This is a genomic window from Streptomyces sp. NPDC002669, from assembly GCF_042889165.1.
GTDB lineage: Bacteria > Actinomycetota > Actinomycetes > Streptomycetales > Streptomycetaceae > Streptomyces.
On sequence record NZ_JBIAQQ010000008.1, the window covers coordinates 222178 to 276818 of the forward strand.

Genomic DNA, 54641 nt, shown 5'->3' on the forward strand with positions numbered 1-54641 from the left:
GCTGAACCCCTGGCACCAGATCTCGTCGCCGCGCAGCACCGGGGGCAGCCAGCGGGCCCGCTGCTCCGCGGTGCCCTCGGCGGCGATCGTCGGTCCGGCGTGCAGCAGCCCGACGAAGTTCGCGCCGACGTACGGGGCCCCGGCCCGCTCCGTCTCCTCCAGGAAGATCAGGTGCTGGGTCGGGGTGGCGCCCCGGCCGCCCGCGTCGACGGGCCAGTGCAGACCGGCGTACCCGGCGTCGTACAGCATCCGCTGCCAGGCGGTGTCGTACGCGCGGCGTCCGGGCCAGTCGTCGGGGCGGGGCGCCGCCGGCAGCGCGGGGAGCACGGCGGCCAGCCACGCGCGCAGCCGCGCCCGGAACTCCTCCTCCTGCGGCGTGTACGAGAGGTCCATGCCCGCCTACTTGTCCAGGTCCAGATCGAGCATCCGGATCGCGTTGCCGCGCATCAGCTTGTAGACGGTCTCGTCGTCCAGGCCGTCGACGTGGTCCAGGGCGACCTGCTTGGTGTGCGGGAAGGTCGAGTCGACGTGCGGGTAGTCGGTCTCGAAGGTGGCGTTGTCGCGTCCGACCACGTCGAGCGAGGCGACGCCGTGCTTGTCGCGGAAGAAGCAGCAGAAGATCTGCCGGTAGTAGTACGTGGACGGCGGCTCGGGGATCAGGTCGCGCACCCCGCCCCACGCCCGGTGCTCCTCCCAGACGTCGTCGGCGCGTTCCAGGGCGTACGGGATCCAGCCCATCTGGCCCTCGCTGTAGGCGAGCTTGAGCCGGGGGAAGCGCACCAGGACGCCGCTGAACAGGAAGTCCATCATCGAGGCCATGGCGTTGTTGAAGGAGAGGCTGGCCTGCACGGCGGGCGGGGCGTCCGGGGAGGCGGCGGGCATCTGCGAGCTGGACCCGATGTGCATGTTGACGACCGTGCCGGTCTCCTCGCAGGCGGCGAAGAAGGGGTCCCAGTAACCGGTGTGGATCGAGGGCAGCCCGAGGTGGGTGGGGATCTCGGAGAAGGTCACCGCCCGCACCCCGCGCGCCGCGTTGCGCCGGATCTCGGCGACGGCCAGGCCGATGTCCCAGAGCGGGATGATGCAGAGCGGGATGAGCCGGCCGCCGCTGTCGCCGCACCACTCCTCGACCATCCAGTCGTTGTAGGCGCGCACGCAGGCGAGTGCCACTTCCTTGTCCCGGGCCTCGGCGAAGGTCTGGCCGCAGAAGCGCGGGAAGGTCGGGAAGCAGAGGCTGGCCTCGACGTGGTTGAGGTCCATGTCCTTCAGCCGCTCGGCCGGGTCCCAGCAGCCGGGGCGCATCTCCGCCCGGGTGATGCCCTCCAGCGTCATGTCGTCGCGGTCGAAGCCGACGGCGGCGATGTTGCGCTTGTACGGGAACTTCAGGTCCTCGTAGATCCACCAGTCGGTGGGCGGCCCGTCCGGGTCCATCGTGATGACGTACTTGCCGCCGGTGTAGGCCAGCTCGCCGATGCCCGCGGTGAGCGGCTGCGGACCGCGCTCGCGGTACTTGGCGGGCAGCCAGGTCGAGAAGAGGTGCGGCGGCTCGATCACGTGGTCGTCGACGCTGACGATCCGAGGCAGTTCGGTCATGGTGTCCCCTTCGGCGAACGCATTTCTGATGACCCGTCAGATCGATGTCGCACTCAGGCTAGCCCCGCACCCCTGGACCGACAAGGCGCGGCGCTCTACGCTCTCCGCACGATCTGACTACCCGTCAGCATTCGAGAGGGGTCGGCCGTGACCGAGACCGCACACGCCCTGAGCACGTCGGGCACCTTCTGGGAACTCGTCGAACGCCGGGCCGCCCTGACCCCGGACCGCACCTTCCTGATCCAGGGCGACCGCACACTGACCTTCGGCGAGCTGCGCGAGCGCGGCGAACGGGTCGCGGCCGGTCTCCACGGCCTGGGCGTGCGCCCCGGCAGCGTGGTGGCCTGGCAGCTGCCGACCCGGATCGAGACGGTGCTGCTGTCCTTCGCGCTGACCCGGATCGGGGCGGTGCAGTCCCCGGTCATCCCCTTCTACCGGGACCGCGAGGTGGGGTTCGCGCTGCGCGAGTCGAAGGCGGAGTTCTTCGCCGTACCGGGCACCTGGCGCGGCTTCGACCACACGGCGATGGCCGGCCGGCTGGCGGCGGGGGGAGGGCCGGTGGTGTTCGAGGCGTACGACGCGCTGCCGGACGGCGATCCCGCCGTGCTCCCGCCGCCGCCCGACGACGGCACGGCGGTGCGCTGGATCTACTGGACCTCGGGCACCACCTCCGACCCGAAGGGCGTGCTGCACACCGACCGCAGCCTGATCGCGGGCGGCTCCTGCCTGGCCCACGCGCTGCGGCTGGCGCCGGACGACGTCGGCTCGATGGCCTTCCCGTTCGCCCACGTCGCCGGGCCGGACTACTCGGTGATGCTCCTGCTGTACGGGTTCCCCGCGGTGCTGTTCGAGCACTTCGCCATGCCGGACGCCCTGACGGAGTACCGGCGGCACGGGGTGACGGTCGCGGGCGGGTCCACCGCGTTCTACTCGATGTTCCTGACCGAGCAGCGCAAGGACCCGGCCGTGAGGCCCGTCCCCACCCTGCGGCTGCTGGCGGGCGGCGGCGCCCCCAAGCCACCGGAGATCTACCACGCGGCGGTGCGCGAGATGGGCGTCCAGCTCACCCACGGCTACGGCATGACCGAGGTCCCCATGATCACGATGGGCGACCCCGAGGACACGGCGGAACACCTCGCGGAGACGGAGGGCCGCCCGCCGGCCGGCATGGAGATCCGGATCACCGACGAGCACGGCACCCCGCTGCCGCCCGGCACCGACGGCGAGGTGCGGCTGCGCGGGGAGGCCGTCTGCCGGGGCTACCTGGACCCGGAGGCGTCCGCCGCGGCGTTCGACGCGGAGGGCTTCCTGATCACCGGCGACGTCGGCCACCTCCGGGAGAGCGGCCACCTGGTGCTCACCGGCCGGCTGAAGGACATCATCATCCGCAAGGGCGAGAACATCTCCGCCAAGGAGATAGAGGACCTGCTGCACCAGCACCCCGCCGTCGGCGACGCCGCGGTGATCGGCCTCCCCGACCCGGCCCGCGGCGAACTCGTCTGCGCGGTGGTCGAACAGCCCCCCGGCACCCCGCCGCTGACCCTGCCCGAACTCACCGAGCACCTGCGGGCGGCCGGCCTCGCCGTGCACAAACTGCCCGAACGGCTGGAGGTGGTGGCGGAACTGCCGCGCAACGAGACCCTGCGCAAGGTACTGAAGTACCGCCTGCGGGAACGGTTCGCCTGAGAGCCGACGGCACGGGCGGGAACGGTGCCATCATCTGCGACGGACGACAGCAAGGGAGCCCGACCGCCGTGGCAGATCTCGGAGTCACCTACGACAGCACCGCGAACGCGGCGTACGTGTACCTCACCGAACCGCACACCCCCGTGCGGTCGGCGCACATGTACGCCTGCGATCCGGTCGACGTCGACGGCATGATCAACCTCGACTTCGACGAAGAGGGCCGCCTCCTCGGCATCGAGGTGCTGGCGGCCCGCTCGAAGCTGCCCGAGTACCTGCTCCGGTCCGCGGAACGGCTGGACCCCGGGAACGGGTGAGGGGGCCGGCCCCCTCACCCGGAAGGACGAAGGTCCTACGCGTCCGGGGCGATCACCGTGAAGTACGCGGCGAAGGCCGCCACCGCGTCCTGCTCCGCGATCCGGCCGTCCCCGTCCGTGTCCAGGCCCCGGGCCGCGAGTTCCGCCGTGCCGTCGTCCGCGCCCAGCACCGCGAGCGCCCGTTCCACGGCGGGCACGGACGCGGAGCCCGCGCCCTCCCCGTCCGCCACGGCGATCGCGGCGCGCAGGAACGGGCGGGCGATCTCCGCGAAGCGCTCCGGGTTGTCGCGCAGCCGCTTCACGGCCCCGCCCACGAACTCCTCGCGGGTGACCCGCTGGTCCCCGTCCACGTCGGCGATGCCCGCCATGCCCTGCCAGAACGCCTCGGCCCCCGTGTAGAGCGCCTGGCCCTTGTCGCAGCGGGCCGTCGTGCCGAACTCGGCGAGCAGCCGGGCCGCGGCGGCGTTGAAATCGGCGCGATCGATGTACCCGTTGCCGTCCTGGTCGAAGGCGGCGAAGCGGTGAGCGATCTTGCGCTCGTACTCTGCGCTGTCCATGCGTGGAGCGTACGGGGTCGGCGGGCGTCACATGTCACCCGCGCGCCCCGTGGTTGTCACGACCCGGTCATCGAACACGGCCGCCGGGCCGGGGAGCACCCGGCCGGAACCCGGGCCGAGAACGGTCGGGGCTCAGGCCGAGAGCGGTCGGGCCCGGCCGTCGACGGCGGCGTCCCGGTCGGGGTAGATGTCGAAGAGCCGGCGCACGCCCAGCGCGGCGAGCACCCGGTTGAGGTGGGAGCCCTCCTCCGCGCCCCGGTCCGGCAGGATCAGCCGCAGCCGGCCGCCGCAGGAACGCATCAGCCGGCGGGAGGCGATCAGCACGCCGACGCCGCTGGAGTCGCAGAACAGGACCTCGGAGAGGTCGAGCACCACGTCGTGGCGGCCGACGGCGACCGCGTCGTGGACGGACTGCCGCACGGCTGGCGACGACACCAGGTCCAGTTCGCCGCGCACCCGCAGCACGGTCCATCCGTGCCGCTCGGTCCCGACGACCTCCAGCGGCTCCCGGGGGTGCTCCTGGGCGGGCCGGACTGCGTGGGCGGCCACCGACGACGGGCGGTTTCCGGTGGGGCGGGGACTCCTCACGTGACGGGGCCTCTCGTTCCGGGGAATTCCGACGATCCGGAAGTTTCCGTTCCTTGTCGCGCGTGCCCCGGTCGTACGCCGATGAAACACCGGGGCGCGTCACGGGGCGCAACCGCGTCCAAACAGAAATGATCGTTTCGGGTCGGGTTCCGGCACCGCCGGGCGACGCATTCCCTATCATCCCGGGCCGCTTCAGGGGCGTACTTGCCGCAAAAAGACGTGCCCGATCGGCGTGTCCGACTACATTCGGTGTGACGAGGGGAACAGGGCTGGGAGTTCGCATGGCGAAAAACGCACCACCCCGCTGGGACCGCAAGATGCAGCAGCGGCTGGCACGCGGTGAGGCGGCGGCCCTCGGCGAGCTCTACGACCGGTTCGCCTCGCTCGTGCACAGCCAGGCCCACCGGATGCTCGACGACGAGACCGCCGCCGACCTGGTGACCCGCGAAGTCTTCGGCTACGTCTGGGAGAACCCGGACGCGTACGACCCGAAGCAGGGCTCGATGCGCTCCTGGGTGGCCCGGCTCACGCACCGCCAGTCCGTGCGGCGGCTGCGCGAGGAGGCCGATCTCCAGGACGGCACGGACGAGGAGATCGAGAAGGAGTTGGAGGAGCGGGTGCGCCTGGCCACGGCCGCGGCCCGCGCCGACTACATCGTCTCCTCCATGCCCGCCCCGCTGCGGGCCGCGCTGGAGCTCGCGTACATACAGCGCAGGGACTACCGCCAGACCGCGTCCGACCTCGGAGTCAGCGAGGACGAGGCCCGCCGCCGGCTGCGGCTCGGACTGCAGTTGCTCTCCACCGCCCGTGCCCGTCCGCTGGAGGGGATGTCGCCGCCCGGATACGGACAGCCCCTGTGAACGGTGACGACCTCGGCGGCCATGCGGGCGACCGTGACCGCGACCGCGACGACGAGGTGCGGAACGCCCGGCGCATACCGGCACCGCGGGGCGCCGCGGACGACTTCGACCTCGACACCGTTCTCCCGCCGTCGGCCGTCCCCGGGGCCGCGCGGCCGACACCCCCACCGACGACACCGGAACCGGAAACCACTGTGGCACCACCGGACCGATCGGACCCGCCCGCCCCGGTGCCGACGCTTTCGCACCAGGTCCTCAAGGCCCTCCTCGGCGCCTGGGCCCTGACCGCCTGCTCCGCCGAGGAGACCGATGCCGTCGAGGCGCACCTGACCGAGTGCGCCGCCTGCGCGGACGAGGCCCTGCGGCTGCGCGACGCGGTCGGCCTGCTGCACACCGACCGCAGCCTGGACCTCGACCCGACCCTGCGCAACCGGGTGATCGACTCCTGTCTGACCCGCCGCCCGCCCGGCATCCCGGTGCCGGACTGGGCCACCCCGTACGACGCGGAGACCGCACGGCTGGACGCGCTGCTCCGCGACATCGGCGACTCGGAGTGGCACGCCCCGGTGCGCCTGAAGTGGTTCGAGGACGAGCAGCGGGCCCGGCGCCGGACGACGGTCGCGAGCGTCATCGGCCACCTCATGACCGTCGACGGGCTGGTCGCCGCCGCCCTCGGCCTCGACGTCCCCCTCGGCGACGGCAGCACGGGCCGGGGCGACGACTGGCCGCTGTCGCCCACCCCTCGCACGGAGAAGTACTGGTCCGCCACCCGGACGCCGCCCACCCGCGCCGTCCGCGAACCGTGGCGCGCCCAGAGCCACGCCCTCATCCGCACGGTGTCCTTCGCCGGTCGCGGGGTATCCGAACTGTCCGTCTCGTACGGGGACTTCGCCCTGCCGATGCACGACGCCCTGCTGGACCGGGCCTTCGAGTGCTGGGTGCACGGCGGCGACATCGCGGACGCGGTGGACTATCCGTACGAGGCGCCGTCCGCCGCCCACCTCAACCGGATGATCGACCTGGCGGCCCGGCTGATCCCGGCCGCGCTCGCCGGGCGGCGCAGGTCCGGGCTGGCCGGACCGGCCCGCCATCTGGTGACGGCCGGTTCGCCGGGCCGTTCGCTGCATCTGGAGATCGAGGGCTCGGGCGGTGGTGACTGGTACATCCCGCTGGACTCCCCGGCCGCGCTCGGCTCGCCCGAGCACACGGTGGCGCAGGTCGCGCTGGACGGGGTGGAGTTCTGCCAGCTGGTCGCCGGACACGTGCCGCCGGTGGACGCGGCGGCCGGACAGCAGGGGGACCGCGAGGCGATCCGCGACGTGCTGTTCGCCGCGGCCTCGCTGAGCCGGCTGTGACACCGGGCCCGTGACCGGCCGGCCGGTCACGGGCCCGGTCGGTCGCGGTCCCGGGTGATGGTGCTGTGACCGCGCGGGTTCGCCGGGCCGGTGGTCGTGACGGCTGGATGCGCGGTGACGTCCGCAGGACGGCTCAGGAGGCGGACTGTTCGATCTCCCCCACGAAGACGATGATCTGGTCGATGAGGCTCCGCCGCAGATGGACGACGTCCGTTCCCGCCAGGCGGGGGCCTCCGTCCGGCGTGGTGAAGACCCACTGGTACCGGGCCCATTCGCCGGGCATGTCCACCGCTGAACAGCGCACCATCGTGCCGGCCCCCGCCGGATGGCGCCGGATTTCCAGCACGAACTGCTCGACCTCGGCGATTCCTTCGCTGCGGCCCAACGGCCCCCAGAAGACCACGTCCGAGGTCAGGGCCTGGGAGAGCAGGGCAGTCACATAACTGTCGTCCGGGGCGTTGAACGCGGAAATGAACGTGTCGATCGCGGAACGTGCCGTCTCTTCCTCCATGCCCCAGTAATACCAGCCGTGGCACGTGCGCTCGTCCCGTGAGCCGCCTTCCGATCACGGTGGACCATCCCGGGCGAAGCCGGGAGCTCGGGGAAGCGCCGGGCGTTCCCGGCCGGACGGGACTTTCGGGACACGCCCTACGAGAAGATCACCGTGCGTCGGCCGTTGAGCAGGATGCGGCGCTCCGCGTGCCACTTCACCGCCCGTGCCAGCGCCTGGCACTCCACGTCGCGCCCGATGGCGACCAGCTGGTCCGGCGTGACGCCGTGGTCCACCCGCTCGACCTCCTGCTCGATGATCGGGCCCTCGTCGAGGTCGGCGGTCACGTAGTGCGCCGTGGCGCCGATCAGCTTCACCCCGCGGGCGTGCGCCTGGTGGTACGGCTTCGCGCCCTTGAAGCTCGGCAGGAAGGAGTGGTGGATGTTGATGATCCGGCCGCTCAGCTGCTTGCAGAGGTCGTCCGAGAGCACCTGCATGTAGCGGGCGAGGACGACCAGCTCGACGTCCTCCTCGCGGACCAGCTCCAGCAGCTGCGCCTCCGCGGCGGCCTTGGTCTCCCTGGTGACCGGGATGTGCCGGAAGGGGATGTCGTACGAGGCGACGAGTTCGGCGAAGTCGGTGTGGTTGGAGACGACGGCCGCGATGTCGATCGGCAGCGCGCCGATCCGGGACCGGAACAGCAGGTCGTTGAGGCAGTGCCCGAACCTGCTGACCATCAGCACGACCCGCATCCGCTCCGAGGCGCGGTGGATCTGCCACTCCATCCGGAAGGAGTCGCCGATCGCCGCGAAGCTCGCCCGCAGCTTCTCCACGGTCACCGGGGCCTCCGCCGAGAAGTGGACGCGCATGAAGAACAGGCCCGTGTCGTGGTCGCCGAACTGCTGGCTGTCCTCGATGTTGCAGCCGGTCATGAAGAGATAGCTCGACACGGCGTGCACGATGCCCTGCTTGTCGGGGCAGGAGAGGGTGAGGACGTACTGGTCCGCAGCGGTGTCGGCAGGCTTGGGCTCGGTCATTCCCGTAGCGTGCCACATCGGCCCGGCATCAGGCCGATCTGGTCAGAATGCGGAGCACGTCCAGGGAACGCGGGGGCGTGTCGGGGTCCTCGCCGTCGTTCCCGGCGAGCAGCACATGGGCCTCGCGGGCGGCCCGTACCGCCTCCGGCCAGCCGTGGTGCTCCATGTACGCCGAGACCGGGGCGTCCGCTCCGACCTGGTGCATGATGCGCAGCACCCGGAGCACGGCGACGTCGACGAGGGCGGCCTCGCCGGCGTCGCGGAATATCGTCCCGACGTACTTCTCGGCGGACCAGTTGTCCAGCCAGGTGTCCTCGACCAGGCGGTACACGGCGTCGGTGACGTCGCCGTACCCCTCCCGGCCGGCCAGCCAGCACTCGTGGTGGAAGACGGGGTCGGAGAGCATGTGCAGCGCCGAGCGCACGTTGCTGCGCCAGCGCCACCAAGGCATGTCATTCAGCGGCATGCCGCCCATGGTGGAGGAGCGACGGCCGCGACGTGAAGTGTTCTCCGAACCTTGCTGCACGGTCATCGATCGTACGTTCCCTTTTCCCCCTCCCACGCGGACCCCCGCAATTCACCCGGACGTCACCGAGCGTTGACCGGGGCACACTGCGGCGTTACCCCGCGGCGGGAATTGTTCGTATCCATGACCGGACGGCGACGCCCCACCTCCCCCCGCCCCTACAAGTTCTTCACGAGTACGGCGGCGGTCGGGGCGTTGCTGGTCACCGGCTGCGGCGTACTCCCTGGGGCCACGGGGGGCTCCAGGGAGCCCGTCACCGTCATGACCTGGGCGCCGTCCGGGGGCGGGGCGGGCGCGCTCGACATGGCGGGCGTCACCGCCATGGCCCGTACCTACGCCGACTGGGCCAACGAGAACGGCGGGCTGGACGGTCACGAGCTGCGCGTCCTCACCTGTGACGAGAAGGACACCTCGATCGGCGCGGCCAACTGCGCCCGGAAGGCCATCGAGGAGAAGGCCGTGGCGGTGGTCGGCTCGTACAGCCGGCACGGGACGGCCTTCATGGCGCCGCTGGAGACCGCCCAGATCCCCTACATCGGCGGTTACGGCGCCTCCGACGAGGAGTTCAGCAGCTACAACTCGTACCCCGTCAACGGCGGCCAGTCGGCCCTGCTCGCGGGCAACGCGCGTCAGCTGGGCCGCGCCTGCGAGCGGGTGGCCGTGGTGCGCCCCGACACTCTGGCCGGCGACGGCCAGGCGTGGCTGCTCAGGACCGGACTCACCGAGAGCGGCCGGTCCGTGCCCGCCGACGTCAAGGCGCTGGAGTCGGCCACCTCCTACGACGGGGCCGCCGGCTCGGCGCTCCGGGCGGCGGGGGAGTCCGGCGGCTGCGTCACGGCCGTGCTCGGGAAGAGCACGGAGACCTTCTTCGACTCCTTCCGGCGGCTGGAGCCGTCGTACGGGAAGGTCCGGATCTCCTCCGTGCTCGGCAGCGTCGACCAGCCGCTGATCGACAGCACCGGCGGCCGGAACAGCCCGTTCGAGGGGGCCTACGTCACCGGCTGGTACCCGGATTCGGGCGACGACCGCTGGGACGGGATGCGGAAGGTGATCCGCGAGCACGCCTTCGGCGACAACCGGATCGACCCGGACGACACGGGCGTCCAGACCACGTGGATCGCGTACACGGTGCTGAACGAGATCGTGAAGGCGGCCGACACCTCGAAGATCACCTCCTGGAAGCTCTCCTCCACCCTCGACCGGGGCACCCCGGTGGGGACCGGCGGCCTCACCCCGGCGCTGCGCTGGAACCTGGAGGACATGCTGGGCTCGTCCGCGTACCCGCGGATCGTCAACACCAAGGTGACGTTCCAGGTGGTGCGCGACGGGCGGCTCGTCGCGGACGAGCAGGGCTTCGTGGACGTCGCGAAGACGCTGTCGGACGCGAGCGCCAGGAACTGACCTCCGGGCGGGGCGTCCCCCGGCGGGCGGGGCGGACCGTCCTGGCCCGCCCCGTCCGCTCCGTCGGAGCCGCGGCTCAGAGCTGTGTCGCCGTCCGCCGGGTCAGCCCGTACTTCGACGCGATCGAGTTCCACAGCCCGGCCGCCTGCTGCTTGGCCCGGCTCGCCTCGCCGCTCTGCGCGGTGGCCTTCTGCGTCTCGGCCGTCGTGCGCGCCTTCCCGTGCTTGCACACCTTCTTGCCGTTCTTGGCCTGCGCGGCCCACGCGGCGTAGTGGTCGTCGGCGGAGGCGGACGCCTGCCACGCCTTGGTGAGGGAGGCGGTCAGCTGGGCGTTGTTCGGCAGCTTGTCGACGCTCAGCCCCTGGAGCCGGGTCACCAGGTCGCGGCGCTGCTTGGCGGCGCCCTTGAGATCGGTCACGGCCTGGTCCAGGTCCGTGCAGTTCTTGGTCTTCTCCACCGCCCCGATGACCGCGGCACGGCTGTTGTTGCTGTCGGCCAGCAGCTTGTCGAGCGCCTCGGCCTGCGGCTTCGCCGGATCGGCCTCGGCCGTGGGCGAGGAGGACTGCTGGACGGCGGGCGTGCTCGCCGAGCCGACCGGCTCCTTGCTCTCGTCGCCCTTGTCGTCGCCCCCGCTCAACAGCGCGCCCGCGCCGAGGCCGACGACGGCGCAACCGGCCACGACCGCCGCGATGAGCGTGACGTGCGCCCGCCTCTTGCGCGGCTGCGGCTCGTACGGGTCCTCGTTCACGGGCCGGTACGGAGGCTGCCGGTCCCCCGCGTGCTGGTGGGGCTGATGCTGCGGAGGCTGCTGCGGGTGGCCCGGCATGGGCATCTGCTGGGTGGAGCCGGCCGGTTCGTCGCTGCGGAACAGGTTGTCGAACTCGGCGGGCGGCTGCCGGTCGCCCGGGGCGCCGGGCCGGATGCCGTACGGGGTGCCCCCGGGCACGGGCGGGATGTACTGGGTCGCCTCGGCGTCGGCACCGTGGCCGGGCTGCTGTTGCTGGTACTGCTGCTGGGACTGCTGCGGCGGCATCCCGCGGCCGAGGAAGTGGGTGGACTCCGCGGGGCTCTCCGGCGGCGGCCCGCCCGGGGCGGGCCCGGCGGGAACCGGCGCGATGTACTGCGTGGCCGCCTCGTCCCCGCCCGGAGCACCACCGGGCACGGCCTCCGGCGGCAGCGGCTGCGCGAACGGCTGCGGCGGCTGCTGCTGGGACTGCACGGGCGGCTGGGGCTGCGGGGCCTGGACGTGCGGCGGCTGGGCGTGCTGCGGAGCCTGGGACCGGGCCTGGGGCATCTGCCCGTACTGCTGCGGCTGCTGCGCGGGCGGCTGCTGTCCGTACCCCGGGGCCGGCTGCTGCCCCGCTCCGTACTGCGCCTGCCCGTACGCCCCCTGCCCCTGGCCGTGCGCCTGCTGCTGAGGCTGCTGATGGGGCTGGGGCTGGTAGGGCTGCTGGGACGAGGCGTCCGGGTGCGCCGCCTGCGGCCCCCAGGGCTGCCCCCACGGCTGACCGCCCGCCGGGGCCGCCTGGTCCGTCGGCCCCCCTGGTATCCAGGGCTCTCCGCCGCCCGCGGGCAGCACGACACCTTCGTGCGCGGGCCGTACAGCAGGGAGCTGCTGCTCGTCACCCTGTCCGCTCTGCGTCACCGGGACTCCTACGTGTGAACCTACGGAATCGTCGGCTCACGCTATCGGGTGGCTGCCGCCGTTCGCCAAGCGCGTGAGGTCACTCACCACCCCTTCACAGGAGGTGTAACACCCGGCGCCCTTAAGACGCAGTTAAGGGAGCGGATCCGTATTCCCTGGTCACACCCCCGATCGCGGGCCCCGTACCGGCTCCCCGCCCGGAGCCCGTACCGGAGGGGCGGCTACCGGAAGAATGCGTACCGGAAGCCCGGCCGGCCCTGTCGTCCCCGGCCGGGTCCCCGTCACGCCGCCTGGAGTTCCAGCCGCGCCCCGAACTCCCGTACCGCCGACTCGTCCCCGTACGGGATCAGCCGCTGCTGGAGGTCGTCCAGGTACTCCGCCCCCCGGCTGGAGCGCAGCGAACCCAGCAGCTCCATCGCCCGGGTGCCCGTGTGGCACGCCTGCTCCACCTCGCGCATCTGGACCTGGGCCGTGGCCAGCAGCACCAGGCCGATGCCCCGGCGGCGGGCCCGGGACTCCGGGAGCCCGTCCAGGGCCTCCTTCGCCCGCCGCGCCGCCGCCTCCGCCTGGCCGAGGTCGCGGTGGCAGTGCGCCAACTCGTCCGCGAGGTAGGCGTGGTCGAAGTGGGCGATCCAGTCGGGGTCGTCGCCCGAGTCCGGGTCGGCGTGCTCCAGGGCCGTCACCGCCCGGCCCATCACCGCCTGGCAGGTGCGGACGTCGCCGAGCAGGGCGTGCCCGCGCGCCTCCGCCGCGTGGAACATCGCCTCCGCCCTCGGCGTCACCCGCCCACGCGCGCCCTCCTGCGCGGCCCGCGCCAGCTGGGCGATCTCCCTCGGGTTGCCGAGCTGCGCGGCGAGGTGGCTCATCGACGCGGCCAGCACATAGCCGCCGTACGCCCGGTCGCCCGCCGCCTGGGCCAGCCGCAGCGCCTGGATGTAGTAGCGCTGGGCGAGCCCCGGCTGGCCCGTGTCGACCGCCATGTACCCGGCGAGTTCGGTGAGCCGCGCGACGGCGGCGAACAGCTGCCGGCCGACCGATTCGCGGTACGCCCCGGAGAGCAGCCCGGACACGACGCTGTTCAGGTAGTGCACCAGGACCGGCCGCACGTGCCCGCTGCCGAACCGGTGGTCGAGGTCGACCAGCGCGGCCGTCATCGCCCGCACCGCCTCCACGTCCGGCATCCCGACCCGGGCCCCGGCGGCCCGTGCCACCTGCGGGTCGGCGCCGGTGATCAGCCAGTCCCGGCTGGGTTCGACGAGCGCGGATGAGGCGACCGCCGAACCGGACAGGAAGTCGCGGCGGCCGACGTCGCTGCGCCACAGCTCGCAGACCTGCTCGATCGCGCCGATCACGGTCGGGGCGAACTGGAGACCGACGCCGGATGCCAGGTTCTTGCCGTTGGCCATGCCGATCTCGTCGATCGTGACCGTCCGGCCGAGCTTGCGGCCGAGCGCCTCGGCGATGATTCCCGGCGCCCTGCCACGTGGTTGCTGCCCCCGCAGCCAACGGGCCACGGAGGTCTTGTCGTACCGCAGGTCGAGCCCGCGCTCCGCGCCGACCATGTTGACGCGCCGGGCGAGACCGGCGTTGGAGCATCCGGCTTCCTGAATGAGCGCCTGGAGCCGTTCGTTCGGCTGGCGTGCGACGAGAGGCCTGGCTGCCATGTTTCCCCCTGAGGCCGCAGTGATCATGGGCGGATCACTGCCCGGCGGATACCCGGAAAATGCGCACATTCATCGTGATCGTCGGGTGTGTTGCGTTCCTTGCCATTCATGTCGGCATATGACAAAGGCCGACCGTTCCGGATGCGTTCGCCGACTGTCCGGCGGCCGCCCGTATGGGGGGCTACCCACCCGGCCGGCCCTCGCCCGGCACGCGCCCCCGCCCATGCCTCCATGCGCCCCGCACGACGGGCCGGTACGCCGGGGACGCGCCGCCGCGCCCGTAACCCCGGGCGCTGGCCACAGTTGTGCTGTGCGTGGATGAGCCCCTCGCAGTCGAAGAACCCCCCGCCGCGGCCACGAAGGACGTGAAGGCCGCGCAAACGGTGAAAGTGCCCGGTCAGCGGGGCGAGCAACTGCTCGACGCCGCGGTGCGGTACGCGGAGGAGCGGCACTGGGACGTGTGCCCGGGCACGTGGCTGGAGGCGGACGGGGGCACCGAGCGGTGCTCCTGCGGCGACGCCGGCTGCGTCTCCCCCGGCGCGCATCCCGCCGGACCCGACTGGGCCGGCCAGGCGACCGGGAGCGGTGCCGCCGCCCGCCGGATGTGGTCCCGGCACCCGAAGGCGTCGATCCTGCTGCCCACCGGACGCGCCTTCGACACGATCGACGTACCGGAGTCCGCCGGTTTCCTCGCCCTGGCCCGGATGGAACGGATGGGGCTGCCGCTCGGCCCCGTCACCTGCACCCCCGACCGGCGGATGCACTTCTTCGTGCTGCCGGGCGCGGCGGCCAAGTCGGACGGTCTCGTACGGAAGTTGGGCTGGCGGGCCGCCGTCATCGACCTGGTCGGCCGCGGCGACGGCCACTACGTGGCGGCGCCGCCGTCCCGGGTCGGCGGGCGCGGCTCGGTGCAGTGGGCCCGTCGCCCCACCCCCGCCAACCGGTGGCTGCCGGACGCGGAGGAACTCATCAGTCCGCTCGCCTACGCCTGCGCGCGGGAGGCGGCCGACGCCCGGACCCGCCGTCCGTAGGGCACGCGTCCACGACTCTGCCCTTTTTTTCCTAGAACACCCTTTCGTAGGGTGGTCCCGGAACACGGGGACACCGAAAGGGCAGGACATCATGCGTGACCACGCGGAGACCGGCACGGCGACAGGGGAGAGCGGGGTGGACGGTACGGAGGGGGCCGAGGCGGCTCCGCCCGCCGTTCGCGTACGGGGGCTGTGGAAGCGCTTCGGGGAACAGACCGCGGTCGCCGGGATCGATCTGGAGCTGCCCGCGGGCAAGTTCATCGGCCTGGTCGGCCCCAACGGCGCGGGCAAGACGACCACGCTGTCGATGGTCACCGGGCTGCTCCGGCCCGACGGGGGGACCGTCGAGATCGGCGGCCACGACGTGTGGCGCGACCCGGTCGAGGTGAAGGCCAGGATCGGCGTGCTCCCGGAGGGGCTGCGGCTCTTCGAACGCCTCTCGGGGCGCGAACTCCTCGCGTACACCGGACGGTTGCGCGGTCTCCCCGGCGCCGAGGTGGACAAGCGGGCCACCCAGCTGCTCGACGTGCTCGGCCTGGCGGGCTCCCAGCACAAGCTGGTGGTCGACTACTCGACCGGCATGCGGAAGAAGATCGGGCTCGCGGCGGCGCTGCTGCACAACCCCGAAGTGCTCTTCCTGGACGAGCCGTTCGAGGGCGTGGACCCGGTGTCGGCGCAGACCATCCGCGAAGTGCTGGTGCGCTACACCCGCTCGGGGGCGACCGTCGTCTTCTCCAGCCATGTGATGGAGCTCGTCGAGTCCCTCTGCGACTGGGTGGCCGTCATGGCGGCCGGCCGCGTCCGGGCCCAGGGCACCCTGGCCGAGGTGCGCGGCGAGGCGTCCTCGCTGCAGAACGCCTTCCTCGAACTCGTCGGCGCCGGCTCCCGCGCCGCCGACGACTCCCTCGACTGGCTGGGCGGCGACCGATGAGCGTGCTCGACGCCCCCGCGGGCACCACCCCCCGCCGGGCCGCGGGCGAGGGCCTCGTCCCCGTCTTCGTCCGGCTCAAACTGGCCCTGCTGCGCAACGGGCTGCGGCAGTCGGCCGGCCGGCGGGCCGCGTACATCGCGTCCGTCGTCTTCGCCCTGCTGATCGCCGCGAGCCAGCTGATCGGGCTGATCGTGCTGCGCGGACACGACCACGTCGCCTCCGTCGTCGTCCTGATGGCCGGGGTGCTGGCGGTCGGCTGGGCCGTGATGCCGCTGTTCTTCCCCAGCGGCGACGAGACCCTCGACCCGAGCCGTCTGGTGATGCTGCCGCTGCGCCCGCGCCCGCTGGTCTCGGCGCTGCTGGTGGCCTCGCTGGTCGGGATCGGTCCGCTGTTCACGTTCTGCCTGGTGGCCGGTTCGGTGTTCGCGGTGGCGTACGGAGCGGCGGGGGCCGTGTTCGCCGTGGTCTGCGGGCCGCTCGCGCTGCTGCTGTGCGTGACGCTGGCCCGCGCGGTGGCCACGGCCAACACCCGGCTGCTGTCCTCGCGCAAGGGCCGCGACCTGGCGGTGCTCAGCGGTCTGGTGATCGCCGTGGGCTTCCAGGTCGTCAACTTCGGCGCGCAGCAGCTCGGCCGGACGGGCGGCCTGGCCGCGCTCGACCCGGTCGCCGACGTGGTGCGCTGGCTGCCGCCCGCCTCCGCGATCGGGGCGGTGGACTCGGCGTCGCGGGGCTCGTACGGGCAGGCCGCCGGGCAGTTGCTGCTGTCCGTCGCGGCGCTGCTCGCGCTGCTGTGGCTGTGGCAGCGGAGCCTGACGAAGCTGATGACGGCCCCGGACGGCTCGACCCTGGCCGCCGCCGACACCGCCCGCGAGAAGGCCGGCAAGGAGGGCTCCCGGCTCTCCGCGCTGCTGCCCCCGGGACGCACGGGGCCGGTGATGGAGCGCAGCCTGCGGTACATCACGCGCGATCCGAAGACCAAGGCCGCCTGGGTCACGTCGCTGGCGGTCGGACTGATCGTCCCGCTGTTCAACGCGCTCCAGGGCAACGGCTCGGTCTACTTCGCCTGCTTCGCCGCCGGGATGCTCGGCATCCAGATGTACAACCAGTTCGGGCAGGACACCTCCGCGTTCTGGATGGTCCTGCTGACGATCTCCTCCCCCCGGGACGCCTACCTCGAACTGCGGGCGCGGGCACTGGCGCTGCTGCTGATCACCCTGCCGTACACGGTCCTGGTGATGGTGCTGACCGCGGCGGTGCTCGGCGACTGGGGCGCGCTGCCGGAGGCCCTGGGCCTGTCGCTCGCCCTGCTCGGCGGGATGCTGGCGACGGGCGCGGTGGCGTCGGCGGTCTTCCCGTACTCGATCCCGCAGGAGGGGTTCAAGAACGTGGCGCCGGGCCAGGGCGGCCTCGCCTGGATCTCGGTCTTCGGCGGCATGCTCTCGGCAGGCCTGTTCTGCGCGCCCCTGATCGCGGCACTGATCTGGCTGCACGTCGCGGACCACCAGCAGTGGCTGTGGGTGCTGCTGCCCGTGGGCGCCGCGTACGGGGCGCTGATCTCCTGGGCGGGGCTGCGGATCGCCGCTCCGCGCACGGCGGAACGGCTCCCGGAGATCCTGACGGCGGTCAGCAAGGGCTGAGGGCCCGCACCCCGGGACCGTGACGGACCACCGCGGCTTCGTGGTGGTCCGTCACGGCATGGCGCCCCGTCACGAAATGGCGGGCTCCCGGTCGCACCGGGGTCCCTCGGCGAACTGCTCCAGGAAGGGTTCGACCGCCGCGCGCCAGCCCTCGGGCTGGTCGTAGTGGACGAGATGACCGGCGTCGGCCACCTCCGCGTACTGCCCGCGCGGCAGGACACGGACCATCTCCTGGGCCTCCGCCCGGCCCAGCTCGCCGTCGAGGCCGCGGAGCACCAGGGTCGGGCACCGCACCTGGGCCAGCTCCTCCCAGTGCGCGTCGAACACCCAGGTCGCGCGGGACTGGAGCATCTGGCGGCGGGAGAAGACGGGCCGCCAGCCGTCCGCCCGCTCGGCCATCACCTCGGCGAAGAACTCGCCCCGGGCCGGATTGGGCCGCTCCACCCGGGGGTCGTCCTCGCCGAACCACTTCCGTACGTCGGAGAGCGTCGCGAACGGCACCGGCCAGGACCGGAACCAGTCCTCCCATTCCCGCTGCGAGGCCGCGCCGAGCGCGGAGGCCCGCATGTCGCAGATGACCAGGGCCCTGACGAGGTCGGGGCGCTTCGCGGCGAGCTGCCAGGCCGTCAGCGCGCCCATCGAGTGCCCGACGAGGGTCACGGGCGCGAGGTCGAGCTGTTCGATCGCCGCCTCCGCGTCGGCGACGTACGCGTCACGGGTGTACGGGCCGTCGGCCGGCTTCTCACTGCGGCCGTGTCCGCGCTGGTCGAGGCCGACGGCCCGGTGCCGTTCGGCGAGCCAGCGGGCGGTCGAGGCCCAGTGCGCGGCCCGGCCCATCAAGCCGTGGAGCAATAAGACCCCGGGAACGCGCTCGCCCTCCGTGCGCTCCTTGGGCGGATCGGCGAACTCCCAGGCCGCGAGGCGTACGCCGTCGGTCCCGGTCACATCGATGCGCCGCACCATATGTCCTGGCACCTCCTTCAGGTCCTCGATCACCGCTTGATCACCGCTTGATCACTGCTCGATCGCCGCGTGGACGCACCACGTCAGACTATCGAACTTGTATTCGAAAACCGGGGTCCGGCACCCAACAACCCTCGTTCGAGTGACCGGTTCCAAGGATTGATGCCCTCGCCGGAGGGGAGATCTTCTCCGGGAGGCGGGCCACTCGGGGATGAGGGCCCGTAGGGACCGACCTCGAGAGCTCGGGGCTCCGGGTCGAAGCAGGGGAGGACAGGCCCCGGCGCCGCGCGGCGCCGGGGCCCTCTGCTGTCGGGAGGCCGGCCGCCGCCGCGACGGAACGGGAAGCGGCGGGGCGGGAAGGTGCGGGGCGGGGTGCGCGGGCAGCGGCGCTCACGGCGCGCGTACCGGCGCGCGAACCCTGGAGGCGAGCGCCCCGCCCGTGGTCGCCCTGCCCGTGGGCAGGCGGCTCATGGACGGCCGGATCCGGCGCGCCCGGCCCGGGCACGGCACGGAGCGGGGCGACCACCTTGCGATGCGCGTGCCGGACATGCCGGACACGCCAGTACGACGGGCGCATGCACCTGCTCCCTCCCCGACCGCGCGGCCCATCGGCCGACACTCTCAGGTATGCCTCAGGCACAGCCTGGCACGCGATCCGCCCGGGCGCTGCTGTTCCGCACGGAAAAAAGAAAGCGGATACCGCCCCTGGACGCCGCGGCCGGGTTCCGGCCGCGGCGCCTCGTCGACGGGGCGGGCAAGAGGTACGCGAAATACCGGCGGCACCGGGAGGTACCGGCGATGCGGGAAGTACGGACCGGCCGTCAGCGCTTGGCCACGAACACGTGCGAGGCGATCTCGGCGTCCAGCTCCGCCGCCTCACCGCTGCTGCCGACCAGCACCCCGCCCGGCGACTGGGTCACGCTGACCACGGAACCGGGCTGCACGCCCGCCCGCCGCAGCGTGTACATCAGCTGGGCGTCCGTCTGGATCGGCTCACCGATCCGGCGCACGATCACCGTCTTGCCGTCGGCGCCCGGGTCCAGCTCCGACAGGCTCACCATGCTCTCGTCGAGGAACGGGTCGGCCTCCGCCTTCTCGCCCAGCTCCTCCAGGCCCGGGATCGGGTTCCCGTACGGGGACTCCGTGGGGTGCCGCAGCAGCTCCAGCACCCGCCGCTCCACCGCCTCGCTCATCACGTGCTCCCAGCGGCACGCCTCGGCGTGGACCTGCTCCCACTCCAGACCGATCACGTCGACGAGCAGGCACTCGGCGAGCCGGTGCTTGCGCATGACGCGGGTCGCGAGACGCCGGCCCTCGCCGGTCAGCTCCAGGTGCCGGTCGCCCGCGACCTGCACCAGGCCGTCGCGCTCCATGCGCGCCACCGTCTGGCTGACCGTCGGACCGCTCTGGTCCAGCCGTTCCGCGATCCGGGCGCGCATGGGGACCACGCCTTCCTCTTCGAGTTCGAGGATGGTGCGGAGGTACATCTCCGTGGTGTCGATCAGTCCGGACATACGTGCCCCTCGATGCTGTGACATGAAAACGTCATAAGCGCTGTGCGCTGGCCCTCCTCCAATTCTGACGCATACCGCCGACAACCGTGCCCGCCCGTCGAAGACCGTCACGACGGAGCCGGGCGGACGGTATTGACAGGTCACTGGTCCAGACCGCAACGTGATCCGCGACATGGACACCCCGTGAACGTCTCCCTGCCGGAAAGGGCCTCCTCGATGAGCGACAGCAAGCTGGCCGGTCAGTTCTTCGACGCAGCGATCGGCCTGCTCGAGCGCGTGCGCGACGAGGAGTCCGGCAACATCACGGCCGCCGGCACCGCGATCGCCGACACCGTCGAGGCGGGCGGCAGGCTCTTCGCCTTCGGCGCCGGGCACTCCTCGCTCGCCGCGCAGGACGTCGTCTACCGGGCGGGCGGGCTCGCCCTGATGAACCTGCTGGCCGTGCCCGGGACGGTCGGCGTCGACGTCATGCCCGCCACCCTCGGCTCCGCGCTGGAGCGGGTCGACGGACTGGCGGGCGCCGTGCTGGACTCCAGCCCCGCCCGGGCCGGCGACGTCCTCGTGATCATCTCGCTCTCCGGACGCAACGCGCTCCCGGTGGAGATGGCGCTGAACGCCCGCGCGCTCGGCCTGAAGGTCATCGGCGTCACGTCCGTGGCGTACGCGGACGGCACCCGCTCCCGGCACTCCTCGGGCGGCTTCCTGCGGGACCACTGCGACATCGTCCTCGACAGCAAGATCTCGATCGGCGACGCGGAACTGACCCTCGACGGGATCGAGGCACCGTTCGCACCCGCCTCGACGGTGGTCACCAGCGCGTTGATGCAGGCGATGATGGCCGCCGCCGCGGAACAGCTCGCGCAGCGGGGCATCGAACCGCCGCTGCTGCGGTCGGGCAACGTGGACGGCGGCCACGAGTGGAACGGCCACGTCATGACGGAGTACCGGGACCGCATCTTCTACCGCCAGTAACCCCGCACGACACCGGCCCCGGGCCCCGCGCGACCCCCGGGGCCCGCCGCACCCGCCCCGTCCTCATCCCCCCGGCTTCAGCGCCTGCGCCAGGTCCACCGCCGCCGCGACCCGTACCGCCACGCTCTCCGCGTACGCCGCGTCGGGACGTTCGAAGGCGGCGCGGTGACCGGACCGCAGGAACGTCACCACCCCCAGGGTGCGCCCCCGGCTCCGCAGCACCGCGCACAGCGCGTGCGCGGCGTCCCCGGGCCACTGCCGCTCGGCCGCCCACTCCCCGGCCCCCGGCCCGCTCCCCGCGCTGGCCCGCACCGCCCCCCTGCGGTCCACCGCCCGGAGCGCCGGATGCCCCGTCGCGTAGCGCAGCGGAAGGGAACCGGCCGCCACCGGCAGGCACGGGCCCGGCTCACCGGACGGGGTCGCCGCCACCCGCACCAGCCGCTCCCCCACCACCAGATCGACCAGCGCGTGGTCCGCGAAGCCCGCGAGCGCGTAGTCCAGGTAGGAGGTGGCCGCCTCCATCGGGTCCTCGCACTCGGACGCCGCCCGCGAGGCCCGGTGCAACTGGTTCGACCGGAACCGCATCCGGTCCGCCTCCTGCGCCGCCAGCCGCTCCGCCGTCACGTCCTGGAACAACCAGCCGACCCCCAGCGGGACCGGCTCCTCGGCCAGCGGCGACGTCAGCCGGAGGAAACCGCTGCGCCAGCAGCGCCGCCGCTCCCCCTCCGCCGTCCGCAGCGTCACCCACAACTCGGCGGGCGCCGGTGGTGCGCCCTCGGCCAGCACGTGCTGCAACGCGCCCTCCACCTCCTCGGCGCCCCGCACGACGACCTCCCCCAGCGGGCGCCCCAGCAGCGCCGCCCGGCCGACGCCCAGGGCCCGCGCCGCGTGCGCGTTGACGACCGCGGGACGCAGATCGGCGTCGACGAGGACCACGCCCCAGGACGCGTCCTCCAGCAGCGCCTCGCTCAGCGCGATCGACCGCTCCAGATCGATCTGCGCGTGCACCTCGCTGAACGCGCAGTACACCCCGGCCGGCCGCCCGTCGGCGCCCCGCACCCCGGCCGACTGGGTCCGCACGAGCACCCGGCCGCCGTCCTTGCGCAGCAGCGCGAACTCGTGGACCCGGCGGCCCGGCCCGGCCATGGCCGCCATCAGCCGCCCCTGCACCTCCCCCGCGTCCGCCCGCCGCACCGCCCACCCGGCGAGTCCGGGGCGCCCCACGGCCTCCTCGGCGGACCAGCCGAGAATCCGCTCGGCCTCGCGGTTCCAGTGGGTGATGGTGCCGTCCGCGTCGAACGCGCAGAGCGCGGCGTCCATCCCGTCCAGCAACGTCGCGAGCAACTCGGCCCCGAGCCCGCCCCCCGGCCCCTCGTCGGGCCCCGGCGCCTCGGCCGTTCCACTGCCCGTGGACGCACTCACCCCGTACCCCCCGCAGGACGCATTCGGCATTTCCGCACGTCAGACCATTGAACTCGAAGGCGAACCGGCGCACACCGACTTCCCGGAAAACAACCCCGTCATTAATTCGGTTGTGCGGTGCCGAAGGCGTTCCTAGGCTGCTGCCACACAAGAGAGGAGGTGTTCCGGAAGTGATTTCTTCTCGGACTCGTGAGGTGGCTGCGGGCTGACGCCCGTTGTCGCGCTCTTCGCAGTGCAGGCCGGATGTCGGCCAATCCCAAGCAGTCACCGACCCGCAGGCTCGCCGGTAAGTCCGGCCGGCTCCTCCGCAAGGAGGGACCAGAGCCTGCGGGTTTCTGCGTGTCCGGGGGCCTTTGCCGGGACTACGGGCACAGGCGCTCGACGCGCCAGTCCTTGCCCTCGCGCACGTACCGCAGCCGGTCGTGGAGCCGGTTCGCGTGGCCCTGCCAGAACTCGATCGTGTCGGGGACGACGCGGTAGCCGCCCCAGTGCGGGGGCGCGGGGACGTGTTCGCCCTCCGGGTAGCGGGCGGCCAGCTCCTCGTAGCGGGCGATGAGCTCCTCGCGGGTGCCGATCACCGTCGACTGGGCGCTCGCCCAGGCACCGAGCTGGGAACCGTGCGGGCGGGTGCGGAAGTAGGCGACCGTCTCCTCGCGGCCGACGCGTTCCGCCCGGCCGGTGACGATGACCTGGCGGGCCATCGGGTGCCAGGGGAAGAGCAGCGAGACGTACGGGTTGGCGGCCAGTTCGCGGCCCTTGCGGGATTCGTAGTTGGTGAAGAAGACGAAGCCGCGCTCGTCGTACTTCTTCAGCAGCACCGTGCGGGAGGACGGCCGGCCCTCGGGGGTGGCGGTGGAGACGATCATGGCGTTGGGCTCGTGGAGCATCCCGCCCACGGCCACCTGCCGGAACCAGTGGGCGAACTGCCGCATCGGGTCGTCGGCCAGCGTGTCCTCGGTGAATGCCTCGGAGCGGTACTGCTCGCGCATCGCGGCCGGATCGGTGGTGGAATCGGAGGGAGAGTCTGCGGTGGGCACGGGGTCATCCTGCCGCAGCCTCCGTTCCCGCCCGGCACCGGAGGGGTATGGAGGTGGACAGGAGCGAGGGGCCCCGCCCGGTGGGGACGGGCTCCTCCTGTGCCGGATGTCACGCTTCCCCCGGGTCGGGGAAAGCCGCCAATATCTTGGGGCAGGCCGCCGCAGGGCCTCCGCAGAGCCGTCGACCGAGGGAGCCGCCATGTCCGACTTCGTACCGGGACTAGAGGGAGTCGTCGCGTTCGAGACGGAGATCGCCGAACCGGACAAGGAAGGCGGTTCGCTCCGTTACCGGGGCGTCGACATCGAGGATCTCGTCGGCCACGTGTCGTTCGGAAACGTCTGGGGCCTGCTGGTCGACGGGGCGTTCAACCCCGGGCTGCCGCCCGCCGAGCCGTTCCCGATCCCGGTGCACTCCGGTGACATCCGGGTCGACGTGCAGTCCGCGCTGGCGATGCTGGCCCCCGTGTGGGGGCTGCGGCCGCTGCTCGACATCGACGAGGAGACCGCGCGCAACGACCTGGCGCGGGCCGCCGTGATGGCGCTGTCCTACGTCGCCCAGTCGGCGCGCGGGCAGGGGCGGCCGATGGTTCCGCAGAGCGAGATCGACAAGGCCGGTTCCGTGGTCGAGCGGTTCATGATCCGCTGGCGCGGCGAGCCGGACCCCCGGCACGTGAAGGCCGTGGACGCGTACTGGACCTCGGCCGCCGAGCACGGCATGAACGCCTCCACGTTCACCGCCCGGGTCATCGCGTCGACCGGCGCCGACGTGGCGGCCGCGCTGTCGGGTGCGGTGGGCGCGATGTCGGGGCCGCTGCACGGCGGTGCGCCGTCCCGGGTGCTCGGCATGATCGAGGAGATCGAGCGGACCGGCGACGCCACCGCGTACGTGAAGAAGGCCCTGGACCGGGGCGAGCGGCTGATGGGCTTCGGGCACCGGGTGTACCGGGCGGAGGACCCGCGGGCGCGGGTGCTGCGGCGCACCGCCGAGGAGCTGGGCGCGCCGCGGTTCGAGGTGGCGCAGGCGCTGGAGAAGGCCGCGCTGGAGGAGCTGCACGCGCGGCGCCCGGACCGGGTGCTGGCGACGAACGTGGAGTTCTGGGCGGCGATCATGCTGGACTTCGCGGAGGTCCCGGCGCACATGTTCACGTCGATGTTCACGTGCGCGCGTACGGCGGGCTGGTCGGCGCACATCCTGGAGCAGAAGCGGACGGGGCGGCTGGTGCGGCCCTCGGCGCGGTACGTCGGTCCGGGCTCGCGCGACCCCCGGGAGATCCCGGGGTACGACCAGCTCGCGGACCTGGGGAACTGAGGGCGGGCGGGCGTCCGGTCCCGGGGTGCCCCGGGGCCGGACGCCCGCCCAGCTCCTGTCACTTGACGCAGGTCAGGTCCTTGGCGGGCAGCTTTCCGGTGGCCAGGTAGCGGTTGACCCGGTTGTCGACGCAGGCGTTTCCGTACTCGCCGTACAGGCCGTGGCGGTTGGCTCCCTCCAGGGTGACGAGCCGGGAGCCGGGGAGCTTGCGGTGCAGTTCGAGGGTGCCGCGGTAGGTGGTGCGCGGGTCGCCGGTGGCGCCCACGATCAGTGCGCGGGCGTCCCGTTCCACCCGGGTCGGCTCCTCGCGGGGACGGTCCCAGAAGGCGCACGGCAGGATGTTGTGGGTCATGGGCGCGAAGAGCGGGTGGGCGGCGCGGTCGCGTTCGATGTCCTGCCAGTACGTCTCGGGGTCGCGGGGTGCGGCCCGGTCGCCGCAGAGGATCGCGGTCTGCACGCTGCCCACGTGCGAGGCCGTGCCGGTCAGGATGAACCGGAACGTCTCGACGAGCCCCGGTGTCAGGGTGGTCGGGCGCCCCTTCGCGGCCTCGGAGAGCACGGCGAGGGTCCCGCCGAGTTCGGCCCGGGTCGCGTCGTGGTCGTCGGCGAGCGACATGAAGAGCAGCAGCGGTATGTGGGAGGCGTCGATCCGGAAGGTGTCGGCGCCGGTGCCGAGGGTCAGCGGCTTCCGGGCGGCGGCCTTCGCCACGCGGTCGACGGTGGCGAGGACCTGTGCGCGGGTGCGGCCGAGGCGGTAGGTGTCGTGGCGGCCGGCGGCCCAGGAGGCCCAGGAGGCGAGGGCCTGTTCGTTCTCGTTCAGGCCGTCGCGGAGGAGCAGGGGGCCGTAGTTGTCGGGGTCGATCGCCCCGTCGAGCACCATCCGGTCGTAGCGACCGGGGAACATCTGGCTGTAGACGGTGCCGAGGTAGGTGCCGTACGAGTAGCCCAGGTAGGAGATCCGGCGTTCGCCGAGGGCACCGCGGATGACGTCCATGTCGCGGGCGGTGTTGCGGGTGGTGACGTGCGGGAGGACGTCGGCGTTGGTGGCCCGGCACTTGTCGGCGAGGCTCTTCTGGAAGGCGACCTGGCGGTCGAAGCCGGCCCGGTCGGGTCCGGCCGAGCGGAAGAACATGCCGGTGGGCCAGTCGCAGTCCAATGGGGTGCTGCGGCCGACGAAGCGGGGGTCGAAGCCGATGATGTCGTAGCGCGCGCCGACGCCCTTCATGGCCTCGCGGATGTGCGGCGGGGAGTCGACGGCGGGGCCGCCGGGGCCGCCGTTGTTGAGCAGGATGGCGCCGATGCGGTGGCGGGTGTCGGTGGCCTTCAGCCGGGACATGGCCACGGTGATCGTGCGGCCGTGGGGCTCGGCGTAGTCGAGCGGGACGGTCACGTCGGTGCACTGGACCCCGGCCCTGTCGAGGTCCTGCCCCACGGTGTCGTCGGGTCCGGTGGCGCAACTGCCCCAGGTGAGGCGCTGGTCGTAGTAGCGGTCGAGGCCGGGGGCGGCGTTCTTCGGGACGGTGTCCTCCGGCGTGGCACGGGGCGCGGCGACGGCGACGGCGGGGATCGCGGTGAGGCAGGCGGCGAGGGCGAGGGCGGCGGCCGGGGCACGGCGTGCGGCCCGGGCCGAGGGCCGGCGGGTGTGGGACCGGGGTGTCATTTCATCTCCTTGTACGAGGGGCAGAGGGCGGTGTCGACGGCGGCGAGGTACTCCTCCTCGGCCCGGTCGGTGTCGGGCACCTTGGTGAGGGCGATGGCGACGCCGCTGCCGCCGGGGCCGACCGCGCCGAGCGCGCGGTGTCCGCCCGGCACGGTTCCGCCGTGGCCCCACCACCGGCCGCCGCAGCTCAGCGGGGAGGAGATCAGACCGAGCCCGTAGCGGGCGCCGGGCCAGAGCCGTTGCGGGTCCGCCGGTACGGTGCGCTTCATCTCGGCGAGCCAGCGGGCGGGGAGCAGCCGGCCGCCGAACAGGCCGCGGAAGAACCGGTTCACGTCGCCGGGGGTGGAGACCAGCGCCCCGCCCGCACCGCCGAAGGTCATGTTCCACTCGGTGCCGTCCGTCGGGGCCGGGTCCGCGGGGTCCTCGGCGGGGGCGTAGCTGCGCGAGTGCGGGCCCCGGATACGGGTGCGGTCACCGGGCCAGTACGTGTCGCGCAGGCCGAGCGGCTCGATGATCCGGCGGTCCACCTCGGCCTCGATGCCGTGTCCGGTGACCTGTTCGACGAGCAGTCCGGCGAGGACGTAGTTGGTGGTCGAGTAGTGCCACCCGGGGGCGGGGCGCGGCATCGCCAGCGCGGTCGCGACCAGTTCCCGGGGCTCGAAGTGGCGGAACCGCCACTCGTCGACGGGCCGCTCGACGATCGCCTCGACGTAGTCGGGGAGCCCGCTGGTGTGCTGGAGGAGCTGCCGCACGGTGATCCGGCGGCCGTCGTGGCCGTTGCCCCGGATCAGTCCGGGCAGGTAGCGCTCGACGGGGGCGTCCAGCCCGATCCGGCCCTCGGCGGCGAGCTGTACGACGACGGTGGCGGTGAACGTCTTGGTGACGCTGCCGATCCGCAGCCGGTCCCGGGCCCGCATCGGGCGGCCGGTGTCCAGGTCGGCGACGCCGCGCGCCACCGTCCACCGGCCGCAGCGCGGACCGGTGACCTCGGCGGCCGCGCCCGGGATGCCGTCCCGGGCGACCAGGGTGCCGAACCGGTCGGCCAGTGCGCCCCGCGCGGTGTCGCAGCCGTCGGGCGAGGCCGTGCGGGGCGGGGCGTGTGCGGCGTGCTCGATGGGTGCGGCGTGCGTGGCTGCGGATGCCGGTGCGGAAGCCGCGGCCAGCAGCGCCGTGACCGCGGTCAGGACGACCGTGCGGGCGGGAGATCTGTTCGCTCTGCTCTGTCCGTGTCTCACACGGATCGACGCTAGCCGCGCGCCACCCCGGTGATCACTGCGGCTTTCCCCCCAACGTCCCTGGGGCCAGCCCTACTTGCCGCGGTTCAGTCCAGTGCCCGTTCCAGCAGTACCGTCCACTGCGCCACGACTCCCCGGCGGCGGGCCGTGTCGTCGGTGAGGACGTTGGCCAGGCCCAGGCCGCGGGCCATGTCGAGGAGGCCCTGGACGGTTTCGCGCACGCCGGGTTTCGTCTCGTCGGCGGCGAGGAGTTCGACGGCGATCCGGTGGGTCTCGCGGCCGACGCGGGCTTCGAGTTCGGTGACGCGGGGGCGGAGCTGCGGTTCGTTGGACGCGGCGACCCAGAGCTGGAGCGCGGCGCGGAAGAGCGGCCCGGTGTACAGGTCGACGAGTGCGGCGACGACTTCCGTGCGCCCCTGGACGGGCAGGGCGCGCAGGGCGGCGGAGCGTTCCTCGGCGACGTACTCGACGGCCGCGGTGAACAGGTCCTCGCGGGTCGGGAAGTGGTGCTGGGCCGCGCCGCGCGAGACGCCCGCGCGTTCGGCGACGACGGAGACCGTGGAGCCCGCCCAGCCGTGTTCGGCCAGGCAGGAGACGGCGGCTTCGAGGAGCCTGCGGCGGGTGGCGCGGCTGCGGTCCTGCTTGGGGGTCCGGTCGGTGGGGGGCATCACAACGCCCATGCGGGGTCCCGTCGTTCGAGGAAGGCCGTCATTCCTTCCCGGGCGTCGGCGGAGGCGAAGAGTGCCGCCGAGCGGGCGATGAGGTCTTCGGCGTGCTGGTCGAAGCTTTCCAGCACAGTAGCCGTGACCAGCTCCTTCGAAGCCCTCAGCCCCTGCGGTGAGGCCCTGCGCAGGCCGTCCAGCACGGGGGCGAGCGCCTTGTCGATGTCCTCGCCGGGGCCCACGGCGAGCGTGATCAGGCCGATGCGGGCGGCCTCGCCGGCGTCGAAGCGTTCGCCGGTGAGGTAGTAGCGGGTGGCGGCGCGCGGGTCGGTGCGGGGCAGCAGCGGCAGGGAGATGACGGCGGGGGCGAGGCCGAGCCGGGACTCGGTGAGGGCGAACGAGGCGTCGGGGCCGGCCGCCGAGATGTCGCAGGCGCCGAGCAGCCCGAGGCCGCCCGCCCGGACGTGTCCGGTGACCCGGGCGACGACGGGTTTGGGCAGGGCGACGATCCGCCGCATCAGGGCGACGAGGGCGTGCGGGTCGGGCGGTGCGGTGAGGTCGGCGCCGGCGCAGAAGGTGTTGCCGGTGTGGGTGAGGACGACGGCCCGTACGGTGTCGTCGGCCGCGCACGCGTCCAGGGCGGTGGCGAGTTCGTCGACCATGGCCGCGGAGAGCGCGTTGCGGTTGGCCGGCGAGTCGAGGGCGAGGGTGGTGATGCCCCGGTCGTGGACGGGGGCGGCGAGCCGGCTCATCGGTCACTCTCCTTGCTGCGGGGGCGTCGCGTCGAGCGTGGCAGCGGGAACAGGAACAATCAAGCACGCTTGCATGATTTCCGTCGCCGCGCTTTCCGGGGTCTCCCGGCCGCGCCGCCGGAATCCGATGGCGCGAAGCGGCTTCGACGCCGAGGATCGTCGGATGCACGAGGTGAGGCTGTCCGACGGGACCATCACGCTGTCGCCACTGCGCCCGGACGACGTGGCGGCGCATCTCGCGGGGGAGGACGAACTGCTGGTCCGCTGGCTCAACGGCGGCCCCGGTACGCGCGAGGGCGTCGAGGCGTACTTCCGGCACTGCCGGGAGCAGTGGGAGACCGGCGGGCCGCTCCGTGCCTTCGGCATCCGGGTGGGCTCCGACGAGGTGCTCGCGGGGACGGTCGACCTGCGGTTCGCGGCGGAGGACCTGGCCCCCGGCCAGGTGAATGTCGCCTACGGCCTCTACCCCTCCTGGCGGGGGCGGGGCCTGGCCACCCGCGCGGTCCTGCTGGCCTCGCACTACGCGGCCGCCGAGGGCGGCGAGGAGGCGGTGATCCAGGTCGATCCGGAGAACCGCGCATCCGCCGAGGTCGCGCGGCGGGCCGGGTTCGGCCCCGGCGAGCAGCCGCCCGGCAACGGCGGCCCCCGGTTCGACCGGTACGTACGGGACCTGCGCCGCTCTCCGCGGTGACGGCCGGCGGCCCCGGGACGGCCCCGGCCGACGCCCCGAAGTCAGGTGCCGCGGACCTTCGTTACAGTCGCCCGCATGCCTGACACCTCCCACCTCGCCGCCGTCCGGAAGTCGTACGACACCGTCGCCTCCGCCTACGTCGAGCGGGTCAAGTCCCCGGCGGAGCTGGACCCGTTGTCGCGGGGGATGCTGGAGGTGTTCGCGGAGACGGTGCGGACGGCCGGGCTCGGCCCCGTCGCCGACCTGGGGTGCGGACCCGGCAGGGTCACGGCCCACCTCGCCGAACGGGGCGTGCCCGCGTTCGGCCTGGACCTGTCGCCCGCCATGATCGGGCTGGCCCGTGACGCCCACCCCGGCCTGTCCTTCGCCGTCGGCTCGATGACCGCGCTCCCGGTCGCGGACGAGACCCTCGGCGGCGTCCTCGCGTACTACTCCACCCACCACACGCCGCCGGGGCTGCTGCCGGTGGTGTTCGGCGAGTTCCACCGGGCCCTCGTGCCCGGGGGCCATGTGATGCTGGCCGGGCACGTGGGGTCCGGCCAGCACCTGCGTCCCACGCAGGCGTACGGCGGCCTCCCGGTGTCCTACGAGTCCCACCTGCTGCCGCCCGACCGGCTCGCCGAACTCCTGAAGCGGGCCGGACTCGTCCTCACCGCACGGCTGGTGGAGGAACCCGCCGAAGGAGCCGGGAGGACCTTCGCCACCTTCCTCGCCCGCAGGCCCGAGCGGCCTTGAGGCCCGAGCGGCCCAGGGAGACGTGCCCCGCCCGGTCAGTGCTTCCGTTCCCGGTCGCGCAGTTCGCGGCGGAGGATCTTGCCCGAGGTGGCGCGGGGTATCGCGTCGATGAACTCGGCCCGGCGGATCTTCTTGTACGGGGCGACGCGTTCGGCGACGTATGCCATGACCTCGTCCGTCGTGAGGCCGGGGGCGGAGGGCTGGTGGACGACGTATGCCTTGGGGACCTCGCTGCCCTCGTCGTCGGTCACGCCGATGACGGCGGCGTCGGCGATGGACGGATGGGTCAGGAGGAGGGCTTCGAGTTCGGCGGGGGCGACCTGGTAGCCCTTGTACTTGATGAGTTCCTTCACCCGGTCGACGACGAACAGCCAGCCGTCCTCGTCGACGTGTCCGATGTCGCCGGTGTGCACCCAGCCGTCGGCGTCGATCATGTCGGCGGTGGCCTCGGGGCGGCCGAGGTAGCCCTTCATCACCTGCGGACCGCGGATGAGGATCTCGCCCTGTCCGGACGAGGAGTCGGAGAGCGGGACGATGCGCATCTCGGTGCTGGGCAGCAGTCTGCCGACCGTGCCGGGCGGCGGGTTCTCGGCGGAGAGCGGGACGACGTGGGTGCCCGGGGAGAGTTCCGTCATGCCGTACGCCTGGCGCACCGGCGGCAGGCCGAGCCGCTTCGAGCAGGCGGCGGCGAGTGCGGCGTCGAGCGGGGCGGCGGCGCTGACGACGTACTCCAGGGAGGAGAGGTCGTAGCGGTCGACCGCGGGGTGCTTGGCGAGGGCGAGGACGATCGGCGGGGCCACGTACAGGCCGGTGATGCGGTGCTTCTCGATCGCGGCGAGGAACTGGTCGAGGTCGAAACGGGGCAGTACGACGACGGTGGCGCCCAGCCGCAGCGGGGCGTTCATCAGGGCGGTGAGGCCGTAGATGTGGAAGAAGGGCAGGACGGCCAGGATGCGGGCGCCGGGGCCCATGGGGATGAAGGGGCGGAGCTGCTCCAGGTTGGTGCCCATGGAGCGGTGGGTGAGCATGACGCCCTTGGGGGTTCCGGTGGTGCCGGAGGAGTACGGGAGGGCGGCGACGTCCTCGGCGGGGTCGACCGTGACGCGGGGTTCGGGGGCGGTGGTGGCGAGCAGGTCGAGTACGGAGGGGTGTCCCTCGGCCCGGTCGCAGACGAGGATCCGTTCGATGCCCCCGGCGAGTTCCGCGGCGGCGAGCGCGGTGGGCAGGAGCGGGGAGACGGTGACGATCCAGCGGGCGGCGGAGTCGCGGAGCTGCTTGGCGAACTCCTCCGCCGTGGCGAGGGGGTGGACGGTGGTGACGGTGGCACCGGCCCGGGTCGCGCCGAAGAACACCGCCGGGTAGGCGATGGTGTTGGGGCTGTGCAGGGCCAGGACGTCGCCCTTGCGGAGTCCGGCCTCGGCGAGTCCGGCGGCGATGCGGCGGTGGAAGGTGTCGAGCTGCCGGTAGGTGAGGACGGAGGTGTCGTCCGTGCCGTCGATCAGCGCGACCGTGTCGCCGTGCGCGGCGGCGTCGCCGAGGACCGCGTCGTGGATGGGCAGGTCGAGCGTCGGTACGGCCGGGTGGTCGCTGTGGAACACGTGCATCCTGGCGGGTCCCTTCGAGGCGGCGGGTGCGGCGAGCCGCGGAAGGGCGGTGGTGCGGCGGTGCCGGGGAGCCGCGCCACCGCCGCGTCCGCGGTGTGGAGGGACAGGATGGGCCCTGTCAGTAGGACTTGGGGAGCCCCAGGGACTGGTGGGACACGTAGTTCAGGATCATTTCCCGGCTGACGGGGGCGATCCTGGCGACGCGGGCCGCGGTGATCAGGGACGCGAGGCCGTACTCGCGGGTGAGGCCGTTGCCGCCGAGGGTGTGCACGGCCTGGTCGACGGCCCGGACGCAGGCTTCGCCGGCCGCGTACTTCGCCATGTTGGCGGCCTCGCCCGCGCCGATGTCGTCGCCTTCGTCGTAGAGCCGGGCGGCCTTCTGCATCATCAGCCGGGCCAGTTCCAGTTCGATGTGGGCCTGGGCGAGGGGGTGGGCGATGGCCTGGTGGGAGCCGATGGGTTCCTTCCAGACCTGTCGGGTCCTCGCGTAGTCGACGGCGCGGTCGAGCGCGTAGCGGCCCATGCCGATGCCGAAGGCGGCGGTCATGATGCGCTCGGGGTTGAGTCCGGCGAAGAGTTGGAGGAGTCCGGCGTCCTCATCGCCGACCAGGGCGTCGGCGGGCAGTCGTACGTCGTCCAGGACGAGTTCGAACTGCTTCTCCGGGGCCTGGAGTTCCATGTCGATCTGCGAGCGGCCGAAGCCCGGGGCGTCGCGCGGGACGATGAAGAGGCAGGGCTTGAGCCTGCCGGACCTGGCGTCCTCGGTGCGGCCGACGATGAGGGTGGCGTCGGCGATGTCGACGCCGGAGACGAAGACCTTGCGGCCGGTGAGCAGCCAGTCGGCGTCCGGCCCGGAGCCGTCCCTGCGGGCGGTGGTGGTGATGCGGTGGGAGTTGGAGCCGGCGTCGGGTTCGGTGATGCCGAAGGCCATGGTGAGGCTGCCGTCGGCGAGGCCGGGCAGCCAGGTGCGTTTCTGGTCCTCGGTGCCGAAGCGGGCGATGACGGTGCCGCAGATCGCCGGGGAGACGACCATCATCAGCAGCGGGCTGCCGGCCGCCCCCAACTCTTCGAGAACGATGGAGAGTTCGGCCATTCCGCCGCCCCCGCCGCCGTACTCCTCGGGGAGGTTCACACCGAGGTAGCCGAGCTTGGCGGCCTCGGCCCACAGCTCGCGCGGGTGGGCCCCGTCGCGCACGACGGAGGTCATGTAGTCCCGCCCGTAGCGCTTTCCGAGTGCGGCGACGGCGGCGCGCAGGGCCTGGTGCTCTTCGGTTTCGAGGACGGTGCTCATTGCTGCGGTTCCTCCTGTGCGTCTACGTCTTGCACGACGGCGAGCAGGGCGCCGACCTCCACCTGGAGGCCGGGTGCGGCGTGAAGTGCGGTGAGGGTGCCGGAGGCGGGGGCGAGGATGCGGTGTTCCATCTTCATCGCCTCCAGCCAGATCAGCGGCTGTCCGGCGGTGACGGCGGCCCCGGCGGCGAGGCCGTCCGCGACCCGGACGACGGTGCCGGGCATGGGGGCGAGCAGCGAGCCGGGTTCGGTGCGGTCGGTGGGGTCGGTGAAGCGGGGCAGGGCGGTGAGGGTGTGCGGGCCGGTGGCGGTGTCCACGTACGTCCGGTCGCCGTGGACGGCGATGCGGAAGCTGCGGGTGAGGCCGTCGGCGGTTTCGAGGGTGACGTGGTCGGGCCGGGCGGTGACGACGCGTTCGCCGGTCTCGGGGGCGGGGCCGGTGCGGGTGGTGCGGTAGGCGGCCTCGTGTTCGGTGCCGTCGGGTTCGGCGCGGTAGCGCTTGGTCCGGGGCTGCGAGGCGATGTTGCGCCAGGCGCCGAGGCGGGCCGGCGCCGGGCCGGGGGCCTGTTGCCGGGCGGCGGCGTCGGCGAGGGCGGCGGCCAGGGCGGCGAGGTGCCGGTCCGCGTCGTCCGGGGCGGGAGTGAGGGCGGCGAGGTGGCGGTCGTAGAAGCCGGTGTCGAGGCGGGCGGCGAGGAAGTCGGGGTGGCGCAGGGACCGTACGAGCAGCTCGCGGTTGGTGACGGGGCCGTGCACGCGGGCGCGTTCCAGGGTGCGGGCGAGCAGGCGTACGGCTTCGGCGCGGGTGGGGGCGTGGGCGATGACCTTGGCGAGCATCGGGTCGTAGTGCACGCCGATGGTGTCGCCGTCGGTGTAGCCGGTGTCGAGGCGGATGCCGGGTTCGGCGGGCACGTCCAGGGTGTGCAGGGTGCCGGTCTGCGGCTGCCAGTCGTGCGCGGGGTCCTCGGCGTAGAGGCGGGCCTCGACGGCGTGGCCGTGCGGCTCGGGGGGCGCGGGGGCGGGCAGCGGTTCGCCCTCGGCGACGCGCAGTTGCAGGGCGACGAGGTCGAGCCCGAAGACCGCTTCGGTGACGGGGTGTTCGACCTGGAGGCGGGTGTTCATCTCCAGGAAGTACGGCCGTCCGTCGGCGGAGAGGAGGAACTCGACGGTGCCCGCGCCCCGGTAGCCGACCGCCTGCGCGGCGGCGGTGGCGGCGTCGTGCAGCCGGGTGCGCAGCGCGTCGTCCAGGCCGGGCGCGGGGGCCTCCTCGACGACCTTCTGGTGGCGGCGCTGGAGGGAGCAGTCGCGGGTGCCGAGCGCCCAGACCCCGCCGTGCGCGTCGGCCATGATCTGGACCTCGACGTGCCGGCCGCGTTCCACGTAGGGCTCGGCGAAGACCTCGCCGTCCCCGAACGCGGCGGCGGCCTCGGCGCCCGCCGCCGTCAACTCGGCTTCCAGGGCGTCCAGTTCGTGCACGATGCGCATGCCGCGTCCGCCGCCGCCCGCCGCCGCCTTGAGGAGCAGCGGCAGGTCGTCGGCGGTGGCCCGGGCCGGGTCGACGGGGGCGAGCAGCGGCACCCCGGCGGCGGCCATCAGTTCCTTGGCGCGGGTCTTGGACGCCATCAGCTCGATGGCCTTGACCGGCGGCCCCACCCAGACGAGTCCGGCGTCCTGGACGGCGCGGGCGAAGCCGGCGTTCTCGGAGAGGAAGCCGTAGCCGGGGTGGACGGCGTCGGCACCGGCCGCGAGCGCGGCGGCGACGACGAGGTCGCCGCGCAGGTAGGTGTCGGCGGCGGCGCCCGGCAGCCGTACGGCGGTGTCGGCCTCCCGTACGTGGAGGGCGTCGGCGTCCGCGTCGGAGTACACGGCGACGGTGGTGATGCCGAGCGCCCGGCAGGTCCGGAAGATCCGGCAGGCGATCTCGCCCCGGTTGGCGACGAGCAGCGTGGAGATCATCTGGGCCTCACATCCGGAAGACGCCGAAGCCGCCGCGGGCGCCTTCGACCGGGGCGGTGTGGATCGCGGACAGGCACATCCCGAGGACGGTCCTGGTGTCGCGCGGGTCGATGACCCCGTCGTCGTACAGCCGCCCGGACAGGAACATGGGCAGCGACTCGGACTCGATCTGCTGCTCGACCATGGCGCGCAGTCCGGCGTCGGCCTCGTCGTCGTAGGGCCGGCCCTTGGCGGCGGCGGAGGCGCGGGCGACGATGGACAGCACCCCGGCGAGCTGCTGCGGCCCCATCACGGCGGACTTGCTGCTCGGCCAGGCGAAGAGGAAGCGCGGGTCGTACGCCCGGCCGCACATGCCGTAGTGCCCGGCCCCGTACGAGGCGCCCATCAGGACGGACAGGTGGGGGACCTTCGAGTTCGACACCGCGTTGATCATCATGGCGCCGTGCTTGATGATGCCGCCCTGCTCGTACTCCTTGCCGACCATGTAGCCGGTGGTGTTGTGCAGGAAGACCAGGGGGATGTCGCGCTGGTTGGCGAGCTGGATGAACTGCGCGGCCTTCTGCGACTCCTCGCTGAACAGCACGCCCTGCGCGTTGGCGAGGATGCCGACGGGGTGGCCGTGCAGGCGCGCCCAGCCGGTGACCAGGCTGGTCCCGTACAGCGGTTTGAACGCGTCGAAGTCGGAGCCGTCGACGAGCCGGGCGATGACCTCGCGCGGGTCGAAGGGCACCTTGAGGTCGCCGGGCACGATGCCGATCAGCTCGTCCTCGTCGTACTTCGGCGGCTCGGCGGGGCCCGGGTCGGCGTGCGCCTTGCGCCAGTTGAGGCGGGCGACGATCCGGCGGGCCTGGCGCAGCGCGTCCTGCTCGTCCACGGCGAAGTGGTCGGCGAGGCCGGAGGTGCGGGCGTGCATCTCGGCGCCGCCGAGCGATTCGTCGTCGCTCTCCTCGCCGGTCGCCATCTTCACCAGGGGCGGTCCGCCGAGGAAGACCTTGGACCGTTCCTTGATCATGACGGTGTGGTCGGACATGCCGGGGACGTACGCCCCACCGGCGGTGGAGTTGCCGAAGACGACGGCCACGGTGGGGATGCCGGCCGCGGAGAGCCGGGTGAGGTCGCGGAACAGGGCCCCGCCCGGGATGAAGATCTCCTTCTGGGAGGGGAGGTCGGCGCCGCCGGACTCGACGAGGCTGACGCAGGGCAGCCGGTTGGCGAAGGCGATCTCGTTGGCCCGCAGTGCCTTCTTCAGCGTCCAGGGGTTGGAGGCGCCGCCGCGCACGGTCGGGTCGTTGGCGGTGATCAGGCACTCCACGCCCTCGATCACCCCGATGCCGGTGACGAGCGAGGCGCCCACGGCGTACTCGCTGCCCCAGGCGGCGAGCGGCGACAGCTCCAGGAACGGGGTGTCCTCGTCGATCAGCAGCTCGATCCGCTCCCGGGCCAGGAGCTTGCCGCGGGCGCGGTGCCGGGCCACGTACTTCTCGCCGCCACCGGCCTGCGCCCTGGTGTGCTCGGCGGCCAGTTCGTCGAGTTTCGCGAGCATGGCCGCACGGTTCGCGGCGTACTCGGGCCCCGCGGTGTCGAGCGCGGTGGGCAGGACGGTCATGCGTGCGCCTCCGGCGGTACGTGGGCGGTCATGCGGTCGCTTCCAGTGGTACGTGGGCGGTTTCCAGCAGGGATACCGGGATGGGCAGGTGGCGGGAGCGCAGCCACTCCCCCACCGCCTTGGCCTGCGGGTCGAACCGGTGCTGGGCGGCGACGCCCTCGCCGAGCAGTCCGCGGACCGTGAAGTTCAGGGCACGCAGGTTCGGCAGGACGTGGCGTACGACGGTGAGGCCGGCGGTCTCCGGGAGGAGTTGCCGGAACCGCTCGACGGTCAGCTCGTGGGCCAGCCACCGCCACGCCTCGTCGTCGCGGACCCAGACCCCGACGTTGGCGTCCCCGCCCTTGTCGCCGCTGCGGGCTCCGGCGACGAGTCCGAGGGGGGCGTGGCGGGTGGGCCCGGGGTCCAACGGCTGTGGCAGGGACGGTGGTTCGACGTCCTCCAGGGCCCGCGTCCGGGCGGGCGGCTCCTGCGCCTCGCGCCGCCCGTCGGGCAGCACGGCGACGTGCGCGACCTCGTCGGCCGGTACGTACCGGGCCTCGAACACCCCGTACGGGGCGCCCTTCCCGGGCGGGGCGGTGACGTGGAAGCCGGGGTAGCTGCCGAGCGCCAGCTCGATCGCGGCGCCGGAGACCGCGCGCCCGACGGTTCCCTGGTCGGGGTCGCGGACGACGAGCCGGAGCAGGGCGCTGGCCGTCTCCTCGGTGGCGGCGTCGGCCCGGTCGGTACGGGCCAGCTCCCAGCGCACCTCCTGCGGCCGGGTGCCGGAGCGGTCGAGGGCGTCGTCGAACTGCTCGCGCACCAGCCGCGCCTTCTCCTCGATGTCGAGGCCGGTGAGCACGAAGACGACCTCGTTGCGCCAGCCGCCGAGCCGGTTCAGCCCCACCTTGAGGGCGGGCGGCGGGGCCTCGCCGCGCACCCCGGAGATCCGGACCCGGTCAGGTCCCTCCTGGGTCAGTCGTACGGTGTCGAGCCGGGCGGTGACGTCCGGTCCGGCGTACCGGGCGCCGCCCGTCTCGTACAGCAGCTGGGCGGTGACGGTGCCGAGGTCGACGACGCCGCCGGTGCCGTCGTGCTTGGTGATGACGGCCGAGCCGTCGGCGTGGATCTCGGCGACGGGGAAGCCGGGGCGGCGCAGGTCGTGGCCGCGGAAGAAGGCGTAGTTGCCGCCGGTGGCCTGGGTGCCGCACTCCAGGACGTGCCCGGCGACGACGGCCCCGGCGAGGGCGTCCAGGTCGTCGGGGCCCCAGCCGAAGCGGGCGGCGGCGGGGCCGGTGACGAGGGCGGCGTCGGTGACGCGTCCGGTGACGACCACGTCCGCACCGGCGGTGAGGCAGGCGGCGATCCCGGCGCCGCCGAGGTAGGCGTTGGCGGTGAGGAAGCCCTCGGGCACGGGCAGACCGTCCCCCTCCACGTGGGCGACCCGCACCGGTACCCCGACCTTGTCCGCCAACTCCCTTACGGCGTCGGCCAGTCCGGCCGGGTTGAGGCCGCCCGCGTTGGCGACGATCCTCACCCCGCGCTCGTGGGCGAGCCCGAGGCCCTCCTCCAACTGGCGCAGGAAGGTGGTGGCGTAGCCGCGCGCGGGGTCCTTGAGCATGCTCCGGCCGAGGATGAGCATGGTCAGCTCGGCCAGGTAGTCGCCGGTGAGGACGTCGAGGGGGCCGCCGGTGAGCATCTCGCGCACGGCGTCGAAGCGGTCGCCGTAGAACCCGGAGGCGTTGCCGATCCGCAGTACGTCTGCGGTGTTCCGGCCCTGTACGTCGGTCACCTGGCGTCCTTCCGCCTCGGCGCGCGACCCGGGCCCGCGGGGCCGGCGAACGCCTGGGCGATGTCGAGCCAGCGGTCGGCGTCGGGGCCGACCGCCCGGACGGCGAGGTCGTCGCGGTGCGCGCGCTGCGTGACGAGCAGGCAGAAGTCGAGGAGCGGCCCGGTGACGCGCTGCGGCGCGTCCTCGGGCCCGAAGGCGACCGTCCCGCCGTCGGGGTCATCCAGCTCGACCCGGAACTCCTCCTCGGGCGCCGCCATCCCCCGTACCAGGTAGGCGTAGCCGCGGGCCCGCACCCCGATCCGGGCGACGTGCCGCAGCCGGGCGGTGGGGGTCCTGGTGACGCCGAGGGCGTCGGCGACGTCCTGGCCGTGCGCCCAGGTCTCCATGAGCCGTGCGGTCGCCATCGACGCGACGCTCATCGACGGCCCGTACCAGGGGAACTTCACGCCCGGCGGGGCCGCGCCCAGGGCCGCGCGCAGCCGGTCCCGGCCCTCGCGCCACCGGGCGAGCAGTTCCTCGGGCGGCAGCCGCGCGACGAGTTCCCCGGCGGCCTCGTCGACGAACGTGCCGGGGTGCGCGAGCGCCTTCTCGACCTCGGCGGCGAAGGCGTCCGGCTCGGTGACGGCGATCAGGGCGACCCGGTCGGTCCAGTGCAGGTGCGCGATCTGGTGGGCGACGGTCCAGCCCTCGGCCGGGGTCGGCCCCGCCCAGCGGGCCGCGTCCGCCCCGGCGACCAGCAGGTCGAGTTCCTCGCTCTCCTGGCGCAGGTCGTCGAGTACGGCGACGGTCACGGCCGATGCGTCGGACACGGGGCACTCCCTCGGGGCGTGGCGGTGTGCCCAGGAGCATGGCAGCGGACCAAGAAACAATCAAGCATGCTTGCATTATTTTCTGTCCGGCCGGTCCTCCGCGGGTCCGGTCCTCCGGCCGGGGTTACGCTCGCGGCCGACGACGAAACCGGCAGCACATCGCACGGCGGGGGCAACGGGCATGGAGCGTTCGAGGGGGCCGGGCCGTCGCGCCTGGCTGGCGCTGGGCATCGGTGGGGTGGCGGCGGCCGCGGTCGGGGGCGCGGTGTACGCGTCCGACGACGACGAACCCGTACCGGACCGCGAGCGGGTACGGACGGATCTCGCCCCGCTGCAACGCAGGTTCGGCGAGGCGGGGCGGCTGCGCGGGGCGCACTGGCTGGCGTACGACCAGGACGCCGAGGGCCGCTCGTACCTGCCGAGCCCGGACCCTCGCTATCGGGTGGTGGGTGTGGCCCGGCTGCCCGCCGGAACCGCGGCCCGGAACGCGGCGGACCCGGCGCACGCCTTCGGACCGGCCGGGCCGACCGGGGTGCCGAAGGTGCTGGCCGCGTTCCTGCCCGCGCAGGCGCGGTGGCTGACCAGCGCCTCCTACGACGCGCTGCTCCTGGGGCCCGGCCCGGTGGACGGCCTGACGCGGGGGCGGTTCTTCCTCGACGCGGCGACGGACACGCTGTACTTCGACACCGTCAACCCGGAGTGAGGGCGAACGGGACCGGGACCTGGGCCGGCCCCGGCGGCGGATCAGGGGCTTCGGAGGATCAGAGGACCAGGGCGAGGACGACCGCCGTGATCAGGGCGAAGACACTGCCCACCCCGGTGATCACGGCCCTGGCGTGGAGCACGAAGAAGGACGGGGTCCGGGTGGTCACGTCCTCCGGGTCCGCGGCGCTGTAGTGGACGGTCACGAAGTCGCCCACGGCCGGTTCGAGGCGCGACTGACCGTCCTCGAAGACGACGGTGCGCCCGTCGTCCGTACGGAACTCCAGGGTGGGGCGCCTGTGCACGACGAAGCCGCCCTCGGCGTCCTGGGCCTCCTCGGCGCGCACGGCGGTGCAACGGGCCTCGGCGGTGCGCCCCTCGGCCCAGAGGGCCCGGAGCCGGGGGCCCTGGAGGTTGCGGTCCGTGCCCTTCGCGAACATCACGGCCGCGCCCACGGCGAGGACGAAGTAGGCGGCGGCGACGGCCATGGACTCCCCCGGTGTGATCCCTGCTCGGCTCCGGTCACCGCGGTCCCCGGCGGCCGGACTCCCGTATGTCCGCATGCCCCTGTGCCCTTGGGCCCGGATGCGTACGACCTGTCATGATCCCCCGCGCACGGCCGGTCGACAAGGGCCGGTGCCGGCCGCGGGCCCGATTCCCCGCCGAGGGGAACGGGCCTCGGGGATCACCCGTTCCCGCGCGGGGCGATGCCGCCGACCAGGCCCTCCTCGTAGGCGAGGATGACGAGTTGCACGCGGTCGCGCACGCCCAGTTTGGTGATCGCCCGGGAGACGTGGGTCTTCGCGGTCAGCGGACTGATCACCAGCGCCGCGGCGATCTCGTCGTTGGACAGGCCCTCCGCCACCAGCCGGACCACATCGCTCTCGCGCGGTGTCAGCCCGGCCAGACCGGCGGCGGCGCGGGGGCGGTGCGCGAAGCGTTCGACGACGCGACGGGTGACGCCCGGCGACAGCAGGGAGTCGCCCGCCGCGACGACCTCGACCGCCCGTCGCAGTTCGGCCGGTTCGACCTCCTTGGTGAGGAACCCGCTCGCGCCCGCCCGCAGCGCCTCGAAGACGTGCTCGTCGGTGTCGAACGTCGTCAGGATGATCACCCTGGTCGCCGGCAGCTCGGCCAGGATGCGGCGGGTGGCCTCGATGCCGTCCGTGCCCGGCATCCTGATGTCCATCAGGACGACGTCCGGCCGGTGCAGGACCGCCTGCCGTACCGCTTCCTCCCCGGAGGCGGCCTCCGCCACGACGGCCAGCGTCCTGGCCCGGCCGAGCAGGCTGCGGAATCCCGCCCGCACCAGGGCCTGGTCGTCGACGAGCAGCACTTTTACGGTCATGGGGCCGAGCCTTTCATGGAGGCCATGCCTGTCACGCCGCCGTCAGGGGCAGAACGGCCTTCACGACGAAGCCCGCGCCGGTACCGGCTTCCGCGTCGGCGTCGGGGCCGACGCGCAGCGTTCCCCCCAGCACCGTGACGCGCTCGCGCATCCCGGTCAGGCCGTGCCCCTCGGAGAACGCCCCCGGCCGCCCGTCGTCGGTGACCGTCACCTCCAACTCCCGTGAACGGACCCGTACGCGGATGGTGAGGCGCCCCGCGTCGGAGTGGCGCAGGGTGTTGACCACGGCCTCCTGGACGACGCGGTAGGCGGTGAGCGCCTGCGCCGCGGGGACCGCGCCGCTGTCGCCCTCCAGGTCGTGGCGCACCTCCAGCCCGGCGGCCCGGGCCTGTTCGACCAGGTCGGCGACGGACTCCAGGCCCTGCTGCGGCGCCTCCCGGAGCTCGCCGACGAACGCCTTCAGCTCGCTCATGGCCTGCGTGCGGGCGGCGATCGCGGTGCGCAGCGCGGCGCGCGCCTCCTCCGGCGAATCGTCCAGGGCCTCGACGGCGACGTTCAGGTGGACCCCGACGACGGCCAGGGTGTGGGCGACCACGTCGTGGACCTCCCGGGAGATGCGCAGGCGCTGCTCGGCCAGCCGGGTCTGTTCCAGCTGCACGAGACGGGCGTGGTGCTCGGCGCGCCAACGGCCGTACTGGCGCCAGGCGTTCGCCGCGGCCAGCACCAGGGCCAGCCAGAGCAGTTCGACGCCGCCCCGGGCAAGGGTCTCCGGGCCGCCCAGCCCCTGCGGGGTCAGGCCGTACAGCAGGACGAGGGCCCCGATGCCGGCGACCCGGCCGGGGTGGCCGATCGCGGCGGTGAACAGGGCGGCGGTCAGCGGCCAGATCCACCCGCCCTCGAACAGGCCGGCGCTCTGCCAGCCGATGAGCACGGCGGCGGACAGGACGAGCACGAGCAGGGGGTGGCGCCTGCGGACCAGCAGCAGGGCGCCCAGGGCCGCCCCGAGGTCGAACGTGCCGTTCCACGACAGCGGCGCGCCCATCGCGGCAGGGCCCGCGCCGATGGCCACGGCGGTCAGCAGCGCCAGCGTCACGTCCACCAGCCGCGCCCGCCGACTGCTGCCACTGCTGTCACTGCTCCACGGGAGCGAGGCCACGCGTGCGCTCGCGCACGAGCCCGTCCATGCACGCATCCACGTACTCATTCGTGAACTCACTTGGTGAGGCCCGTCGTCATGCGGCTCATGGTGCCCGACGCGGCGGACCGGGGAGCGGCCGAGGCGGTGGTGACGGCGGCGAGGGCGAGCCAGGCCAGGTCCACGGCGATGACGACGCGCTCGGCCAGCCCCAGCGGGGCGGTGTGGGTGAGGGCGGCCCGGTCCACCATCGCTGCGGCGAACAGGACGAACGCCGCCGCCGACGCCCACGCGAGCCCGGTCAGCCCACGCACCCCGGACGCCCGAGCCGGTTCGCGCCGCCACGTCACGGTCAGCCGTACGATCGCCACCGTCAGCGCGAGGAACCCCGCCCAGGCCGCGGCCCCGTGCACGGTGTCGGAGGTCGAGGGGCGGTCCCAGTTGCCCGGCGGGTCGGCCGGGAAGACCGCGGCGACCAGTACGCACACCGCCCAGAAGCCCAGCAGCCACCCGCCCCGTCCGCCGCCCCCGGCCCGGACGGTACGGACGGCCAGGGCCGCCGACCCGAGGGCGATGCCCAGCAGGCCGACGGTCACCAGCCAGCCGTGCGGCAGGTTGACGTATCTGCTGACCGTCTCGACCGACGGGTCGTACCCCTTGTTGACCACGTCGGACGCGGTGAGGGCGAGGGCGGCGACCGCGAAGCCGGCCAGGGAACCCGTCTTCGCGGAAACCGTCTTGGTGGAAATCGTCTTCGTCATGAGGCTCGACGGTAGGTTTCCGCCCCCTGCCGGGGCATCGTCCCCACCGCGTCACCCGGACCTGCGTCATCGGAGCAGCCGCGTACTCCGATCGATGTATGCCGGCTCGGTACGCGTCAGCCGTGTTCGCGGGCCTTCAGGCGCCGCGCCTGGCTGCGCACCGCGCCCATGCTCGCCCCGATGACGAGGGCGATCGCCAGTGCGTCGGCGGTCGACAGGGCCTGGTCGAGGACCAGGAAGCCGGCCGTGGCCGCGATCGCCGGTTCCAGGCTCATCAGGATCGCGAAGGTGGGGGCGGGCAGGCGGCGCAGCGCCATGAGTTCGAGGGTGTACGGGAGCACCGAGCTCAGCAGCGCCACCAGCGCGCCCAGCCCCAGTGTGGACGGGACCAGCAGTTTCGAGCCCGCCTCCAGGACGCCCAGGGGCAGTGAGAAGGCCGCGGCGACGACCAGGGCCAGGGCCAGGCCGTCCGCCTGGGGGAAGCGGCGGCCGGTGCGGGCGCTGAAGACGATGTACGCCGCCCACATGGCGCCCGCGCCGAGCGCGTAGGCGGCGCCGGCCGGGTCGAGGCGGTCGAAGCCGCCCCCGCTCAGCAGCGCGACCCCGCCCAGCGCGAGGCCCGCCCACACCAGGTTGACCAGGCGGCGGGAGGCCACCACCGACAGGACGAGCGGGCCCAGCACCTCCAGGGTGACCGCCGCGCCCAGCGGAATGCGGTCGACGGCCTGGTAGAAGAGCGTGTTCATGCCGCCCATGGCCACCCCGAAGGCGAGGACCGTGCCCCAGTCGGCGCGCGAGTGGCCGCGCAGCTTCGGTCGGCAGACGATCATCATCACGAGGGCGGCCACGGCCAGGCGGAGGGTGACGACGCCGAGCGCACCGGCCCGGGGCATCAGCAGGACCGCGATGGCGGAACCGAACTGGACGGAGAGGCCGCCCGCGACGACCAGCGCGACCGGGGCGAGCGCCGCCGCCCGGCCGCCGGGGCGGTCCGGCCCCGGCCGCCCGTCCGGGGCGGCGGCCGCCTCGGGTATCGCCACGGCGGCGGCCCGCTCCGCGGCCGCCACCCCTGCTGCTCTGCGTCGGTCGTTCACCTGCGGTGTTCCTTCTGGGTCCGGAAGCCGTCCGGGAGCGGGGTCGGGAGTGCGGCCCGACGCGTTGTCCCACGCGTCGTCCGCTGCGCACGCGCCGGGCTCCCGCCACGTATGTCCCTCTTACGGTAGGTCTCTCCGCGTGCCCCGTGAAATGCCTGCTGGGCTCCCGTTATGCTCCCCGCGCATGAGCCCGGGACAGGATGGCGACGACCGCGGCGGGGGACGGCCGGGCCGCGACCCCGGCCGGGGCGTCGAGATCCGCCATCTGCGCGCCTTCCTCGCCGTCGCCGACGAGGGCAACGTCACCCGCGCCGCCGCCCGCCTCCGCCTCACCCAGCCCGCGGTCTCCCGCACGCTCGCCGCCCTGGAGCAGCAGCTCGGCATCCGGCTCGTCGACCGGTCCACCCACCACCTCGTCCTCACCCCCGAGGGCATCGCCTTCCGGGACAAGGCCGCCGTCGCGGTCGCCGCGTTCGACGAGGCGCTCGCCCCCGGCGGTCCGGGCCACTGGCCGCTGCGGCTCGGACACGCCTGGTCGGCGTTCGGCCCGTACACCACGCCGTTGCTGCGCCGCTGGCAGGAGCGGTACCCGCGGACCCCGCTCGAACTGCTGCGGATCGACGACCGCACCGCCGGGCTGACCCGCGGCGAGGTCGACGCCGCGCTGTTGCGGGGGCCCGTGGCGGCTCCGGGGCTCGTCACCGAGGTGCTGTTCGACGAGGACCGGATGGCGGCGGTCGCCTCGGACGGCCCGCTCGCCGCCCGTGCCGCGCTCCGGCTCGCCGACCTGGTGGACGACACCGTCGTCCTCAACACGGTGTCCGGCACCACCACCATGGACCTGTGGCCGCCGCACGCCAGACCCGCCGCGACCCTCACCGTCGCCAACACCGACGACTGGCTGGCCGCCATCGCGGCGGGCCGGGGCGTCGGGGTCTCGGCCGCGTCCACCGCCGACATGCACCCGCACCCCGGCGTCGTCTACCGCCCCCTCGTCGACGCCCCGCCCGTCCCCGTGCTCCTCGCCCACCGCGACGCCCCCGGCCACCCGGCCCTGCCGGCGCTCTCCGCCCTCGCCCACGAGATCGTGCGCCGGAACACCACCGAGGGCTGAACGGTCCGCGCCCGGACCACGGGGGACCTACGGTGTGTCCACCTTGGTGAACTTCATGGTCGGCGGCCCGTCCGGGTCGTGCCGGAAGTACACCGTCCGCTCACCCCTCGGGTGGAGCTGAAGACCACCGACCTTGCCGAGCCCACCGTCCTCGACCGCCAGATGGACGAAGTCGTCGGACGTCTCGCTGTCCACGAAATCCCATCGACCACTGAAGTCGACGGGACCGGAGGTGGCGCCCGTCAGCACGTCGGTGGCGGAGAACGTCCCGTCGGAATCGAGCCGGACCTCGCCGCCCTTCTCCTCGTTGCGGTACGCCTCGGACAACTTGCCGGCATCGACCGAGGCCGCACACCCCGAGACGCCCCCCACGGAAGCAACCAGAACAGCGACGAAGGGCCCGGAGCCAGGAAGAAACCGAACCCACCGCATCCGGCACACGAGGTCAGTACCGGTCGACCGCCCGAGCAAGCTCGACGAGCCACCCGACCGTACTGAGCGGGGCGGGCGGTTCGACCTCCAGGCCGAGTTCGGCCAGTCCGGTGGCGTAGTCGAGCTCGTCGACGGGAAGCGCGAGCAGATCACGAAGCTCACCTGCGAGCTGGGCCACCAGCCCGGGGTCGGTACCGTTCAGGTCGTGCCGGTGGCTGAGGTGGGTGCCTGCAAGTTTCCTCCTCGGTCGCTTCGTACGTTCCCGGCTTCCCGCACTTCACGGGCTGTCGGCAGCAATCGGACCTCGTCCGCGGGCCTGCCGCCACGCCCGGGTGAGTCCGGCGGCGACCGGACACGGCGCGCACCGGCAGGCGGCGCACGCGCAGGTATGGCCGAGGAGCGCCCGGTACGCCTCGTCGCCGGGCGAACGGACGGGTTTCGTCAGGGAGATCACGTCAACGCGTCCTTCCGGCAGGAGCGGGGAAACCAGCGAACGGTGGACCCGAACGCATCGATCGACCGGGGCCCCAGGTCGACGGCGTTGTCGGCAGAGAGGGTGACGCCGCAGAACACGCAGCACACGCCGCGCTGCTGGGCATCCGACAGTGATGCGACCGGGGGCAGCTCCCGGGGAGCGTTCACGGCGGTCAGCGGAACACCTCTGCCAGGCTTCCGGGGCCGCTTCCGATGGGAACGGGTGCGAGTGCGCGGTGGATCAGCATGAAGTCCGGGAGGCCGCAAACCGGTCGGTCCGTGCCTTGGTTGTGTGTCCGTAAGGCCATGACCAGCACGTTAGGAGTGAAGGAGAATCAGACCCCCCTGTGATTCGCGAATATTCTCCAACTGTCAGGTGTGATTCGCGATGATGCTCACGAAAGGTTCAGCTGGGCCCGTGCCCGGGCGATCAGCCGGTGCGCGCCAGTCCCGTACACGGCTGATTCCGTGAGGCTGTCCCACACCCGTCGGTACACGCCGGTGCTCTCGGGGTCGTCGATCCAGAGCTCGGCGTGCCAGTCCTCGACGATGGCCAGCCGATCGTCGTACAGCCAGAACCCTGGCCCCGGCGGGATGGCCACCCGTGCACCCAGCGGGACTATGCCGAGCCGGACGGTGTCCAGTCCGATGGCCCCGACGAGTCGGTCGAGCTGGGCGGAGAGCACATCGGGAGGACACACCTTGGCGTGGAGAGCCGCCTCCCACATGACGATGTCGAATGTCCGGCCCGACCGGTAAAGCAGGTCCTGGCGACGCATGCGGGCCCGTACCGCTTCCTCGATGTCGCGGGGGGCCCGGTGGAGCGCGGCGAACCCGGTGAAGACGTGCCGGGCATAGTCCGGGGTCTGGAGCATGCCGACGACCATGGCCCCCTGCCACGCCCGCAATTCGGTCGACCGCTCGTACTCGACGGTGAGGGTGTCCTGCACGGATCGGTGGCCGGCACTCAGCCGACGGCGCCACGACCGGGTACGGGTCTCCAGTCCCTGGACATGGGCGCGGAGTTCATCAATAACCTCGGGGTTCCCGGTGCCCGTGGCCCATTCCGTGAGGTCGTTCGGGGTGGCCGTCTGCCGTCCGGTCTCCAGTTTGGAAACCTTCGCCTGCGGCCACCCCAGCTTCGCCGCCAGCGCCCGTTGGGTGGTTGCGCCCCGCAGCTCGCGGAGCCGACGGCCGAGCGCCTCACGGGCCTGCTGGAAGTCAGTGCTCACACGGCGAAGTTACCTCTGCGCCCGGTCGTGGGGCACGGCGTGATGCCAGGCTGCCTCCCGGACCTGCGCGTATCGCAGGACGTCCACAGGGTTCGTGACCAGCTCGACTCCGGTCATCTCGTCGGCGTCGTCGTGGTGGAGCAGGGCTACGACCCGGCTGTCGAAGATCCAGAAGTCCTCTCGTGGCAACTGGAGTTCGTCGGCCTTGCTGCGGGCCAGCACGCGGATGGTCTCGCCGACCGCGGTGTTTCGGCGGGCGTTGTCGAGGAGATAGCGCTGCCCTGGAGTGGGCGGCTCGTCGAGGATACGGACGCGCTCGAACCGTTTGCCGAGCGCGGACTGGTCGCGCCGTCCGGTGCACCAGGGGTCGTCGAGGTCCCAGTCGACGCGTCCCTCTGCGAGGAACTGCCGATAGGTGGCGGTCTCCTCGTCCGAGGCGTAGCGACGGCGCGTCTCCAGCCTCCAGGCCGAGTGCTTCAACTTGGCGAACATGTCTCCGAACGCATCGAAGGTGATGAACTGCGGTACGCGCACGGGCTCCTTCGGGCCGAAGTTGGCGAGCAGTTCACGCGGGACGACGACCGCGCTCTCCTCGGGGGTGAGGTTGTCGAGCTGGTGGAGTTCGGCCGGGTCGGTGACACGGTCACCCTGGACGACGTATCGATCGGTGCCGGGAATCTCGTACAGGGTCGGACATCCGTCGTTGCCCGAGTTGGTGCCGACCTTGCGCAGTTTCCGGACCATAGTGCCCTCCTGTGGTTGGCGATCTGTTGCGGACCGTAGCCGGGCGGGCCGACAGCGCGACAGGACGCAACCGCTCGCCTTGCCTCACCCGGGAGGAACAGGCCCCGACCGGCCGACTGGAGCGGGCTTGGGGTACCGAGCGGGTAGTCGGCCGAGCCGAGCAGCGAGGTCCTCCCCTTCCAGCCCGGCTTCGGTGCGCAGTTCCCGCAGACGTGCGCCGAGGGCTTCACGAGCGGTCTGGAAGTCGGTCGTCACACTGCCGAAGCCACCGCACGGATTGCTGTGCGGGCAGGGCGAGTCGCGCAGGCCGGGCGGTGCGGCTCTCGGTGGTGTCGCGGTCGTGGGACTGGGCCCGCACCATGCGGTCGATCTCCACCAGGCACGGGCCGCACGCGTACACGTCGCCCGTCGCGCCGGGGGTGTGCACGGAATCGATCCACAACACGCGCACGCCCTCGCGGCGGCAGTACAGCCAGCAGGACCCCGTCACCCACGCGTTGCCGTCATCGGTCCGCGCGACCGGCGGCCACGCATCGCGCCACGGCCGCCCCGCGGCAGGGGCGAACATCACGGCGCGCCCCCGTACGTCCGCACGAGCCGGGCCGGTTCGATCAGCGGTCGCAGCACCGCGTAGTCGCCGAAGTTCCGGCGGTAGCGGCGGTGACCCGTCTCCTGCGTGTGCCTGCGCTGCCACTCCTCCACCGGCCCGGGACCGCCGTACGTACCGGACTCCACACCGCACTCGGTCTCGTCACCGGACACACAACGGGCCTCGTACTCCGGCTCCGCCGTCACGTCCTGCTCGACGGAGAACGGGACGTAGCGGAACACCCGCCGGGTCATCGCGCCGTCTCCCGCCGGAGCGCGGCGGCGAGCGCACGGGCCGTCGCCACGTTGCAGCGCCCCAGGTCGATCAGCACACGCGGGGCGGTCCCGGCACAGGAAACGGCGTCGAGGGACAAGGACGGCAGCTTCACCCCCGCCGCCCCGAGCGCGTCGCCCATGGCGGTCAGGTGAACGACACCCCTAGCGTGGTAACGACAGCTGTCGGCATGTTCGACCGGCTCCGTATGGCGGCGCTGTCCGAGGAAGAGTCACTGACCCTGATTCGCAAGATCATGGAGGATCACGCCACATGAGCAGCACGCCCGACCCTCGGCCCATACGGTGGGTCAAGAGCACCTACAGCGGCGGCGACGGGGGGCAGTGCATCGAGTGGGCGCCCGACCACGCGCGCGCAACCGGTGAGTTCCTGATCCGCGACAGCAAGAACCCCAACGGCCCGCGCCTGGCCCTGACACATGAAGAGTTCACCGGCCTCGTGGAGCTCGCCAAGCACCACGGGTGACCCGCTGAGACCCGACCGGACGGCCCTCGCTGCGCGGCGGGGGCCGTTGTCATGTCGCCGGGGACACACCGGCGGCTGTCCGGCGCTGTTCTGCCTCATAAGGCGTGACCGGTGGTGGATCCACGGTGCGGCAAGGTGGCGATGATGTTGAATCACCTTGCTGAAAGTTTCAATGTTCCGGGTGAGTGTGTGGAGGGGGGCTTGCCCGGACCGAGCGAGAACAGGGCGGGCGGCGAATGGACGGTCAGCGTGTGATCGACTGGGCAGACGGCAAGTGGCTGAACCCGCCGCTGCGGACCGAGACGGACGGCGACGAGCTCGTCGTGACCACCCGGAGCGGCAGCGACTTCTGGCGTACCACCAGCTACGGTTTCGTGAAGGACGATGGTCACGCCCTCCTGACAGGGTTTCCTGCCGCGTCTGCCGTGGAAGTGACCTTCGTGGCGCAGTTCGACACGCTCTATGACCAGGCAGGACTCATGGTGCGGGTGGACGAGGGGACGTGGATCAAAGCCGGCGTCGAAATGACCGACGGCGTTCCGCACTTGGGTGCGGTGGTCACGTCCGGGAAATCGGACTGGTCCTTGTCCCCCGTCCCCGACTGGCACGGGCGTCGCGTCACCCTCCGAGCAAGCCGTGCGGGCGACGCCGTGACCGTAAGGGCACGCTGCGAGGAGGGCGCCTGGCAGATGGTCAGGCTGGCGCCCCTCGACCCGGATGCGGACGCTCTGGCGGGGCCGTTCTGCTGTTCTCCCCAGCGGGAGGGACTACAGGTGCGCTTCACCCGCTTCGCCCTGGGACCGGCAGACGCATCGCTGCATGCCTGAGAAGACCCATGGCAAGGGCCGTACGGTCTGCGGCATGGCAGCAGAGGATTCGAAGGCCCCCAGGCCCCGGGTGCAGTTGGTCATCGGCATCGTCCGCCGGGGCGACGAGATCCTGCTCGTGCGGGAGAGCCTCGGCGCCGGTGGCGAGGTCCTCTGGTCGCTGCCCGGCGGCGGGGTCGAGGACGGCGAGCTCATGCACGAAGCTCTCCGACGCGAACTGCGGGAGGAGACCGGGCTGCTGGTGGGCGACCCGGTACGGACCGCGTTCCTCATGCACATCGACTCCGAGCGGCACCCTTCGGCGCTGGCCGCCGCCTTCGAGATCGACGAGTGGTCGGGGGACATCGCGCCGCAGGACGACGACATCGAACAGGCCGCCTTCTTCCCCCTGCCCGAGGCCCTGGAACTGCTCGGCGAGCTGGACAGCGCAACGCAGCGGGAGCCCGTCGTCGGTTATCTGACCGGGGCCGTCGCGCCGGGAACCACCTGGCTGTACCGCAACCGGGGCACGGACGAGAAGCTCGTCGCCCGCTGGTGACGCCGGACAGCGGCCATCGCATGCGGATCACGGACCCAACGGATCCGGCGGCACCCTCGTGGTCGTCCGGTCCGGCACCGGCAGACGGTTCTCATCAATCCCGAACCGCCCGCTCACCCCGCATCTGTCCGATAATCGGTTGCCTTGTCGGGGAGTCTTCCCGAAGGTGAGGCGGTGAACAAGACCGACGACAGGCCGACGATCGACACGGCCCGCTGGCTGTACCTCTACGAGAACGACTGCCCCGCCCCGGCGGCGGCCGAGTTGCCGGCCCTCGTCGCCGAACTGGCCGAGGCCCTCCGCCACCCCGACCCGGACATCCGCGACGGCGCTCCCTATGTGGTGCTGCGGACGTGGATTCGACGGGACGTCATCGACGGGCCGTTGCGTGCCCGGCTGGGGGCCGTGATGGCCGACCGGTTCGACGACCCCGAGATCCAGGCGCGCACCTTCGCCCCGCTCGTGCTCGACATGATCGTCGGTCGTGGCGACTTCGACCCGGCCTGGCTCGCCGCCTTCTGGCGCTGGTTCCCGGCCGAGGCGGATCTGCGCGGGTACGATCCCGGGCTCGGCTGGCTCCATGCCGTCGCGCACGGCGCCGACCTGCTGGGCGGCTTCGGGCTCCATCCGGAGGTCGACCCGAAGGAGATGCTCGCGCTGGCGGCGGAGCGACTGGTGGTTCCGACCGACGAGCTCTTCGCCCAGCAGGAGGACGACCGGCTCGCCCGGGGCATCGCCCGCACGCTCACCCGGCCGGAACTCTCCGAGGCCGACGCCGTGGGCTGGCTGGACGCGATCGAGACGGACTTCGCCGCCGGTCGGCGCGGCGCCCCCACCGTGGCCGCGCACACCTCCAACGCCATGCGCACGCTGCGGATGCTGTACCTCCTCGCCGACACCGGCGTCCGGATCGACGGCGCCCCCGCCCCCGTACGCCCGCCGCACGCCGAGGCGCTGAAGCGGCGCCTGACGGAGGTACTGGCCCTGGTCTTCCAGGGAGCATGACGGGCGGGGCCGGGGCGGGCCGGGCCGGCCCGGTACAGCGCTGCTCGAAAAAATGTTCGTGGGGCCGATGAGTTTCCGCGGCGGCGCAGGTCTGTACGGGTATGAAGACCTACACCCTCGAAACGGCCGGTGCGGACCTCGTCTACGACGTTCGCGGGCCGCTGCCGACCGCGGACGGCCGCCCGCCGTTGCTCATGATCGGGCAGCCCATGGACGCCGCCGGCTTCGCCGCGCTCGCCGCGCGTTTTCCCGAGCGGACCGTTGCCACCTACGACCCGCGCGGGCTCGGCCGCAGTACCCGTAAGGACGGCCGGACCGACCACACGCCGCAGACCCAGGCCGACGACGTGCACGCCGTCATCGAGGCGCTGGGGGCCGGGCCGGTCGAGATGTTCGCCAGCAGCGGCGGAGCGGTCACCGCGCTCGCGGTCGTGGCGCGGTACCCCGCGGACGTGACCACCCTGGTCGCGCACGAGCCGCCGCTCATCACCCTCACGCCGGACGGCCCGGCGGCCGTGCGGGCGCGGGCCGCCGTCCGGGACGCCTACGAGAAGCGCGGTTGGGGTGCCGGGATGGCCGCGTTCGTGGCCATGACCTCGTGGGAGGGAGAGTTCACCGACGCGTACTTCGCACAGCCGGAGGCCGACCCCGCCGCGTTCGGGATGCCCACGGAGGACGACGGTTCCCGCGACGATCCGCTGCTGTCCGACCGGTCGTGGGCGGTCAGCGGCTACCGGCCGGACGCCGACGCGATCGCCGCCGCGCCGACCCGTGTCGTGATCGCCGTGGGCGAGGAGTCCGTGGACGTGCAGACCGGGCGCACCTCCGTCGCGACCGCCGAACTGCTCGGGCAGCGGGTGACCGTGTTCCCGAGCCATCACGGCGGCTTCTGCGACGGGGAGTCCGGGTATCCGGGGAAGCCGGACGAGTTCGCGCACCGGCTGCGCGAGGTCCTCGACGGCGCCTCGTAGGCCGGCGTCGGCTCCGGTCACCGACTCCTGTGAAATGTCCCGTGGAGACCGGCGCACTTGCGTGCGAGTTCTTCGACGCCGGGGCCGAGGGAACGGACATGGGGGCAGCAGCATGACGACGGAAGTGCGCGAGGAGCACGGGTGGGCCGAGCGGCTGACGGAAGGGGTCATCGTCGCCGTCGCGCTGGGCCTCTCGTTCTTCCTGCTGGGCGGACCCGCCATGATCTTCGGTACGGCGATCTGGCAGTCGGCCGCCGACCCCGGCACCACCGAGGCCGCCCAGTTCCTGGTGCTGGTGGTCTTCCTCGTCCTCATGGTGCTGCCGCTCGTCCTGGCCTGCCTGACGTTCCGCTCGGGCCTGCGCAAGGGCAAGAAGCGGCTGACGGCGGCGGTACCGGCAGCGCTGGCACTGTTCGGCGGTTCCCTGGTGTTCTTCGTCGTTCTGTGTCTGGTCTTCGTGCTCACGGGCTGACCACCGGCAACCGCCGTGTCCCGTGCTCAGACCGCCGGGCCGGTGCCGGTACCGGGTTCGGGTTCGGGTTGGCGGCAGGGCCTGCACAGGCCGTCGTGGAACGCTTCGGGGCGGCCGGGTGTGCGGCACTCGGTGCACTCGGCCAGCACGCGGCGTACGGGGGCTTCCGGTGCGGGCCGGGGAGTGGGGGCGGGAAGGCGGGGCGGGAGCTTGTCGCGCAGGCGGCGGCGTACGAAGCCGAAGGGCGAGCCGACGGAATCGGGGAGCCCGGAGGTCAGGGCACTCGTCAGGTACTCGGCGCCCACGCCCCGTTCGAACCACTCGGCCGCCAGCTGTTCCAGCTCCGCACAGTCCGCCGCCGAAAGCGCCAGCCGGGCGTCCCTACGGCCCAGGCGGGCCAGGGTCATGAACGCCCGCGACGGTCGCTTCTCTTCGCACGCTTCCGGCTCCGGCCGGGGTTCCGGCTGCGGTTCCGGCTCTGCGGTGCGTTGCTGCGGAACCGACGCCGGTACGGGCACGGGCTCCGGTACGGGTACGGGCGTGGCCTCGGCGGTGAGGAAGGCGTTCCACCATTCGTTGTCGTGGGCGCTGCGTGACCAGTAGGTCCGGGTGACCCAGCGGACCTGGTCGTCTTCGCCGCGCAGTTCGCGTACGCGGCGCAGGTGACCGGCCACGCTCAGGGCTTTCAGCGCGCTGCCGACGGCCGCCTGGCCGTACAGCGGGAGGTTCTTGGCCAGTGATTTGATGTCGACCGCCGAGCCGTCCGACAGGGCTTCGATGTAGCCCGCGATGTGCCGCTCACGTTCGGGCAGGAATGCGAAATCGCCTTCGAGCGGCGGACGTTGCTCCGGCACGGAACGCTTCCCGTAACCCGCTCGGGCCATCGGATGGGCACGCGAGGGTGCGGGCGTACACGGGGCAGGGCTAAGGTCGGCAACAGCCACTGGATCGCTTTCTAAGGTCGTCGATCTTGGGGTCAGGCCCCGGCCGGTGCGTCCAACACCGCGTCCGGGGTCGTTACGTTCGGCACCGTAGACAGCCGTGACCCTTCGCCGCAACTCGGTCACAACTAGTCATACTTGCTGGCCGTTACGGGTCAGGGAGGGGCGGGAGGTGTTCCCGAACCCAACCGGCCAACCAACCGCTT

General features: G+C 72.8%; 57 protein-coding genes and 1 pseudogene (1 of these 58 running past the window's edge). 21 read left to right on the forward strand and 37 right to left on the reverse strand.

Features of this window, described 5'->3' with window-relative positions:
• Together ACFYW1_RS15505 and ACFYW1_RS15510 are read right to left on the reverse strand one after the other, a co-directional pair.
• Positions 1-393: the 5' portion of an acyl-CoA dehydrogenase family protein gene (locus ACFYW1_RS15505; protein WP_388991874.1), read on the reverse strand. The gene continues 759 nt to the left of window position 1, outside the view; only the first 393 of its 1152 coding nucleotides appear in the window; it begins with the start codon at positions 391-393; its stop codon lies beyond the left edge, outside the window.
• Positions 394-399: 6 nt separating this feature from the next.
• On the reverse strand, positions 400-1593 hold the full coding sequence (locus ACFYW1_RS15510; protein WP_388991877.1) for an amidohydrolase family protein: 1194 nt from the start codon (positions 1591-1593) through the stop codon (positions 400-402).
• A 147-nt stretch (positions 1594-1740) separates the two neighbouring features.
• Here ACFYW1_RS15510 and ACFYW1_RS15515 point away from each other — a divergent pair, with 147 nt between their 5' ends.
• Complete coding sequence (locus tag ACFYW1_RS15515; protein ID WP_388991881.1) at positions 1741-3279, forward strand: class I adenylate-forming enzyme family protein; 1539 nt, start codon at positions 1741-1743, stop codon at positions 3277-3279.
• A 68-nt stretch (positions 3280-3347) separates the two neighbouring features.
• Positions 3348-3593, forward strand: a complete 246-nt coding sequence (locus tag ACFYW1_RS15520; protein WP_388991884.1) for a DUF2283 domain-containing protein — start codon at positions 3348-3350, stop codon at positions 3591-3593.
• Positions 3594-3628: 35 nt separating this feature from the next.
• Here the strand turns inward: ACFYW1_RS15520 and ACFYW1_RS15525 are convergent, their stop codons facing one another.
• Both ACFYW1_RS15525 and ACFYW1_RS15530 read right to left on the reverse strand, forming a co-directional pair.
• Positions 3629-4150, reverse strand: a complete 522-nt coding sequence (locus tag ACFYW1_RS15525; RefSeq protein ID WP_388991887.1) for an EF-hand domain-containing protein — start codon at positions 4148-4150, stop codon at positions 3629-3631.
• A gap of 132 nt (positions 4151-4282) precedes the next feature.
• On the reverse strand, positions 4283-4651 hold the full coding sequence (locus tag ACFYW1_RS15530; protein WP_388992143.1) for an STAS domain-containing protein: 369 nt from the start codon (positions 4649-4651) through the stop codon (positions 4283-4285).
• A 368-nt stretch (positions 4652-5019) separates the two neighbouring features.
• On the opposite strand from ACFYW1_RS15530, the gene ACFYW1_RS15535 reads away from it, so the two are divergent.
• Both ACFYW1_RS15535 and ACFYW1_RS15540 read left to right on the forward strand, forming a co-directional pair.
• Entirely contained in the window at positions 5020-5598 is a 579-nt protein-coding gene (locus ACFYW1_RS15535) for an RNA polymerase sigma factor (RefSeq protein WP_388991890.1), read from the forward strand.
• Entirely contained in the window at positions 5595-6953 is a 1359-nt protein-coding gene (locus tag ACFYW1_RS15540) for a zf-HC2 domain-containing protein (RefSeq protein ID WP_388991893.1), read from the forward strand. The genes ACFYW1_RS15535 and ACFYW1_RS15540 overlap by 4 nt, the downstream gene beginning before the upstream one ends.
• Before the next feature lie 133 nt (positions 6954-7086).
• Here ACFYW1_RS15540 and ACFYW1_RS15545 read toward each other — a convergent pair whose 3' ends face one another.
• The 3 genes from ACFYW1_RS15545 to ACFYW1_RS15555 all read right to left on the reverse strand — a co-directional run bounded on the left by ACFYW1_RS15545 (position 7087) and on the right by ACFYW1_RS15555 (position 8955).
• Positions 7087-7464 carry a nuclear transport factor 2 family protein gene (locus tag ACFYW1_RS15545; protein WP_388991896.1) on the reverse strand — a complete coding sequence of 126 codons (378 nt, stop codon included), beginning with the start codon at positions 7462-7464 and terminating at the stop codon, positions 7087-7089.
• 137 nt (positions 7465-7601) lie between these two features.
• Positions 7602-8480 carry a formyltetrahydrofolate deformylase gene (gene purU / locus ACFYW1_RS15550; protein WP_388991899.1) on the reverse strand — a complete coding sequence of 293 codons (879 nt, stop codon included), beginning with the start codon at positions 8478-8480 and terminating at the stop codon, positions 7602-7604.
• 28 nt (positions 8481-8508) lie between these two features.
• Positions 8509-8955, reverse strand: a complete 447-nt coding sequence (locus tag ACFYW1_RS15555) for a hypothetical protein (RefSeq protein WP_148837315.1) — start codon at positions 8953-8955, stop codon at positions 8509-8511.
• Between the two features lie 174 nt (positions 8956-9129).
• Between ACFYW1_RS15555 and ACFYW1_RS15560 the strand changes: the two genes are divergently transcribed.
• The gene (locus ACFYW1_RS15560; protein ID WP_388991902.1) at positions 9130-10407 is read left to right on the forward strand and encodes an ABC transporter substrate-binding protein; all 1278 of its coding nucleotides are present in this window, start codon (positions 9130-9132) and stop codon (positions 10405-10407) included.
• Between the two features lie 76 nt (positions 10408-10483).
• On the opposite strand, the gene ACFYW1_RS15565 is transcribed toward ACFYW1_RS15560, so the two are convergent.
• Both ACFYW1_RS15565 and ACFYW1_RS15570 read right to left on the reverse strand, forming a co-directional pair.
• Positions 10484-12052, reverse strand: coding sequence for a hypothetical protein (locus ACFYW1_RS15565; RefSeq protein ID WP_388991905.1), 1569 nt, complete (start codon positions 12050-12052; stop codon positions 10484-10486).
• Between the two features lie 281 nt (positions 12053-12333).
• Positions 12334-13716 carry a transcriptional regulator gene (locus ACFYW1_RS15570; RefSeq protein ID WP_388991908.1) on the reverse strand — a complete coding sequence of 461 codons (1383 nt, stop codon included), beginning with the start codon at positions 13714-13716 and terminating at the stop codon, positions 12334-12336.
• 383 nt (positions 13717-14099) lie between these two features.
• On the opposite strand from ACFYW1_RS15570, the gene ACFYW1_RS15575 reads away from it, so the two are divergent.
• The 3 genes from ACFYW1_RS15575 (at position 14100) to ACFYW1_RS15585 (ending at position 17315) form a co-directional block, all read left to right on the forward strand.
• Entirely contained in the window at positions 14100-14747 is a 648-nt protein-coding gene (locus ACFYW1_RS15575; protein ID WP_388991911.1) for a bifunctional DNA primase/polymerase, read from the forward strand.
• A gap of 91 nt (positions 14748-14838) precedes the next feature.
• Positions 14839-15678, forward strand: coding sequence for an ABC transporter ATP-binding protein (locus tag ACFYW1_RS15580; RefSeq protein WP_388991914.1), 840 nt, complete (start codon positions 14839-14841; stop codon positions 15676-15678).
• Positions 15675-17315: a transporter gene (locus tag ACFYW1_RS15585; RefSeq protein WP_388991917.1), complete on the forward strand. Its 1641-nt coding sequence runs from the start codon at positions 15675-15677 to the stop codon at positions 17313-17315. Before ACFYW1_RS15580 ends, ACFYW1_RS15585 begins: the two co-directional genes overlap by 4 nt.
• A 69-nt stretch (positions 17316-17384) precedes the next feature.
• Here ACFYW1_RS15585 and ACFYW1_RS15590 read toward each other — a convergent pair whose 3' ends face one another.
• Both ACFYW1_RS15590 and ACFYW1_RS15595 read right to left on the reverse strand, forming a co-directional pair.
• Positions 17385-18278 (reverse strand): alpha/beta fold hydrolase, encoded by an 894-nt coding sequence (locus tag ACFYW1_RS15590; RefSeq protein ID WP_388991920.1) that lies wholly within the window; start codon positions 18276-18278, stop codon positions 17385-17387.
• Positions 18279-19099: 821 nt separating this feature from the next.
• On the reverse strand, positions 19100-19792 hold the full coding sequence (locus ACFYW1_RS15595; protein ID WP_388991923.1) for a metal-dependent transcriptional regulator: 693 nt from the start codon (positions 19790-19792) through the stop codon (positions 19100-19102).
• Positions 19793-20008: 216 nt separating this feature from the next.
• Between ACFYW1_RS15595 and ACFYW1_RS15600 the strand changes: the two genes are divergently transcribed.
• On the forward strand, positions 20009-20764 hold the full coding sequence (locus ACFYW1_RS15600; protein ID WP_388991926.1) for an SIS domain-containing protein: 756 nt from the start codon (positions 20009-20011) through the stop codon (positions 20762-20764).
• 63 nt (positions 20765-20827) lie between these two features.
• On the opposite strand, the gene ACFYW1_RS15605 is transcribed toward ACFYW1_RS15600, so the two are convergent.
• On the reverse strand, positions 20828-22186 hold the full coding sequence (locus tag ACFYW1_RS15605; protein ID WP_388991929.1) for a PAS domain-containing protein: 1359 nt from the start codon (positions 22184-22186) through the stop codon (positions 20828-20830).
• A gap of 362 nt (positions 22187-22548) precedes the next feature.
• Positions 22549-23175, reverse strand: a complete 627-nt coding sequence (gene pdxH, locus ACFYW1_RS15610; RefSeq protein ID WP_388992147.1) for a pyridoxamine 5'-phosphate oxidase — start codon at positions 23173-23175, stop codon at positions 22549-22551.
• A gap of 247 nt (positions 23176-23422) precedes the next feature.
• On the opposite strand from pdxH, the gene ACFYW1_RS15615 reads away from it, so the two are divergent.
• The gene (locus ACFYW1_RS15615) at positions 23423-24532 is read left to right on the forward strand and encodes a citrate synthase 2 (RefSeq protein WP_356930426.1); all 1110 of its coding nucleotides are present in this window, start codon (positions 23423-23425) and stop codon (positions 24530-24532) included.
• A gap of 58 nt (positions 24533-24590) precedes the next feature.
• On the opposite strand, the gene ACFYW1_RS15620 is transcribed toward ACFYW1_RS15615, so the two are convergent.
• The 4 genes from ACFYW1_RS15620 to ACFYW1_RS15635 all read right to left on the reverse strand — a co-directional run bounded on the left by ACFYW1_RS15620 (position 24591) and on the right by ACFYW1_RS15635 (position 28841).
• Complete coding sequence (locus ACFYW1_RS15620; protein ID WP_388991933.1) at positions 24591-26192, reverse strand: alpha/beta hydrolase; 1602 nt, start codon at positions 26190-26192, stop codon at positions 24591-24593.
• Positions 26189-27427, reverse strand: coding sequence for a serine hydrolase domain-containing protein (locus tag ACFYW1_RS15625; protein WP_388991936.1), 1239 nt, complete (start codon positions 27425-27427; stop codon positions 26189-26191). The genes ACFYW1_RS15620 and ACFYW1_RS15625 overlap by 4 nt, the downstream gene beginning before the upstream one ends.
• A gap of 86 nt (positions 27428-27513) precedes the next feature.
• Positions 27514-28107 (reverse strand): TetR/AcrR family transcriptional regulator, encoded by a 594-nt coding sequence (locus ACFYW1_RS15630; RefSeq protein WP_356930429.1) that lies wholly within the window; start codon positions 28105-28107, stop codon positions 27514-27516.
• Positions 28095-28841: an enoyl-CoA hydratase family protein gene (locus ACFYW1_RS15635; RefSeq protein ID WP_388991939.1), complete on the reverse strand. Its 747-nt coding sequence runs from the start codon at positions 28839-28841 to the stop codon at positions 28095-28097. The genes ACFYW1_RS15630 and ACFYW1_RS15635 overlap by 13 nt, the downstream gene beginning before the upstream one ends.
• Before the next feature lie 163 nt (positions 28842-29004).
• Here ACFYW1_RS15635 and ACFYW1_RS15640 point away from each other — a divergent pair, with 163 nt between their 5' ends.
• Both ACFYW1_RS15640 and ACFYW1_RS15645 read left to right on the forward strand, forming a co-directional pair.
• The gene (locus ACFYW1_RS15640) at positions 29005-29532 is read left to right on the forward strand and encodes a GNAT family N-acetyltransferase (protein ID WP_388991942.1); all 528 of its coding nucleotides are present in this window, start codon (positions 29005-29007) and stop codon (positions 29530-29532) included.
• A 75-nt stretch (positions 29533-29607) separates the two neighbouring features.
• Complete coding sequence (locus tag ACFYW1_RS15645) at positions 29608-30267, forward strand: class I SAM-dependent methyltransferase (protein WP_388991945.1); 660 nt, start codon at positions 29608-29610, stop codon at positions 30265-30267.
• Between the two features lie 35 nt (positions 30268-30302).
• On the opposite strand, the gene ACFYW1_RS15650 is transcribed toward ACFYW1_RS15645, so the two are convergent.
• The 6 genes from ACFYW1_RS15650 to ACFYW1_RS15675 all read right to left on the reverse strand — a co-directional run bounded on the left by ACFYW1_RS15650 (position 30303) and on the right by ACFYW1_RS15675 (position 39297).
• Positions 30303-31871, reverse strand: a complete 1569-nt coding sequence (locus tag ACFYW1_RS15650) for a 4-coumarate--CoA ligase family protein (protein WP_388991948.1) — start codon at positions 31869-31871, stop codon at positions 30303-30305.
• Between the two features lie 118 nt (positions 31872-31989).
• Positions 31990-33162 (reverse strand): acyl-CoA dehydrogenase family protein, encoded by a 1173-nt coding sequence (locus tag ACFYW1_RS15655; protein WP_388991951.1) that lies wholly within the window; start codon positions 33160-33162, stop codon positions 31990-31992.
• The gene (locus ACFYW1_RS15660) at positions 33159-35114 is read right to left on the reverse strand and encodes a biotin carboxylase N-terminal domain-containing protein (RefSeq protein WP_388991954.1); all 1956 of its coding nucleotides are present in this window, start codon (positions 35112-35114) and stop codon (positions 33159-33161) included. Before ACFYW1_RS15660 ends, ACFYW1_RS15655 begins: the two co-directional genes overlap by 4 nt.
• Before the next feature lie 7 nt (positions 35115-35121).
• On the reverse strand, positions 35122-36720 hold the full coding sequence (locus tag ACFYW1_RS15665) for an acyl-CoA carboxylase subunit beta (RefSeq protein WP_388991957.1): 1599 nt from the start codon (positions 36718-36720) through the stop codon (positions 35122-35124).
• A 28-nt stretch (positions 36721-36748) separates the two neighbouring features.
• Complete coding sequence (locus tag ACFYW1_RS15670; protein WP_388991960.1) at positions 36749-38488, reverse strand: acyclic terpene utilization AtuA family protein; 1740 nt, start codon at positions 38486-38488, stop codon at positions 36749-36751.
• On the reverse strand, positions 38485-39297 hold the full coding sequence (locus ACFYW1_RS15675; RefSeq protein ID WP_388991963.1) for a TIGR03084 family metal-binding protein: 813 nt from the start codon (positions 39295-39297) through the stop codon (positions 38485-38487). The genes ACFYW1_RS15670 and ACFYW1_RS15675 overlap by 4 nt, the downstream gene beginning before the upstream one ends.
• A 181-nt stretch (positions 39298-39478) precedes the next feature.
• Here ACFYW1_RS15675 and ACFYW1_RS15680 point away from each other — a divergent pair, with 181 nt between their 5' ends.
• Positions 39479-40000: a hypothetical protein gene (locus ACFYW1_RS15680; RefSeq protein ID WP_388991966.1), complete on the forward strand. Its 522-nt coding sequence runs from the start codon at positions 39479-39481 to the stop codon at positions 39998-40000.
• Positions 40001-40058: 58 nt separating this feature from the next.
• Here ACFYW1_RS15680 and ACFYW1_RS15685 read toward each other — a convergent pair whose 3' ends face one another.
• The 5 genes from ACFYW1_RS15685 to ACFYW1_RS15705 form a co-directional block, all read right to left on the reverse strand.
• Positions 40059-40487 carry a DUF3592 domain-containing protein gene (locus ACFYW1_RS15685; protein ID WP_388991968.1) on the reverse strand — a complete coding sequence of 143 codons (429 nt, stop codon included), beginning with the start codon at positions 40485-40487 and terminating at the stop codon, positions 40059-40061.
• A gap of 197 nt (positions 40488-40684) precedes the next feature.
• Positions 40685-41347, reverse strand: coding sequence for a response regulator (locus ACFYW1_RS15690; RefSeq protein ID WP_388991971.1), 663 nt, complete (start codon positions 41345-41347; stop codon positions 40685-40687).
• Between the two features lie 31 nt (positions 41348-41378).
• The gene (locus ACFYW1_RS15695) at positions 41379-42539 is read right to left on the reverse strand and encodes a sensor histidine kinase (RefSeq protein WP_388991974.1); all 1161 of its coding nucleotides are present in this window, start codon (positions 42537-42539) and stop codon (positions 41379-41381) included.
• A 20-nt stretch (positions 42540-42559) separates the two neighbouring features.
• Entirely contained in the window at positions 42560-43243 is a 684-nt protein-coding gene (locus ACFYW1_RS15700) for a DUF998 domain-containing protein (protein WP_388991977.1), read from the reverse strand.
• A gap of 116 nt (positions 43244-43359) precedes the next feature.
• Positions 43360-44337, reverse strand: coding sequence for a DMT family transporter (locus ACFYW1_RS15705; RefSeq protein ID WP_388991980.1), 978 nt, complete (start codon positions 44335-44337; stop codon positions 43360-43362).
• Between the two features lie 184 nt (positions 44338-44521).
• Here ACFYW1_RS15705 and ACFYW1_RS15710 point away from each other — a divergent pair, with 184 nt between their 5' ends.
• Positions 44522-45451: a LysR family transcriptional regulator gene (locus ACFYW1_RS15710; RefSeq protein WP_388991983.1), complete on the forward strand. Its 930-nt coding sequence runs from the start codon at positions 44522-44524 to the stop codon at positions 45449-45451.
• Between the two features lie 27 nt (positions 45452-45478).
• On the opposite strand, the gene ACFYW1_RS15715 is transcribed toward ACFYW1_RS15710, so the two are convergent.
• From ACFYW1_RS15715 to ACFYW1_RS15750, 8 genes and pseudogenes are all read right to left on the reverse strand, one after another.
• Positions 45479-45778, reverse strand: coding sequence for a hypothetical protein (locus ACFYW1_RS15715; RefSeq protein ID WP_388991986.1), 300 nt, complete (start codon positions 45776-45778; stop codon positions 45479-45481).
• 118 nt (positions 45779-45896) lie between these two features.
• Positions 45897-46085 (reverse strand): contact-dependent growth inhibition system immunity protein, encoded by a 189-nt coding sequence (locus tag ACFYW1_RS15720; protein ID WP_388992150.1) that lies wholly within the window; start codon positions 46083-46085, stop codon positions 45897-45899.
• A gap of 667 nt (positions 46086-46752) precedes the next feature.
• Complete coding sequence (locus ACFYW1_RS15725; RefSeq protein ID WP_388991989.1) at positions 46753-47589, reverse strand: helix-turn-helix domain-containing protein; 837 nt, start codon at positions 47587-47589, stop codon at positions 46753-46755.
• Positions 47590-47598: 9 nt separating this feature from the next.
• On the reverse strand, positions 47599-48333 hold the full coding sequence (locus ACFYW1_RS15730) for a DUF6879 family protein (protein ID WP_388991992.1): 735 nt from the start codon (positions 48331-48333) through the stop codon (positions 47599-47601).
• Positions 48334-48483: 150 nt separating this feature from the next.
• Positions 48484-48588: pseudogene (locus ACFYW1_RS15735) on the reverse strand (XRE family transcriptional regulator); the annotation flags it as partial.
• On the reverse strand, positions 48560-48901 hold the full coding sequence (locus tag ACFYW1_RS15740) for a hypothetical protein (RefSeq protein ID WP_388992153.1): 342 nt from the start codon (positions 48899-48901) through the stop codon (positions 48560-48562). The gene ACFYW1_RS15740 and the pseudogene ACFYW1_RS15735, both read right to left, overlap by 29 nt.
• A complete protein-coding gene (locus ACFYW1_RS15745; RefSeq protein WP_388991995.1) occupies positions 48901-49176 on the reverse strand; it encodes a hypothetical protein in 276 nt (91 codons plus the stop codon). Before ACFYW1_RS15745 ends, ACFYW1_RS15740 begins: the two co-directional genes overlap by 1 nt.
• Positions 49173-49337 (reverse strand): hypothetical protein, encoded by a 165-nt coding sequence (locus ACFYW1_RS15750; RefSeq protein WP_388991998.1) that lies wholly within the window; start codon positions 49335-49337, stop codon positions 49173-49175. The genes ACFYW1_RS15745 and ACFYW1_RS15750 overlap by 4 nt, the downstream gene beginning before the upstream one ends.
• Positions 49338-49346: 9 nt before the next feature.
• Here ACFYW1_RS15750 and ACFYW1_RS15755 point away from each other — a divergent pair, with 9 nt between their 5' ends.
• The 7 genes from ACFYW1_RS15755 (at position 49347) to ACFYW1_RS15785 (ending at position 53494) form a co-directional block, all read left to right on the forward strand.
• A complete protein-coding gene (locus ACFYW1_RS15755) occupies positions 49347-49472 on the forward strand; it encodes a hypothetical protein (protein WP_388992001.1) in 126 nt (41 codons plus the stop codon).
• Positions 49469-49681 carry a DUF397 domain-containing protein gene (locus ACFYW1_RS15760; protein WP_388992004.1) on the forward strand — a complete coding sequence of 71 codons (213 nt, stop codon included), beginning with the start codon at positions 49469-49471 and terminating at the stop codon, positions 49679-49681. The genes ACFYW1_RS15755 and ACFYW1_RS15760 overlap by 4 nt, the downstream gene beginning before the upstream one ends.
• Positions 49682-49917: 236 nt before the next feature.
• On the forward strand, positions 49918-50508 hold the full coding sequence (locus tag ACFYW1_RS15765) for a DUF1349 domain-containing protein (RefSeq protein ID WP_388992007.1): 591 nt from the start codon (positions 49918-49920) through the stop codon (positions 50506-50508).
• Between the two features lie 34 nt (positions 50509-50542).
• Positions 50543-51046 (forward strand): NUDIX hydrolase, encoded by a 504-nt coding sequence (locus ACFYW1_RS15770; protein WP_388992009.1) that lies wholly within the window; start codon positions 50543-50545, stop codon positions 51044-51046.
• Between the two features lie 174 nt (positions 51047-51220).
• Complete coding sequence (locus tag ACFYW1_RS15775) at positions 51221-52051, forward strand: DUF2785 domain-containing protein (RefSeq protein ID WP_388992012.1); 831 nt, start codon at positions 51221-51223, stop codon at positions 52049-52051.
• A gap of 101 nt (positions 52052-52152) precedes the next feature.
• Positions 52153-53022: an alpha/beta fold hydrolase gene (locus ACFYW1_RS15780; protein WP_388992015.1), complete on the forward strand. Its 870-nt coding sequence runs from the start codon at positions 52153-52155 to the stop codon at positions 53020-53022.
• A 112-nt stretch (positions 53023-53134) separates the two neighbouring features.
• Positions 53135-53494: a hypothetical protein gene (locus ACFYW1_RS15785; RefSeq protein ID WP_388992018.1), complete on the forward strand. Its 360-nt coding sequence runs from the start codon at positions 53135-53137 to the stop codon at positions 53492-53494.
• 26 nt (positions 53495-53520) lie between these two features.
• Here the strand turns inward: ACFYW1_RS15785 and ACFYW1_RS15790 are convergent, their stop codons facing one another.
• Complete coding sequence (locus ACFYW1_RS15790; protein WP_388992021.1) at positions 53521-54438, reverse strand: MarR family transcriptional regulator; 918 nt, start codon at positions 54436-54438, stop codon at positions 53521-53523.
• Positions 54439-54641: the final 203 nt, after the last annotated feature.

Coding starts and splice junctions, on each gene's coding strand:
- ACFYW1_RS15580 (WP_388991914.1), top strand. CDS start 14,839: ATGCGTGACCACGCGGAGACCGGCACGGCGACAGGGGAGAGCGGGGTG.
- ACFYW1_RS15765 (WP_388992007.1), top strand. CDS start 49,918: ATGGACGGTCAGCGTGTGATCGACTGGGCAGACGGCAAGTGGCTGAAC.
- ACFYW1_RS15740 (WP_388992153.1), bottom strand. CDS start 48,901: ATGTTCGCCCCTGCCGCGGGGCGGCCGTGGCGCGATGCGTGGCCGCCG.
- ACFYW1_RS15570 (WP_388991908.1), bottom strand. CDS start 13,716: ATGGCAGCCAGGCCTCTCGTCGCACGCCAGCCGAACGAACGGCTCCAG.
- ACFYW1_RS15595 (WP_388991923.1), bottom strand. CDS start 19,792: ATGTCCGGACTGATCGACACCACGGAGATGTACCTCCGCACCATCCTC.
- ACFYW1_RS15680 (WP_388991966.1), top strand. CDS start 39,479: ATGGAGCGTTCGAGGGGGCCGGGCCGTCGCGCCTGGCTGGCGCTGGGC.
- ACFYW1_RS15660 (WP_388991954.1), bottom strand. CDS start 35,114: ATGATCTCCACGCTGCTCGTCGCCAACCGGGGCGAGATCGCCTGCCGG.
- ACFYW1_RS15640 (WP_388991942.1), top strand. CDS start 29,005: ATGCACGAGGTGAGGCTGTCCGACGGGACCATCACGCTGTCGCCACTG.
- ACFYW1_RS15585 (WP_388991917.1), top strand. CDS start 15,675: ATGAGCGTGCTCGACGCCCCCGCGGGCACCACCCCCCGCCGGGCCGCG.
- ACFYW1_RS15650 (WP_388991948.1), bottom strand. CDS start 31,871: ATGCACGTGTTCCACAGCGACCACCCGGCCGTACCGACGCTCGACCTG.
- ACFYW1_RS15785 (WP_388992018.1), top strand. CDS start 53,135: ATGACGACGGAAGTGCGCGAGGAGCACGGGTGGGCCGAGCGGCTGACG.
- ACFYW1_RS15685 (WP_388991968.1), bottom strand. CDS start 40,487: ATGGCCGTCGCCGCCGCCTACTTCGTCCTCGCCGTGGGCGCGGCCGTG.
- ACFYW1_RS15760 (WP_388992004.1), top strand. CDS start 49,469: ATGAGCAGCACGCCCGACCCTCGGCCCATACGGTGGGTCAAGAGCACC.
- ACFYW1_RS15545 (WP_388991896.1), bottom strand. CDS start 7,464: ATGGAGGAAGAGACGGCACGTTCCGCGATCGACACGTTCATTTCCGCG.
- ACFYW1_RS15620 (WP_388991933.1), bottom strand. CDS start 26,192: ATGACACCCCGGTCCCACACCCGCCGGCCCTCGGCCCGGGCCGCACGC.
- pdxH (WP_388992147.1), bottom strand. CDS start 23,175: ATGCGCGAGCAGTACCGCTCCGAGGCATTCACCGAGGACACGCTGGCC.
- ACFYW1_RS15770 (WP_388992009.1), top strand. CDS start 50,543: ATGGCAGCAGAGGATTCGAAGGCCCCCAGGCCCCGGGTGCAGTTGGTC.
- ACFYW1_RS15730 (WP_388991992.1), bottom strand. CDS start 48,333: ATGGTCCGGAAACTGCGCAAGGTCGGCACCAACTCGGGCAACGACGGA.
- ACFYW1_RS15745 (WP_388991995.1), bottom strand. CDS start 49,176: ATGACCCGGCGGGTGTTCCGCTACGTCCCGTTCTCCGTCGAGCAGGAC.
- ACFYW1_RS15710 (WP_388991983.1), top strand. CDS start 44,522: ATGAGCCCGGGACAGGATGGCGACGACCGCGGCGGGGGACGGCCGGGC.
- ACFYW1_RS15560 (WP_388991902.1), top strand. CDS start 9,130: ATGACCGGACGGCGACGCCCCACCTCCCCCCGCCCCTACAAGTTCTTC.
- ACFYW1_RS15645 (WP_388991945.1), top strand. CDS start 29,608: ATGCCTGACACCTCCCACCTCGCCGCCGTCCGGAAGTCGTACGACACC.
- ACFYW1_RS15630 (WP_356930429.1), bottom strand. CDS start 28,107: ATGGGCGTTGTGATGCCCCCCACCGACCGGACCCCCAAGCAGGACCGC.
- ACFYW1_RS15690 (WP_388991971.1), bottom strand. CDS start 41,347: ATGACCGTAAAAGTGCTGCTCGTCGACGACCAGGCCCTGGTGCGGGCG.
- ACFYW1_RS15535 (WP_388991890.1), top strand. CDS start 5,020: ATGGCGAAAAACGCACCACCCCGCTGGGACCGCAAGATGCAGCAGCGG.
- ACFYW1_RS15655 (WP_388991951.1), bottom strand. CDS start 33,162: ATGAGCACCGTCCTCGAAACCGAAGAGCACCAGGCCCTGCGCGCCGCC.
- ACFYW1_RS15600 (WP_388991926.1), top strand. CDS start 20,009: ATGAGCGACAGCAAGCTGGCCGGTCAGTTCTTCGACGCAGCGATCGGC.
- ACFYW1_RS15695 (WP_388991974.1), bottom strand. CDS start 42,539: ATGCGTGCATGGACGGGCTCGTGCGCGAGCGCACGCGTGGCCTCGCTC.
- ACFYW1_RS15780 (WP_388992015.1), top strand. CDS start 52,153: ATGAAGACCTACACCCTCGAAACGGCCGGTGCGGACCTCGTCTACGAC.
- ACFYW1_RS15665 (WP_388991957.1), bottom strand. CDS start 36,720: ATGACCGTCCTGCCCACCGCGCTCGACACCGCGGGGCCCGAGTACGCC.
- ACFYW1_RS15555 (WP_148837315.1), bottom strand. CDS start 8,955: ATGGGCGGCATGCCGCTGAATGACATGCCTTGGTGGCGCTGGCGCAGC.
- ACFYW1_RS15590 (WP_388991920.1), bottom strand. CDS start 18,278: ATGGTGCGGCGCATCGATGTGACCGGGACCGACGGCGTACGCCTCGCG.
- purU (WP_388991899.1), bottom strand. CDS start 8,480: ATGACCGAGCCCAAGCCTGCCGACACCGCTGCGGACCAGTACGTCCTC.
- ACFYW1_RS15525 (WP_388991887.1), bottom strand. CDS start 4,150: ATGGACAGCGCAGAGTACGAGCGCAAGATCGCTCACCGCTTCGCCGCC.
- ACFYW1_RS15510 (WP_388991877.1), bottom strand. CDS start 1,593: ATGACCGAACTGCCTCGGATCGTCAGCGTCGACGACCACGTGATCGAG.
- ACFYW1_RS15700 (WP_388991977.1), bottom strand. CDS start 43,243: ATGACGAAGACGATTTCCACCAAGACGGTTTCCGCGAAGACGGGTTCC.
- ACFYW1_RS15615 (WP_356930426.1), top strand. CDS start 23,423: ATGTCCGACTTCGTACCGGGACTAGAGGGAGTCGTCGCGTTCGAGACG.
- ACFYW1_RS15635 (WP_388991939.1), bottom strand. CDS start 28,841: ATGAGCCGGCTCGCCGCCCCCGTCCACGACCGGGGCATCACCACCCTC.
- ACFYW1_RS15750 (WP_388991998.1), bottom strand. CDS start 49,337: ATGGGCGACGCGCTCGGGGCGGCGGGGGTGAAGCTGCCGTCCTTGTCC.